We start from the raw sequence: 56,138 nt of genomic DNA on the forward strand, positions 1-56,138 counted from the left end.
CGGGACCTCGACCTCGGTACGGGCCAGGGTCCACTCGTCGCGCTCCTGGGCGGGGTTGTCCGCAGTGCCCGGTGGTCTCCTGATCCAGCTCGCGCCGGCCCAGTCGCCGTCGCCGATCCCGGTCTCGAAGGCGGCCCTCGCCGACCACCGCGACGGGAGCCTGCCGCGGTCCCAGGTCATGACCCGCCAGGTGTAGCGGCTGCCGGACTCGAGGGTCTCGCCGGCGTAGTCCACGTAGGACTGCTGCGCGGAGGTGACCTTGCGGGAGTCCCAGACGATCTCGCCGGCGGCGTCGCGTACCTCGATCTTGTAGGCGCTCTGCACCTCGTTGGCGTCGCTGTCCTGGGGCAGCCAGCCGAACCGTGGGGTCAGATCGGTGTTGAGCGGGCGGGCGACGTCGTCGACGGTCAGGCCGCCGGGTGCGGCGGGCGCGGTGTTGGCGGACGCGGCACCGGTCGGTGTCACGGCCGCCGCGAGGCTGGTGACGACCAGGGCGCTGGTGACGATCGCGGCCAGGCGGAGCTTCATGGGGTCCTCCGAGCGAGTTGGTACGTTGCTGTGCCCGGTTCTGGGCACAGCCTTCAGGTTCAGCAGACGGCGCGAAGCCGCTCGACTTCCGGGCTCTCACCCGAGCTCGTGCTGATGACATGGCATCCGGAGGGCACGTCCTGGATCACCAGATAGGAGCCCTCACGCGTCGCGGGCACCGGCTGCCCGTCGAGGAACACCTGCTCCCCGGACGGCGCCGGCACGAGAACCTCGGCCCGAGAGTTGCCCGGAACGCTCACGCCGACGTCGATGCCGCGGTCGGTCGTGGCGTACGCCGCGCCGATGCGTCCGCGGAGGGTGGGCAGGGTGACGTGTGCCCACGGGACCCCGGCGGGCTGGGGCCGGACACGGAACTCCTCGTAGCCGGGCACCAGGGGCTCGATGCCGAACATGCCCTGGGGCACGTTGTAGGCCGGCGATGCCGCCCAGGGATGCGACCAGGTCATGTTGGGCTTCAGCGAGGTGTCCCAGGCCTCGGCGGTGGCACCGGCTCCCTTCGCGATCATGTTGAGCCAGCTGCGGAGCCCCGTGCTCGTCAGCAGCTGGTGCGCGACGTCTCCGCGGTCACCGTCGTAGAGGGCTTCGAGGACGAAGGCGGCACAGTAGACGCTGCAGGCCATGCCGCGGGTGCCGATGTAGTCCGCGGCGCGTTGCGCGACCTCGCCCTGGGCGAGCCCGAACGCCGTGGCGAAGACGCTGGCCTGGATCGCCCAGTGCTGGATCGGGGTGCCGTCGGCGTCGAGGCCGTCTCGGTAGGCACCCTTGGCCGGGTCCCACAACCGGTCGTTGGCCGCGTTCCGGAGGCGGTCGGCGATGGCGGTGTAGGTGGCCGCGTCGTCGTCATGGCCCAGCGCCGTCGCGATCTCCGCCATGTCGCGGAACGACCGGTGTCCGATCGCGTTGATGACGGTGTTGTAGGGACGGAAGACGTAGCCGTCGCGCTCGGATGCCGGCCAGTCGACGATGTCGCAGTCGGTGCACGAGTTGGAGCCGGTGGATCCGGTGTTCTTGCGGATGAGTCCCGTGGACGGCTCCACCCACTTGAGTGGCAGCTTCTCCTGCAGGGCGCTGTAGTTGCGAGCCAGGGCCTCGGTGTCGCCGGTCTGCTGCCAGGAGTCGTGGAAGGCCAAGATCGTGTACATCGGCCACTCGGTCGGCCACGTCCTGCGGGTGAGCAGGTACTCCAGGGAGTAGTTGCCCAGGGTCGGGTCGCTGGAGACGAAGAAGTTGGCCATCATCTGCAGGTAGCTGTCGGCCTCGTAGGCCCCGCGCTCGCGGCTCCAGGAGTCGACGTAGAGGTCGTGGTTGGTGGCCTCGATCGTGTTGCGCGACAGCGCCCACACGCGGTCGAGGTCGCCATCGGCGGAGCCGAAGATCGCCTCGTCGGTGTCGAAGGGATAGACCTGCGCCAGGGCCGGGAAGTCGGCGGCGCCCAGGCCGGAGGGAGCCCCGATGACCTCGGCGTAGCGGAAGACCCGCATCCCCCAGGTCTCCAGGTGCTGCTCACCGGCCCGCAGCGTCCACCTGTCCTGGTAGGTGTTGCCGGTCCGCATGGCGTACCGCACCGTCTGGGGCGCGGACAGCTCTTCGCCGAACCGGAGGTCGAGCACCTGTCCCGCGGTGCCGTCGATGTCCAGGGAGAGACCGCCGATCCACGTCCGGCCGTAGTCGATGAAGTAGTGGCCGGGCGCCTTCTCCACCACGCTGACCGGCGCCCTCAGCTGCTGCTCCACCTTCGCCGTGGGGGCCGCACGAAGGTCACCGAAGGCCGGACGTACCGCGGCGTCGCTCCAGCCGGAGTCGTCGAAGCCCGGCTCGGCGAAGCCGTCAGGCCAGTGGGCCGACTGCAGGTTCTCCTTCGGTGCCGAGAAGAACGAGGTCCCGATGCTGCCGGCGGAGGGGAAGACGAGGCCACCGGAGCGGCTCCGCCACTGCGGACCGCTCACGATCGCGTCACGGGTGCCGTCGGCGTACTCCACGACGAGCCGTCCGAGGAAGCGCCGGTCGCTGCTGGTCCAACCGAGCACCCCGATCGCGTTCTCGGCTCCCGGCCGCAGTGCGGCGGTCACGTCGAAGCCGTCGTATCGAGCCTCGCCGCGGATCGGCTGCGTCGGTCCGAGACCGACGAACTCGCCGTTGAGCCAGGCCTTGTAGACGTACTGCCGGCCCGGCGCGGTCGAGGATGCGGTCGCATAGAGCGTGGCGGTCGCGATCGGCTTGTCGGGCAGCGTGAACTCGTGCCGGAGGAAGGCCCAGTCCTGCGACTCGACTCCGTAGACGCAGTTGGCGTTCGTGCCGATCTCGAGCCAGCCGCCCACCGCGGCGCCGCAGGCGAAGTCACTGCCGGCGGAGAAGTCGTTGGCGTAGAGGACCTCGCCCGACGCGGAGGTGACGCTCAGGTCGTCCCACCGGTTGCGCTCGGAACCGCCGGTGCGGAAGCCGACCGAGCCGGCGGCGAAGTCGGTGAGGGTGCGGGTGTCGACGAGGGTGTCGTCGAGCCACGTGCGGATGGTGGTTCCCTCTGCCTGGATGCGCAGCCGGTAGGAGGTGTCCCGGACGAGGGGCTCGGGCAGCGGCACCGAGTCGAGCTGGGTGAAGGTCCCGCCCACGCGCTTATGGGGAGCGAAGGTGTTCACCCCGTCGCCGCGGAACTGCCACATGTAGTAGTTGCTGGCGTCCGCGGCCCGGAAGGCGATGGTGGCGTTCTGGGACGTGATCCGGAAGGTGGTGTCGATCGTGACGTCGCCCCAGGAGATCGTCCGGGCCGGGGCGAGCCAGATCGGCTGGGCCTCGCCCCACTCCTGACCGGGACCGGTGGTGAAGGTGGCGACGCTCGACCAGTCCGAGCGCTTTCCGCGCCCGTCCCACGTGCGGACCCGCCACCGGTAGGTCTGCTCGGGCTCGAGCGCCGGACCGTCGTAGGGCACGTTGGTGCTCGCCGAGGACGTGACGCGACCGGAGTCCCAGACGCCGGCGGCTCCGATGCCCTCGGTGATCCGGGCCACCTGTACGCGGTAGGCGCTCTGCTCGGCGAAGGGAACATGCCAGGCCAGCAGCGGCGAGCTGAGGTTCTCCACGTCGCGCGGCGAGGGCAGCTGCGAGACGGTCAGGTGGGTGGCCGCCGCGCCTTCGACGGCGACGGCCGGGACTGGTGCCGCGACGACGAGGACACTGATCACGATCGCGGCCAGGCGGAGCTTCATGGGGGGTCCTCCGGATCGGGATTGATACGTTTCAGAGCACTCCGAAGACTATGACCACCGTCACACGATCGGGAAGGGTCGTGGCCGGATCCGGTCACCGTCTGCCGGCGACCACCAGGACGTGGAGGGTGCGAGGGCCGTGGACGCCTTCGACGCGGTCGAGCTCGATGTCGCTGGTGGCCGACGGGCCGCTGATCCACGTCTGCGGACGGGCGGGGTCCAGGACGCCGATGGCATCGGGGACGTCGGGGACCACCTGGTCCTCGCGGACGACGCAGATGTGGGTGTCGGGGACCAGCGAGATGGCTCGGCGGCCCTGGTCGGCGGCGTGGTCGAGGACGATCGTGCCGGTCTCGGCGATGCCGACCCGGGCCTCGGTGACGACCGCTGCGATCCGGTCCAGCTCCGCGGCGGTGAGGGTGCCGTCGTCGACGATCGCGCCGGGGACCTGGACCGACAGCCCGGGCGGGACGACCACCCCGCCGGCTGGGAGCGCAGCGGCGATGCGGTCCTCGAGCTCCTCGGCTCCGCAGCGCTCGACCACGGCGCGGTAGTCGGCCACGCGTTCGGCGAAGAGGTCGACGACCGCCGGGGTCGCGACCGGCGCGAGGTCCCGAGTGGCGCCGGCCTCGGCGAGGTCGATCGTCGAGCCGGCCAGCGCCTCGCGGACCCTGGCGAGGATCTCGGTGCGTGCGTCAGTCATCGCTGCCATCTCCCGTTCGGCCGTTGTCGGTGCGGCCGCCATCCGTGCGCAGCCACCAGGCCCGGAAGCTCTCCCCCGGCGCGTCGGGCAGATCTCGCGCGCCGATCCAGGCGGCGGGTCCGAAGCGGCGCGCGAAGCGCATGCCGAGACCGGTGAAGCGCTCGACGGCAGCGAGGCGGCGCGAGCGCCCCAGGACGTACGCCGCACCCTTCATCGCCACGGCCTCGGGCTTGGGTACGCCACCTCGGTGGGCGTCGACCACCTGGGCGCGCTGGTCGACCAGGACGGAGGGGATGTCGATGCGTACCGGACAGACCTCGAAGCAGGCGCCGCACAGCGAGGAGGCGTAGGGCAGCGAGTCGGTCTGGTCGTCGTGGCCGACGCCCTTGAGCAGCGGGTTGAGGATGGCGCCGATGGGACCCGGGTAGACCGAGCCGTACGCATGGCCGCCGGTGCGCTCGTAGACCGGGCAGACGTTGAGGCACGCCGAGCAGCGGATGCAGCGCAGCGCCTGCCGACCGACCTCGTCGGCCAGGGCGCGGGTGCGGCCGTTGTCGAGGAGCACCACGTGCACCTCCTGCGGGCCGTCGCCGGGGGTGATCCCGCTCCACGTCGAGGTGTAGGGGTTCATCCGCTCGCCGGTCGAGGATCTCGGCAGGAGCCTGAGCATCGGGTCGAGGTCCTCCCAGCGGGAGACGACCTTCTCGATGCCGACGACGGAGACCAGCACGTCGGGCAGGGTCAGGCACATCCGGCCGTTGCCCTCCGACTCCACGACGACGAGGGTGCCGGTCTCGGCGACCGCGAAGTTGGCACCGGAGATCCCGACCTTCGCACGCAGGAACTTCTCGCGCAGGTGCTCCCGCGCGGCGGCGGCGAGGACAGCCGGCTCGTCGGTGAGGTCTACGGGTGCCGGACGGCCGGCGGCTCCCATCTTCGACCGGAAGATCTCGCGGATCTCGGCCCTGTTGCGGTGGATCGCCGGCACCAGGATGTGGCTCGGCAGGTCCTCGCCGAGCTGCACGATCAGCTCGGCCAGGTCGGTCTCCCAGGCCGCGATGCCCTCCTCGGCGAGCGCCTCGTTGAGCCCGATCTCCTGGGTCACCATCGACTTGACCTTCACGACCTCCTCGGCATGGTGCGCCTTGGCGATCGCAGCGACGATCGCGTTGGCCTCGGCGGCGTCGCGGGCCCAGTGGACGGTGGCGCCGTTGGCGGTGAGGGTCTCCTCGAGGCGTACGAGCTGGGTGTCGAGGTCGAGCAGCGCGCGCTCCTTGACCGCGGCACCGGCCAGGCGCAGCTCCTCCCAGTCCTCGACCTCGGCGACGACCTTCGCCCGCTTGGCGCGGATCGTGCCGGTCGCGTGGGCGAGATTATGGCGCAGCTGGGAGTCGGCGAGGGCCTCGCGCGCGGCCTCCGGGAAGGCCGGCATGCCGACGAACGTGCCGCTCATCGGGCCACTCCTTCTGCGGGGCTCGACTCGGTCGAGGCGAGGATCTCGGCGAGATGGACGGTACGTACGCCCGAACGCTGCCGGGAGAGCACGCCACCGATGTGGGTCAGGCAGGAGTTGTCGCCGGCGACCACGATCTCGGCGCCTGTCTCGCGGATGTGGCGGGCCTTGTCGGCGCCCATCGCGATCGAGGTGTCGGCGTTCTTGACCGCGAAGGTGCCGCCGAAGCCGCAGCACTGGTCGGCGCCGGGCAGGTCGACCAGCCTGATCCCCCGCACCGCCTCCAGCAGCCGTCGCGGCCGGTCCCCCACGCCCAGCATCCGCAGCGAGTGGCAGGTCGCGTGGTAGGTCACCCGGTGCGGGTAGTAGGCGCCCACGTCGGTCACGCCGAGCACGTCGACGAGGAACTCGGAGAGCTCATAGACCTTCGGGGCGACCTCCGCGACGGCTCGCTCGAGGCCGGGGTCGCCGGAGCGGCGGGCCACGATCGAGTGCTGGTGCCGGGCCGATCCCGCGCACGACCCGGACGGCGTCACGACGGCGTCGTAGCCGGCGAAGGCGTCCACGAACGTACGCACCACCGGGACCGCCTCGTCCAGGTAGCCGGTGTTGACCATCGGCTGTCCGCAGCAGGTCTGCGCCTGCGGGAAGTCGACCTCGACGCCGAGCCGGCGCAGGAGGCGTACGACGGCCTGACCTGTGCTCGGGTAGAGCGCGTCGTTGATGCACGTGACCATCAGCGCGACTCGCATCCGGCGGCCTCCTTCGTCTCTCTCATGTCCATCACATCAGTTCAGATGAGTCCGGTGCGTACGGCCCGCACGACCGCCTCCACACTCGTCCCCGCTCCCAGCGCATCCGCGGCCGCCCGGAGACGGCGCCGCACGGTGCGTTCGGAGATGCCCAGCGCCCGCGCGATCCGCTCGATCGTGTAGCCCCGAGCGAACAACGCCAGCACCTCCACCTCGCCCGATGGAAGGTCGGTCGTAGTGGAAGGTCGTACGCCGCCCGAGGCCGCCACGGTTCACTCCTGTCTCAGCATGACGCTGACCGTTGGATGGGCTCGCGACCGGGACACCGCGCTCATCCGGCCACCACCTTCTCGACGTAGGGCACCAGGCGCACCGGCCCGGCGAGCCCGTAGCTCTGCCTGCTCGCCACGCCGTAGACCGACGGGGTGACGGTGCGCAGCCGGTTGAGCAGCGTCGAGGCCACCTCGATCTCGATCGTGTTGGAGCCGGGGACCAGGGCATGGCCCAGGTCGACCACCGGGTCCATCGGGTCGCACGGTGCCAGCAGCTCACCGTTGACGCGCACCCGGAAGGTGTCGTTGACCTCGCCGAGCTCGAGGTAGGCGCCGTCCTCCGCGGTCCAGTCGGTGCCGAGGTCGATGCTCGTGCGGTAGCGGCCGACGCCGGAGGCGTCCTCCAGGCCGGCGACCTTCGACCAGGACTGTGGCGCCGCGAGGTCGCTGGTCACGACCTCCTTCGTCGTCGCGAGGTCCTGGGGGTCGGCCGGGTTCGCCGGCTTCCAGTCCTCCAGCGCGAGGGCCCAGGACTGTGGCGTCACCGGCTCGCGCACCCGGTCGACGGCGACCTTCACCGTCCGGCCGTCGGCCTTGGTGAGCTCGAAGGTGCCGGCGGTCGTCGTGCGCAGCGCGACGTTGGCGCCCCGCGCCACCACGGCCTGGCCAGCGGTGGCGACGGGGAGAACAGAGCGGGCGACGCCCGCGCCCGGAGCCGCGAGAGCGACCACGGTGGACTGGCCGGGAACGAGGTCGACCCGCACCCGGACCCGGTCGCCGACACGCTCGTAGGCGGCGATCCGGGTGACCTCACCGGTCCACGCGTCCAGCAGCCACGGCACGGCGGCGCGGTCGGTGGCGGTCAGCCAGACGTCCTGCTGCACCGGGTTGAGGCGCCGGTTCTCGGCGTGCCGGGCGTTGGCGAGGTAGTAGAGGTCGACCTTGCCGGTGACGCGCCGGACGTGCATCGCGGTGGAGTCGGCGTGCTCCACGTCGCGTACGACACCGAGTGCGGCCAGCGCGTTGCCGACCTCGGCCTCGGGGACGGTGCGGGTGGTCGGCAGCGCGCCGACCTGGGCCATCAGCGAGCGCACCTCGGCGGTCGCCGCCTCACTGTCGCGACCGGCGACGGTGACCTGCGACCAGTCACCGATGAGCACGATCGGCAGGCCCTTGCGGCCGAGTGCGAGCAGCCGCTTCGCGCCGTCGATCTCCATCGTGAACGCGTTGCTGCGCAGGTTGTCGGGGCCGACGACGACAGCCTTGAAAGCGGGGCCGTCCGGCGCCAGGCGGCCGTTCGCGACGTCGACGCCGTCGAGCGCGAGCAGCGAGGCGCTGACGAAGGAGTGCGACCAGCCGAGCTTGGTGCCGTTGTTGGTGATCCACTGCGGGCCGATGCCGGTCGAGGCCCAGCCCTTGTGGCGCCAGAACGCGACGTCGTACTTCGGGGTGCCGGTCTGCAGCACCAGCTGGGTGCGGGCGAGGTAGGCGGCGATGCCGGGGATGTGCTGCCACTGCGGGGTGCGTGGTCCCCAGGCCTCGCCGAAGCCGATCGCGCCGTTGTAGTAGGGCGAGAAGGCCGCGAAGCCCGGCCAGGTGACGTCGGGCGCCTTCGCGTAGGGGAAGCCGTGGATCATCAGCTGGTTCACGCCGGCGACGAAGATGCTGTTGATCGTGAACAGCGCCTGGTTCTGGGCGGTCGGGCTGGTGCTGTTGGCGCCCCAGGTCGTGTTGTACGCCGCGCCGTTGTAGCAGATCGCCTCGCAGGAGAGGACCGTGTGGCCGGCGAGGTCGCGGCCGGCGGCCATCACCCGGTAGTCGTCCAGGTTCTTGAAGCCCAGGGACTCGGTCTCCGGTACGTCGACCACGGCCGAGTGCTGCATGGTGTCGGTCTCGAGGCCGTAGGGCTGGATCCGGATGCCCATGCCGAGCGTCTTCGCGAACTCCTGCATCGGGCGCAGGTGATGGTCGCGGTAGAGGTCGGAGAGCACGATGTTGTAGTCGTCGCGGATCTCGTTGGTGCGCAGGTTGTCGGCGGTGGCGGGGTCGGTGGCCGCGATCGAGAACTGGTACTTCTCGTCCTTCTCCAGCACGAACGGCAGCCACGGCCGCAGGTCGTAGCCGTGCTTCGCCTCGAACTCGTCGAGGAGGTCGCGGGTCCAGATCGTCGCCTCGGTCTCGATCTCGAGGGAGTCCTCGAAGAGGTAGCCGCCCGCGGCCCGCAGCAGCGTACGCAGCTCGCCGTCGAGCACCCTGTCCTGCCACAGGTCGATGACCTTCTGGGCGCCGCGGCGGTTGAAGTGGTCGACCACGTAGGCACGCGGGGAGGTGTGCGGGCCGGCCTCGGGCTCCTGGCCCGAGCCCCGCTGCCAGGTCGCCAGCACGACCCAGGTGGCGCCGGCCGGGTCGGCCGGCGCGGTCCAGGTGAGGTGCTCGCCCTCGACGCTTGCGCTGAGGTCGAGGTAGGAGGCCGGGTCGAGGATCGTGCTGGTGATGTTGTTGTTGCGGTCGCGTACGTAGCCGGTGACGCGGTGCGCCTGCACGGTCACCAGCTCCGCGCGGGTCACCGACGACGCCGGCTCCACGACGGGCTCGGGAAGTGCCGCGTCGTAGGACGACCCGGCACTGACGACCGCCTGACCGTGCACGAGCTCGGTGCAGGCGGCGTCGTCGTCGGGGGTGATCGTCGGAACGGCGGCCGGCCACGAGGGGCCGACGGTCAGGTCCACGCGTACGTCACGCTTCGCCGCCTGCGCGAGCGCAGCCTTGACGCCGGCCACCCACGGTGCGGTCCCCCACCCGTGCGTCGCGACGTCGATGTCGATGTTGCGGGCACGCAGGCTGTGGGTGACGTCGGCGACCTCGAGCACGCCGAACCCGGCGTCGGCGACCTGGTCGACCTCCCGCGCGATCTCGACCGGGTCGACGAGGCCGTGCGGCCACCACCAGCGGAAGCCCGCGGCGGTGGTGGTCCCCGGCTTGCGGAACGCCTTGACGAAGGCGTCCGGGAGCCCGGAGGTGGCGGTCGCGGTCGTCGCCCCGGCGGGGGTCGCGGCTGCGGTCGCGGTGACGCCGGCGGCAGCGGTGCCGAGGGTGGCGGCCGCGGTGCCGAAGAGCGCGCGGCGGCTGAGCCGGGCGTTGGAGAGGAAGTCGGTCATGGGGGTGCCTTCGGGGAGCAGGGTCAGGAGATGCGGGCCTCTGCGGCGGCCCAGTCGAGGCCGTCGCGCGGCTCGAAGCGGCGTACGTCGTAGGAGCGGCGGACCAGGTCCCGCATCGCGGGGAGGTCGGGCAGGTCGGCCCCGAGGGACCTGCCCTGGACCAGGACGTTTCCGAGTGCGGCCGCCTCGACCGGGCCGGCGAGAACCGGCAGGCCGCAGGCGTCCGCGGTGAGCTGGCAGAGCAGCTCGTTCTGCGAGCCGCCGCCGACGACGTGGACGACCTCGGGCGAGGTGCCCGCGAGGGCGGCCGCGGTGCGGACGTGACGTCGGTAGGCGACAGCGAGGCTGTCGAGGATGCAGCGGGTGATCGCTGCCGGCGAGTGTGGGATCGCCTCGTCGGACTCGGCGGCCAGCGCGGCGATCCGCTCCGGCATCGGGTCGGCCGGCGTGCTCGGGAAGAGCAGTCGCGGGTCGTTGATGTCGACGACCGTACGCAGCGGCTCGAGCTCCGCCGCGGCAGCGAGCAGCGAGCCCAGCTCCGCGCCCTGGTAGCGCCGCTCGCTCCACGAGCGCAGCGACTCCGACAGGACCCACAGGCCCATCACGTTCTTGAGGAAGCGGATGGTCCCGTCGACGCCGACCTCGTTGGTGAAGTCGGCGAGCCGGGCCTCCTCGGTCAGCACCGGCTGGCCGAGCTCGAGGCCGACCAGCGACCAGGTGCCCGAGGAGATGTAGGCGAACTCCCCGTCGCTGCCGGTGTCAGCGGGGACGCCGACGACCGCCGAGGCGGTGTCATGGGAGCCCACCGCGACCACGGGTACGTCGGTGGTGGCACCCAGCTCGTCAGCGACCTCGGGCAGCAGCGTGCCGAGGAGAGAGCCCGGGTCCCGAAGGGGCGGGAGGACCCCATCGGGAATCCCGAGCTCTCGGCACAGGTCGACCGCCCAGGCGCCCTGACGGACGTCGTAGAGCTGGGTGGTCGAGGCGTTGGTGCGCTCGGCGCCGATCGCACCGGTGAGCCAGTAGCCGAGCAGGTCCGGTAGCAGCAGCATCGTCTCGGCGTTGTCGAGGGCGGTGGTGCCGCGCGCCGCGACGAGCTGGTAGATCGTGTTGAACGGGAGCTGCTGGATGCCCGTGGTGCCGTAGAGGGTCGCCGCGCCGATCTGGGCGACGACCTTCTCGGCGATCCCCTCGACGCGGGCGTCGCGGTGGCTGAAGACCTGACCGACGAGCTGGCCGTCGTGGTCCAGCAGCCCGTGGTCGATGGCCCAGGAGTCGATGCCGATGCCGTGCAGCGGCCCGGTCCGGGCCACCTCGCGGATGCCGGCGAGCACCTCGCGATGGATACCGAGCACGTCCCAGAAGAGCGATCCGCGGACACGTACCGCGCCGTTGGGGAAGCGGTGCAGCTCGTCGAGCTCGACCCGGTCGCCACCGATCCGGCCGGACATGACCCGGCCGGAGGTGGCGCCCAGGTCGACCGCCGCGACCCTGAGGTGTTTGCTCATCGCAAGAAGGCGGCCGCGACGCCGGCGTCGACGGGGACGTGCAGACCGGTGGTGTGGGTCAGGTCGGGGCCGCAGAGCACGAAGACGGCGTTGGCGATGTTCTCGGGGAGCACCTCGCGCTTGAGCAGGGTGCGCTGGGCGTAGAACTTGCCGAGCTCCTCCTCCTTGACCCCGTAGACCTCGGCGCGCTTGGCGCCCCAGCCGCCGGCGAAGATGCCGGAGCCCTGGACCACGCCGTCGGGGTTGATGCCGTTGACCTTGATGCCGTGCTCGCCGAGCTCGGCGGCCAGGAGGCGTACCTGGTGGGCCTGGTCGGCCTTCGCGGCACCGTAGGCGACGTTGTTCGGTCCGGCGAAGAGCGAGTTCTTCGAGGAGATGTAGACGATGTCGCCGCCCATCTCCTGCTCGATCAGCACCTTGGCCGCAGCCTTGGAGACCAGGAAAGAGCCCTTGGCCATCACGTCGTGCTGGAGGTCCCAGTCGCGCTCGGTGGTCTCCAGCAGCGACTTCGACAGCGACAGGCCGGCGTTGTTGACGACCAGGTCGACACCGCCGAAGGCGAGCACCGCGGCGTCGAACATCGCCTGCACGGCGGCCTCGTCGGAGACGTCGGCGGCGAGACCGACAGCCACATCGCTGTTGCCGATCTCTTCCGCCGCAGCCTGGGCCTTGGCGAGATCGAGGTCGGCGATCACGACGCAGGCACCCTCGGCGGCGAGCCGCTTCGCGGTGGCCTTGCCGATGCCGGAGGCGGCGCCGGTGACCAGCGCGACCCGGGTCGCCAGGGGCTTGGGGGCGGGCATCCGCTGGAGCTTGGCCTCCTCGAGCGCCCAGTACTCGATGCGGAACTTCTCCGACTCGTCGATCGGGGCGTACGTCGAGAGCCCCTCGGCACCGCGCATCACGTTGATCGCGTTGACGTAGAACTCCCCCGCGACTCTTGCCGTCTGCTTGTTCTTTCCGAAGGAGAACATCCCGACGCCGGGGACCAGGACGATGAGCGGGTCCTTGCCGCGGATGGCGGGGCTGTCGGCGTCGGCGTGGCGGTCGTAGTAGCCCTGGTAGTCCTCGCGGTAGCTGACCGCGAGCTCCTTGAGCCGGGCGATGCTGTCCTCGACGGAGGCCGTGGCCGGGAGGTCGAGGACCAGCGGCTTGACCTTCGTACGCAGGAAGTGGTCGGGGCACGAGGTGCCGAGCTCGGTCAGGCGCGGGTGAGCCTCGCGAGCCAGGAAGTCGAGGACCACCTCGGAGTCGGTGAAGTGGCCGACCATCGGCTGGTCCGCCGACGCGATGCCGCGGATCGTGGGGGCGAGCGCAGCCGCCTTCGTACGCCGCTCGGCCTCGTCCAGCGGGCCGTAGCCCTCGAGCGCGGGACCGAACGGCTCGGCCTTGCTGTGCTCGTCGATGTAGGCGGCGGCCGTGTCGATGATCCACAGCGAGTTCTTCTCGGCCTCCTCGCTGGTGTCGCCCCAGGCGGTGATGCCGTGGCCACCGAGGATGCAGCCGACCGCCTGCGGGTTCTTCGCCTTGATCTCGGCGATGTCGAGGCCGAGCTGGAAGCCGGGGCGGCGCCACGGCACCCAGACGACCTGGTCGCCGAAGATCGTGGTGGTCAGCGCCTCGCCGTCGGCGGCCGTCGCGATCGCGATGCCGGAGTCGGGGTGGAGGTGGTCGACGTGGGCGGCATCGACGAGGCCGTGCATCGCCGTGTCGATCGAGGGAGCCGCGCCACCCTTGCCGTGCAGGCAGTAGTCGAAGGCGGCGACCATCTCGTCCTCGCGCTCGACGCCCGGGTAGACGTCGACGAGCGCGCGCATCCGGTCGAGCCGGAGCACGGCGAGGCCGCTCTCCTTCAGGGTGCCCAGGTCACCGCCGGAACCCTTCACCCAGAGCAACTCGACGTCCTGGCCGGTGACCGGGTCGGTCGCGGTGCCCTTGGCGGAGGTGTTGCCGCCGGCGTAGTTGGTGTTCTTCGGGTCGGCGCCGAGGCGGTTCGAGCGCGCGATCAGGTCTTCTGCAGTGGTCATGAGTCTTTCAGTTCCATCCAGCCTGGGTGCCGCCGATTCGGGCGGCTTCGATCTGTTCCTGGTAGCCGCTGGCCAGGTAGGCGCGCATCGGGTTCGCGGGCAGGCCGCGGTCCTCACGCCACCCGCCGAGGTCGGCACGTACGTCGGTGTAAAAGGCGTCCATGAAGATCTCGTTGGCCAGGAGTACGTCGCCGTCCTCCTGCGCCGCGGCGAGAGCGTCGGTGTCGAGGAGGAGCGCCCGTGCGGACATCTCCTGGACGTTGAGCACGGACCGGATCTGGCCCGGGATTTTCTTCTCGATGTTGTGGCACTGGTCGAGCATGAAGGCGACCCCGCCCTCGGCCACGGGCTTGAACCCACCGCCGCGGACCACCTCGACGAGGATCCGGAAGAGCTGGAACGGGTCGGCCGCACCGACGATCAGGTCGTCGTCGGCGTAGAAGCGGCTGTTGAAGTCGAAGGAGCCGAGCTTCCCCAGCCGCAGCAGCTGCATCACGATGAACTCGATGTTGGTGCCGGGCGCGTGATGGCCGGTGTCGAGGCACACGACGGCCCGGTCGCCGAGGGCGCTGACCTGGGCGAACGAGGTGCCCCAGTCGGGGACGTCGGTGTGGTAGAACGCCGGCTCGAAGAACTTGTACTCGAGCACCAGGCGCTGCTCCTCACCGAGGCGCTCGTAGATGGTCGCGAGCGACTCGGCGAGCCGGTCCTGGCGGCCGCGCATGTCGGCCTGGCCGGGATAGTTGGAGCCCTCGGCGAGCCAGATCTTCAGGTCGCGCGAGCCGGTCGCGTGCATCACCTCGATGCACTCGAAGTGGTGGTCGATCGCCTTCTGCCGGATCTTCGCGTCGGTGTGGGTGAGCGCACCGAGCTTGTAGTCGTCGTCCTGGAAGGTGTTGGAGTTGATCGTGCCGAGCGCGATCCCCTGGTCCTCGGCGTACGAGCGTAGGGCCGCGTAGTCATCGACCTTGTCCCACGGGATGTGCAGCGCGACGCTCGGCGCCAGGCCGGTGAAGCGGTGAACGGTGGCCGCGTCGGCGACCTTCTCCTCGGGGGTGCGCGGGGTGCCCGGGGTGCCGAAGACCTTGAACCGGGTCCCCGAGTTTCCGTAGGCCCACGAGGGGACCTCGATCTCAAGGGCGGCCAGGTCGCCCGAGATCTGGTCGAACGTCGTCATCGGAGAGCCTCTCTGTGTGCGTTGAAAGGTTTCAAAGCGCGCATCCGACGTTAGTGGCGCACGTCACTTGCGTCAAGAGGAGGACGGCTTTCGTTGCGTTTCAGTTCCGCGCCGACCGTCGCCGAGTCGGCCCGTCCTGACCGCAACCGTCACCGAGTCGGCCCGTCCTGACCGCAACCGTCACCGAGTCGGCCCGTCCTGACCGCAACCGTCACCGAGTCGGCCCGTCCTGACCGCAACCGTCGCCGAGACGGCCCGTCCTGACCGCAACCGTCACCGAGTCGGCGCGTTAGAACGCGCCGACTCGGCGAGGGATTCAGGCGCGACCGAGCTGGTCCTCGAGATGGAAGACCTCTTCGAGGCGGAGGAAGCCCTCGTCGGGCGCGACACCGTCGAGGTCCTCGAAGAACTCCGCCATCTCCGCCTGCCAGCGGGCGTTGACCTCGGTGGCCGCCATGCCCGCCTGAGCAGCCTCGATGGAGGGGGTCTCGACGTAGCCGATGAGCAGGCCGTCGGGGCGCAGGAACAGCGAGTAGTTGTGCCAGCCGGTCTCCGCGAGCGCCTGGAGCATGTCGGGCCAGACGGCGGCATGGCGCCGCTTGTACTCCTCGATGCGCTCGGGCTTGACCTGCAGCTGGAAGCAGACGCGCTCCATGACGACCTCCGATGAAACGATTTAGGCACGGACGCTAATGAGCATGTCCGACATCGGTCAATCCCGGTAGCGTCCTTCCTCGTCACCAGCGCCGCCCACGGCCTATGCTGCGATTGAACGTTTCAGGAAGGAGCCCAGGTGGCGATCACACCAGGTGCGGGTACACCGCGCAGCGCCTCGGTCAAGGATGTCGCGGCCACCGCAGGCGTCTCCCTCGGCACGGTGTCCAACGTGCTCAACCGCCCCGACCGGGTCAGCCGGACGACCCGCGAGCGGGTCGAGCGCGCGATGGCCGACCTCGGCTTCGTACGCAACGAGTCGGCGCGCTCGCTGCGCACCGGCAGCACCCAGTCGCTGGCCTACGTCATGCTCGACGCCGGCAACCCGTTCTTCACCGACGTCGCCCGCGGCATCGAGCTGGCCGCCGAGGCGGCCGGGCTCTCGCTCTTCCTGTGCAACAGCGACGGCCGCTCGGCCCGCGAGGGCGCCCACCTGGCCCACCTGCAGCAGCAGCGGGTCCAGGGCATCCTGATCACCCCGGTCGACCCCGACGACCCGCAGCTCGACCAGCTGATCGAGCGGGGCACCCCGGTCGTCATCGTCGACCGCACCCGGGCCGGGTCGTCGTTCTGCTCCGTCGCCGTCGATGACGTCCTGGGCGGCCGGCTGGCCGTCGAGCACCTCATCGACGCCGGCCACAAGCGGGTGGCGTACGTCGGTGGGCCGGAGTCGATCGGACAGGTCCGCGACCGCGGCGAGGGCGCCCGGCAGGCCTGGGCCGAGGCCGGGCTGCCGCCGGAGGACCTGGTCGTGCTCACCTGCGACGCTCCCACCGTCGCCTCCGGCCGTGCCGCCGGCGAGCGGCTCGTCGGACTGCCCGCCCGGCGCCGCCCCACCGCCGCGTTCTGCGCCAACGACCTGCTCGCGCTCGGGCTCCTCCAGCAGACGATCTCCAGCGGCCGGACCGTGCCCGGCGACCTCGCGATCGTCGGCTACGACGACATCGAGTTCGCCGCCGCCGCTGCCGTACCGCTCTCCTCCGTGCGCCAGCCCCGCCAGGACCTCGGCCGCCGCGCCGCCGAGCTCCTCCTCGACGAGGTCGGCAACCCCGACCACCAGCACGAGCAGGTCGTCTTCACGCCGGAGCTCGTCGCCCGCGCCTCCACCCTCGGACGCCCCTGACCGCCGAGCCGACCGGAGCACGAGCGGGCGTACGTCTTCGTCGGATGCCTTAGGCTCCAGGATCGGAAGCCGAAGGAGAGTCAGTTGGCCGGAGAACGCGCAGCGACGCTGAGCGATGTCGCCCGCGAGGCAGGGGTCTCGCTGGCCACCGCGTCGCGCGCGTTGAACGGGAGCGACCGGGTGGTGCGCCCTGAACTGCAGGAGCGGGTCCTGGCCGCGGCGAGCAAGCTCGGCTACACGCCCAACGCCAACGCCCAGGCCATGGCGCGCGGCTCGACCGAGACGGTCGGGCTCCTGGTGAAGGACATCTCCGACCCCTACTTCTCCACCATCGCCGGCGGCCTGGCCGACGAGGCCGAGAAGCACGGCCTGCTGGTGATGTTGTGCAACACCGGCGGCCAGCCCGAGCGCGAGCAGAAGTTCCTGGCCGCGCTGCGGCGCCAGCGCAGCCGGGCGATCGTGCTGGCGGGAAGCGACACGGCCGACGTACGCCACACCAGCGAGGTCGCGGACCTGCTGACCTCCTACCTGGACGGCGGCGGCCGGGCGGCCGCGATCAGCCAGCCGCGCCTGCCTGTCGACACCGTCGTGATCGACAACCACGGCGGCGCCAAGGCACTGGCCGAGCGGCTGGTCGGCCTCGGCTACCGCCGCGCCGCGGTGCTCACCGGCCCCGAGAACCTGCTGGTCTCGGCCGAGCGTCACGCCGGCTTCGCGGAAGGATGGCGGGAGGCGACCGGCTCGGAGCCGGCGTGCGTCTCCGACGAGTTCAGCCGGGACGGCGGACGCCGGGCGATGACCCGGCTGCTCGAGGACGGCCCGAAGGTGGACTGCGTCTTCGCGGTCAACGACCTGATGGCGGTCGGCGCCCTCGCCGCCTGCCGGCAGGCCGGCGTCGAGGTGGGCCCCGATCTGGCCGTCGCCGGCTTCGACGACATCGCCACGCTGCGCGACGTGACACCCGGGCTGACCACCGTACGTCTCCCGCTGGCCGACATCGGCAGGCTCGCGCTCGAGCTCGTCCTCGGCAAGCCGTCAGCGGAGCTTCGCAAGCGGTCCGTCCACGGCGAGGTCGTGGTGCGGGAGAGCACTCCCCCGCGTACCTGACACCCCCCGACTCGGCGCAACTGTCCCGAGAACCGGCGCCGAGTCGGCACTACGACATGGAACAGACGCGCCGACTCGGCGCTCGTGGCTGAGACAGACGCGCCGACTCGGCCGGGTTGAACACCGGCTCGGCGGAACACCCTCTTGCGACGGCCATCACATTTGCCATACCGTATCGGAAAGCGCTTTCCCCCATCGCTTTCCCGCGATTCCAGCAGACGAGGAACCCTCACATGGCCACACGACGGCTCGGCATCATCATGAACGGCGTCACCGGACGCATGGGCTACCGCCAGCACCTGGTGCGCAGCATCCTGGCGATCCAGGAGCAGGGTGGTGTCGAGCTCTCCGACGGCACCCGGATCCTGCCCGACCCGATCCTGGTGGGACGCAATGCCGAGAAGCTCCAGGACATCGCCAAGGAGCATGGCCTGGACCGTTGGACCACCGACCTCGACGAGGCCCTCGCCGACGCCGAGGACACGGTCTACTTCGACTCCCAGCTGACCAACGTCCGCGAGGTCGCCATCACCAAGGCGGTCGCGGCCGGCAAGCACGTCTACACCGAGAAGCCGATCGCCGACGACGTGGAGGGCTCGCTGCGCCTGGCGCGCCTGGCGGCCGACGCCGGGGTGAAGAGCGGCGTCGTCCACGACAAGCTCTACCTCCCCGGCCTCCTCAAGCTGAAGCGGCTCGTCGACTCCGGCTTCTTCGGCCGCATCCTCAGCGTGCGCGGCGAGTTCGGCTACTGGGTCTTCGAAGGCGACCTGCAGCCCGCTCAGCGGCCGAGCTGGAACTACCGCAAGGAGGACGGCGGCGGCATCACCACCGACATGTTCCCCCACTGGAACTACGTCCTGGAGAACCTCTTCGGCAAGGTCGAGGCCGTCACCGCCAGGGTCGTCACCCACATCCCCGAGCGCTGGGACGAGAAGGGCGCGCGCTACGAAGCCACCGCCGACGACTCCGCCTACGGCATCTTCGAGCTCGAGGGTGGGATCGTCGCGCAGATCAACTCCTCGTGGGCCACCCGGGTCAACCGCGGCGAGCTGGTCGAGTTCCACGTCGACGGCACCCACGGCTCCGCCGTCGCCGGCCTGCACCACTGCGTCGCTCAGGACCGCAACCTGACCCCGAAGCCGGTCTGGAACCCCGACCTGGTCGAGAGCATCCGGTTCCGCGAGCAGTGGTCCGAGGTGCCCGACAACCAGCCCTTCGACAACGGCTTCAAGGCTCAGTGGGAGCAGTTCATCCGCTACGTCGAGGGCGACGGCGAGCACCCGTACGACTTCATGGCGGGGGTCCGCGGCGTCAGGCTCGCCGAGGCCGGGCTCACCTCGTCCGCCGAGGGCCGCCGGATCGAGCTCGGAGAGATCCAGCTGTGACCTCCGTACGCCTCCCGCTGCCCGACGGCGGCACCGAGCTCTACACGCTCGCGGCCCCCACGGAGTGGACGAAGCCGAGTGCGCCGTTCACCTCCCGCACCGCGTACGCCGCCGCCCACGTCGTCCCCCGCACGCTGGCCGAGAACGTCCCCGGCGCCCCCGCGGACATCGACTGGGACCGCACTCTCGCCTACCGGCACGAGCTGTGGTCCTACGGACTCGGCGTCGCCGAGGCGATGGACACCGCGCAGCGCGGCATGGGGGTCGACTGGACGGCCGCGGCCGAGCTGATCCGCCGCTCCGCCGCCGAGGCGGCCACTGTCGGTGGGTCGATCGCCTGCGGCGCCGGCACCGACCAGCTCTCCCTGTCCGCTGTCCCCGAAGGCAGACAAGGCCTGGCCACCGTCATCGACGCCTACCGCGAGCAGATGAAGGTCGTCGCCGACACCGGCGCGACCACGATCGTGATGGCCTCGCGCGCGCTCGCCCGGGTCGCTCGCAGCGCCGAGGACTATGCCGAGGTCTACGCGACCCTCCTCGACGAGGCCGAGAGCCCGGTGATCCTGCACTGGCTGGGCGACATGTTCGACCCCGCGCTGGCGGGCTACTGGGGCTCGTCCTCGGTCGAGGAGGCGACCGAGACCTTCCTCGACGTGATCCGGGCCCGCCCCGGCAAGGTCGACGGGGTCAAGGTCTCGCTCCTCGACGCCGAGCACGAGGTCGGGCTGCGCCGGGCGCTGCCCGGCGGCGTACGGCTCTACACGGGGGACGACTTCAACTACCCCGAGCTGATCGTCGGCGAGGGGACCGAGGAGGGCGAGTTCTCGCACGCGCTGCTCGGCATCTTCGCCGCGATCTACCCGGCCGCCTCGGCCGCACTGCAGGCGCTCGACGAGGGTGATCCCGAGACGGCCAGGCAGCTGCTGGAGAGCACCCAGGCGCTCGGCCGCAAGATCTTCGAGGCGCCGACCTACTACTACAAGACCGGGATCGCGTTCCTCTCCTGGCTCAACGGCCACCAGCCTGGCTTCTCGATGGCCGGCGGCCTGCACACCGGTCGCTCGGTGCCCCATCTCGCCGAGGTGTTCCGGCTCGCGGACGCGGCCGGCCTGCTGACCAGACCCGACCTCGCGGCCGCACGCATGCGCGCCTTCCTCACCGTGCAAGGAGTCGACCAGTGACCGACGGCATCACCGGGCTGGAACGCCTCTCACTCAACACCAAGACCACCAACTCCTGGACCCTTGCCCAGGCCGTCGACGGAGCCGCCCGCGCCGGCATCCCCGCCCTGGGGCTGTGGCGCGACCGCGTGCACGAGGCCGGGCTGGAGAAGGCCGCCAAGCTCGTCCGCGATGCCGGGCTGCGCGTCTCCTCGCTCTGCCGCGGCGGCTTCCTGACGGCATCCGACGAGGCCGGGATCGCCAGCGCGCTCGAGGACAACAAGCGGGCGATCGACGAGGCCGCGACGCTCGGCACCGACGCGCTCGTGATGGTCGTCGGCGGCCTACCCGCGGGCGACGTGGACCTGGCCGGCGCCCGGGAGCGGGTCGCCGAGCGGCTCGCCGAGCTGGCACCGTACGCAGGTGACCACGGGGTGAAGCTCGTCCTGGAGGCGCTGCACCCGATGTACGTCGCCGACCGCGCGGTCCTCTCGACCCTCGGCCAGGCACTCGATCTGGCCGCGCCGCACCCGGTCGACGCGGTCGCGGTCGTCGTGGACACCTTCCACGTCTTCTGGGACCCGGACATCGCGGCCCAGATCGAGCGGGCCGGAGCGGAGGGCCGGATCGCGGCGTACCAGGTCTGCGACTTCAACCTGCCGATCCCCGCCGACGCGCTGCTGGCGCGCGGGATGATGGGCGACGGGGTCATCGACTTCGCGTCGATCACCCGGATGGTCGCCGCGACCGGCTACACCGGTGACGTCGAGGTCGAGATCTTCAACGAGGCGGTCTGGGCCGGCGACCCCGACGACGTGCTCGCCACCATGGCGCAGCGCTACCGCGACCTCGTCCTCCCCCACCTGTGATGCCGGCTCGTCGGGTCGTCATCGCCTGCGACAAGTTCAAGGGCTCGCTGACCGCACGCGAGGTCGACGAGGCGGTGGCCGCCGGGATCCTTGCGGCGAACCCCGGGACAGAGGTACGCATCGTGCCGATCGCCGACGGCGGCGACGGCACCGTGGCGGCGCTGGACGGGGCTGGTTTCGACCTGGTGCCGGTCGAGGTCGCCGGCCCGACGCTCGAGCCGGTGGCGGCGCACTACGCGGTTCGCGGTGACCTGGCGGTCGTGGAGCTCGCCGACACCTGTGGGCTGCTGCGGCTGCCCGGCGGCCGGCTCGCTCCGCTGACCTCGTCCTCCCGCGGTCTCGGTGAGGCGGTGCTCGCTGCCGTCGACGGTGGTGCCCGCACGGTCGTTCTCGGCCTCGGCGGGAGCGCCAGCAACGACGGCGGGGCGGGGATGCTGCGTGCCCTCGGCGCACGGTTGCTGGACGCATCCGGGGCCGAGGTCCCGGAGGGCGGTGGATCGCTCGGCAGCCTCGCCGCGATCGATCTCTCCGGCCTCGACTCTCGTCTCCAGGAGACCGAGATCGTGGTCGCCTGCGACGTCGACAATCCGCTGCTCGGTCCCCGCGGTGCGGTCGCCACCTTCTCCGCCCAGAAGGGCGCCGGTCCCGCGGACCAGGAGCTGCTCGAGGCAGCCCTGGCGACGTACGCAGCCACGGTCGCCGAGACCACCGGACGCGATCGCGCCGAGATCGTCGAAGCGCCCGGCGCCGGAGCGGCCGGCGGCGTCGGGTTCGCCGCTCTCGCGGTGCTCGGCGGGCGGGTCGAGCGCGGTGTCGAGCTGCTGCTCGGCCTCGTCGGCTTCCACGAGGCCCTCGACGGCGCCGACCTGGTCGTCACCGGCGAGGGCTCCTTCGACCATCAGACCCTGTCCGGCAAGGCACCGACGGGTGTGCTCCAGGCTGCCCGCGAGGCGAACATCCGCGCCGTCGTCGTCTGCGGCCGCACCACCCTCTCCCCCATCGAGGCGGAGCAGGCGGGGGCCGCCCAGGTCCGCGCGCTCACCGACCTCGAGCCCGACCCCGAGCGCTGCATGACGAACGCCGCCGAGCTGCTCTCACAGCTCGGCGGCGAACTCGGGTAACACGTCGTTCGTAGCTCTATCCGGTCGTTCCGATAGGGCGAGTAGTGCTACGAACAGCGTGTTACACGGGGTTGGACGTCAGAAATCGAAGTCGTCGATGTTCGACTCGTCGAAGACCGTCGGCTCACCCAGGACGACTACGCCGTCGGCGCCGACGGTGTACTCACCCAGGTCACCGGCCTCGAAGGTGTCGCCCTCCTTGCCCTCGATGTCACCCGAGGCGAGCGCGTCGGCGGTGTACGCGGCCAGGTAGCCGAGCTGCTCGGGGTCCCACAGCGCGAAGGACTTCACGGTGCCGTCCTTGATGTACTCGCGCATCTGGTTCGGGGTGCCGAGACCGGTCAGCGCGACCTTGCCCTTGTACTCCGAGTCGGACAGGTAGCGGGCGGCCGCGGCGATGCCGACCGTGGTCGGGCTGATGATGCCCTTGAGGTTGGGGTGGGACTGCAGCAGGCCGGCGGTCTTGTCGAAGGACGTCTGGTCGTCGTCGTTGCCGTAGACGGTGTCGACGAGCTTGATGTCGGGGTGGCTCGCGGCCAGCTCCTCCTCCATCAGCTTGATCCACTCGTTCTGGTTCGTGGCGTTGGCCGCCGCCGAGAGGATCGCGATCTCACCCTTGCCGCCGATCTGCTCGGCGATCAGGTCGACCTGGCTCTTGGCGATGCCGGCGGCGTCGGCCTGGCTGACGAAGACGTCGCGGAACTGCGGCTCGGTGTCGGAGTCCATCGTGACGACCTTGGTGCCGGCGTTGCGGGCCTCGTCGAGGGCGTCACCGATGGCGGTCGGGTCGTTGGCCGAGACGACGAGCGCGCCGGCGCGCTGCTGGGTCGCGGTGTTGATGAAGCTGACCTGGGAGTCGGGGGTCGACTCGGTCGGGCCCACCTGCTCCCACTTCGTACCGATCTCGTCGGCGGCCTTCTTGCCACCCGTGTCGGAGGCGTCGAAGTAGGGGTTGCCGAGGTTCTTCGGGATGAAGGTGATGCTGCTGGTGTCGCCGCCACCCTCCCCATCGCTGCCGCTGTCGCTCCCGCCGCCGCAGGCGGACAGGGCGAGGCCGAGGGCCGCAACGATGGCGACGGCACTGCCTGCGCGTCGGAACTTGCTGGTCATGTCTCTCACTCCGATTTCTTTGAGGATGGTTCGTCCGAGCTGTGTTGCCGGCGATAGGTGCCGACGATGCGACCGGTCCAACCGAGGACGCTGGCCGCGATGACCGCTGCGATGAGAAGTACGCCGGTGATGATCTGGATGATGTTGGCGCTGAGTCCGTCCAGGCGCAGCGCGCTGCCGATCGTCCCGATCAGGACGACGCCGGCGATGACCCCGGGGATGGCCCCGCGGCCGCCGAAGATCGAGACGCCGCCGAGCAGCACCGCGGCCACGACCTGGAGCTCCAGCCCGGTGGCGTTGTCACCACGTGCACTGCCGTAGCGCAGCGTGAAGTAGATGCCCGCCAGCCCCGAGACCAGCCCGCTGAGCGTGAACAGGATCAGCTTCGTACGGTCGACGTTGACGCCGGAGAATCGCGCCGCGTCCTTGCTGAGCCCGGCCGCGAAGATGCCGCGCCCGAAGGGCGTGAAGTGCAGGATCACGGCGAAGATCAGGATCAGGACGACCAGCGGGATCGTCATCAGCGGGATCTGGGAGTCGCCGATCCGGGCCTGGACGGCGTCGCCCCAGGAGTCGGGCCAGTCGGTGATCGCGGTGGTGCCGAGCGCGCCGACCGCGATGCCGCGGAAGAGCGCCATGGTGCCGATCGTGACGGCCAGTGACGGCAGCCCGAAGCGGGTGACGAGCACCCCGTTGAGGGCTCCCGCGACCGCGCAGGCGAGCAGGGCGATCACCATCGCGGCGACCATCGGGAGGCCCTCACGGTGCAGCACCCCGAACAGCACGCTGGAGAGCCCGACGACGCTTGCGACCGACAGGTCGATCTCGCCGGTGATGATGATCAGCGTCATCGGCAGCGCGATCAACAGGATCGGCGTGATGTCGAGGACCAGGAAGTAGACCGTGATCGGGTCGGAGAAGTTGAGGATCGCGATGGAGGCGTACAGCCACACGACCACGAGCAGGGCGATGATCGCCGAGTCCCGGGTCATCAGGGTGCGCTGCCACCACGGCTTGGCGTGCGCTGCGTACGTCCTCGGCGCTGCCTTCTCGGAGAGCAACGTCATGAGTCTTCCCTCTCTGCGAGGAGCTTGTCGTGCTGACGGCGGGCGAAGTAGCGGTCCAGGACGATCGCGCCGATGATCAGCGCGCCGACGACGGCCTGCTGCCAGAAGTCGGGGATGCCGAGGATCGGGAGCGCCCGGTTGATGGTGACGAGGAGGTACGCCCCCAGGGCTGCCCCGAGCACCGTGCCGCTGCCGCCGAAGATGGCCACGCCACCCACGACCGCGGCGCCGACGGCCTCGAGCTCGATGCCCTGGCCGACGCCGGAGCTGATGGTGCCGTAGCGGGAGACGTACAGGATCCCGGCCAGGCCGGCGAGCGCGCCCGAGGTGGCGAACGCCTGCAGGACCCGGCGCTTGTCACGCAGCCCGTAGAGGGTGGCGGCGTCGGGGTCGGAGCCGATCGCGTAGAACTCGCGGCCGACACGCGTGGAGCGCATCAGGTAGATCGCGACGGCCAGCAGCGCGAACGAGATCCAGGCGAGGTTGGGGATGAACAGGAACGATCCGGTGCCGAAGTCGAGCAGCCCGGGCGGGATGTCGGAGGCGTTGATCCGGTCGCTGCCGGCCCACTCGAGCATGATCCCGCGGTAGACGTAGAGCGTGCCGAGGGTGATGACCAGCGCCGGCACCTTGGCGAAGGCGACCAGTGCCCCGTTGATCAGGCCGAGCACGGCGCCCGCGGCGACCGCGATCAGGACGACCAGGATCACCGGGAGCCCGGTGTCGAGGAAGAGCCGCCCGGCCAGGTAGGCCGTGAGCCCGAGGGTCGAGCCGACGCTGAGGTCGACGTTGCGGGTGACGATCACCATCGCCTGGCCGATCGCCAGGCACACCAGGATCGCTGGGGTCAGGGTGAGGTCGCGCCAGCCGTCCGTGCTGAACAGGAAGTTGGGGTTCACCGCCGTGGTCACCACGAGCAGCAGGATGAAGGCGACGGCGATGCCGGTCTCGCGCTGCTTGAGGAGCCAGGTCAGCCGGCCGGCTGCTCGGTGGCGTGGCTGCGGCGCGGCCGGGGCGGGCGCGTCGAGCGTGGTGGTCATGATGCCTCGCTGACGTTCAGGGTGGTGGAGTGGTGAGCCGTCGCCGCGCGCATGACGGCCTCGGGGGTCGCCTCCGCGCGGCTCAGCTCGGCCGTCTGGTGACCCTCGCTGAGGACGATCACGCGGTCGGCCATACCGAGCACCTCGGGGAGCTCGGAGGAGATCATCAGGATCCCGAGACCGTCCTGCGCGAGGGTCGAGAGCAGGCGGTGGACCTCGGACTTGGTGCCGACGTCGATGCCTCGGGTGGGCTCGTCGATGATCAGCACCTTGGGCCGGGTCGAGAGCCACTTGGCCAGGACGACCTTCTGCTGGTTGCCGCCCGAGAGCGTGCCGGCCAGGGTGTCGAGCGTCGCGGCCTTGACCTCGAGCCGGGCGGCCCAGTCGGCGGCCGAGCGGTTCTCGATGCCGGTGCTGATCAGCCCGGTGCGGGCGAGCCGGCCGCTCGTCGGGAGGGTGATGTTGCGCGAGATCGGCGCGTCCAGGACGAGACCGTGCTGGCGGCGGTCCTCGGGGACGAAGGCCAGCCCCATCTCGATCGCTCGCCTCGGGTCGCCCGGCGGGACCGGCTTGCCCTCAAGGGTGACCTCGCCGCTCTCGTAGGGGTCAACGCCGAAGATCGCCTGCGCGACCTCGCTGCGCCCGGCTCCGACGAGGCCGGCCAGGCCGACGATCTCGCCCTCTCGGACGGTGAGGCTGATGTCCTGGAACAGCCCGGTGCTGGTGAGGCCCTTGACCTCGAGCAGGGGCTTGCCGACGGTGGCCTCGAGCTTCGGGTAGAGGTCGGAGACCTCGCGCCCGACGAGCCGCTGGACGATCTCGTCCTCGGTGACCGCCGAGATGGGGTCGGTGGAGATGTAGGCGCCGTCGCGCATCACCGTGATCGTGTCGCAGAGCGCGAACACCTCGTCGAAGCGGTGCGAGATGAAGACCACGGCGCAGCCCTGGTCGCGCAGCGTGCGCGCCACGCTCATCAGCCGCTCGACCTCGTTGCCCGACAGGGCGGCGGTCGGCTCGTCCATGATCAGGACCTTGGCGTCGAGCGAGAGCGCCTTGGCGATCTCGATCAGCTGCTGGTCGGCGATCGAGAGGCCCTCGGTCGGACGGTCGGGCTCGATCGGGACTCCGAGCCTGGCGAAGAGCTCGACGACCTCGGTGCGCATCGCGGCGCGGTCGATCTTGCCCCAGCGGTTGGTCGGCTGGCGTCCCATGAAGATGTTCTCGGTGACCGAGAGGTCGGGAAAGAGGGTCGGCTCCTGGTAGATGACCGCGACCCCGGCCTGCTTGGCGTCGGCGGTGTTGCGGAAGTCGACCTGCTCCCCGGAGAGCAGGTAGTCGCCGGCGTCGCGGCGGTAGAGCCCGGCGACGATCTTGACCAGGGTCGACTTCCCGGCACCGTTCTCCCCCACGAGCGCGTGGATGGATCCGGCCTCGACCCGGAGGCTTCCGGACCGGAGGGCGCGTACGGGGCCGAAGGACTTGGCCACGTCCCGCAGCTCCAGTGCGGCGGGTGTGTCCGGCATGGGCAGCTCCTCGAATTGAAAGGTTTCAAGCCTGGTTTACGCTAGTGATGGCAATCACATACGTCAACACTCTGAGGCCGCTAATTTGAGCGAGATCCGGACTTTGTCATCAGACCGCGTCGACGCCCGCCCGCATCCAGGCGGGAATCCAGCCGCGTCAGACGGCGTTCAGAGCCCCATGCACGCACTCTGGGTATGGGCACATCCGCACGCGTCATCACTCAACGGACGGCTGCGCGAGGTCGGCGTGAACGCGCTCGGCGCGGCCGGGTGGAGCGTCGACGAGATCGACCTCTATCGAGAAGGTTTCAATCCACTTCTGGTGGAGCTGGGCGAGGCCGACGTACGCCGCCACCAGGACCGGCTGCGGGAGGCCGATCTGCTGGTCGTGCAGTTCCCGCTGTGGTGGTATTCGATGCCGGCCATCCTCAAGGGCTGGATCGACCGGGTCTTCGAGTCAGGGTTCGCCTTCGACGTACCGGACCCGGAGACCGGCAAGCCGCTCAAGTACGGCAAGGGCGGCCTCGTCGGCAAGCGCGCACTGACGATCGTCACCGCCGGCGACCGGGCCGCGAGCCTCGGCGCACGCGGGATCAGCGGCCACATCGAGGACGTCCTGTGGCCGCTGCTGCACGGCACGTTCTGGTACACCGGGATGGATCCGCTGCGCCCGCACCTGATCACCGACACCGACACCATCGACGCCGAGCTCATGGCTCGTATCGAAGCCGACCTGAGCGTACGTCTCGAGGGCGTGATGACGGAGCCGCGACTCGACTACCGGCCGATGGCCGACGAGCACTACGACCACACGATCAGGCTCCACGACTCGGTCGCCCCCGGGGAGGACGGGCTGAGCGCCCATCGCGAGGGCTGAGTTCGTGCGCATGAAAGGCGCGGATTATTCAGCGGCGCGAATACCCTAGGTGGGTATAGGTTCCCGCCATGACCGCACACACCGACAGCACGCCCACCCCGTGGCGCACGAGCATCGCCGCCATCCCGGTGCTGGTCGGGGTCGCCAGCGGAATCGCGATGACACAGGGCGGCGTCTCGGCCGAGTCCTCCGCGATCCCTGCCGGGATCGCGACCTTGGCCTACCTCGCCGCCGGCGCGCTCGGCTCGCGGTGGACGGCCTGGGCCGCGGTCGCCGCCGGCACGGCGCTCGTGGTCCTCGGCGAGCTGCTCGGAGCCACCTGGTGGCACCTGATCGCCGCAGCAGGCACAGTCCTGGTGGTGGTGGGTGTCGCCCGCCGACAGCGGGCGACGGCCCTGGAGGCCGGTGGCATGGTCGGCTACTTCGGGATCGCCGTCGCGGCCCTCCTCCTCAGCCCCGCACTGGGCCTCGGCCTGGCCGCCCTGACGCTGATCGCGCACGCCGCATGGGACGCCTACCACCTCGCCAGGGACCGGGTCGTCCCCCGATCCCTGGCGCTGTGGTGCATCGGCCTCGACGTCACCGTGGGCATCGTCTGCCTGTGGTTCGCCCTCACCGGCCTCGGCTGATCACCTCACAGCTGGGAGTCGTAGACGCGTACGTAGTCCACGACCATGCTCTGCGGGAACTGGGTCGTGCCGTCGGGGTTGCCTGGCCAGTTGCCGCCGACGGCGACGTTGAGGATGAAGAAGAACGGCTGGTCGAAGACCCAGGGGTTGGCGCCGGTGTTGGCCGTGGTGAAGGTCTGGTAGGCCACCCCGTCGACGGACCAGGTGATCGAGCCGGGCCGCCAGTCGATGGCGAAGGTGTGGAAGGTGTCGGCGAAGGACCAGCCCTGCGGGTGCATGTACTGACCGGTGATGCCGTTGCCGCCGGAGTATCCCGGACCGTGCAGGGTGCCGTGGACCAGGTGGGGTTCGTAGCCGACGTTCTCCATGATGTCGATCTCGCCGGCGTTCGGCCACGGCGTGTTCGGGAACTGCCCGCCCAGCATCCAGAAAGCCGGCCAGATCCCCTGGCCGCGCGGGATCTGGATCCGAGCCTCCAGGCGGCCGAACTTCGGCTGGACCTTGCCCTTGGTGGTGAGCCGCGCCGAGGTGTAGCCGCTCCCGCTCTGCCGGGCCGTGATGACCAGGTTGCCGTTGCCGTCGAGGGCTGAGTTGTCGCGGGAGTCGGTGTAGGTCTGGAGCTCGTTGTTGCCCCAGCCCCCGCCTCCGGTCTCGAAGTTCCAGTTGGCGCCGTTCGGGGCGCTGCCGACAGGCCCGTCGAACTCGTCGGACCAGGTCAGGGCTGCCGCCTCGACCTCTCCGGTGCGGGTGGCTGGGCCACCGGTATCGGGGCCGGGCACAGCGGCCGGCGCGGCCAGCGGGGCGACCAGGACGAGAGCCAGAGCGGCAGTCGCCGTGAGTGTGGTGCGGATGGTGCGGATCCTCGAGCTACGCATCGAACGCTCCTTCATGGGGTTAACTGTAAGGCGACCTTACTGTTATTTGCCGTCCTGCGGAACGGAAACGCCGGGCGACGTCCGGTCACCGCGAGATACCGCTCGATGCGCTCTAATGGGTCCCCGGAGCGGGGCCATCGGGGGCCCTGCAGGTGAGGTGATCGCATTGGCACGGGATCCATACAGGCCACGGACGCCGATCATCGGCATGACGATGGTGTTCCTCGCGTTGGCGATCGTCGGGGTGACGGCGTACCTGCATCTCGGCTGGTGGTCGCTGATCGGCTACGCCGTGGCAGCGGTCGTCGCCGTGGTCGGTGGATGGCTCCTGTTCAAGGACGTACCCGAGCCGCCGCACTCCGGACCGGGAGCGGGCCGATGACAGACACCGAAGACCAGACCAGCGGCCAGGTCAGCGGCCTGACCGACGAGGACGAGGGCTACCACAAGAGCCTCAGCCCACGGCAGCTGCAGATGATCGCGATCGGCGGCGCCATCGGCACCGGCCTGTTCCTGGGAGCCGGCGGCCGCCTCCACGAGGCCGGGCCGGGCCTGTTCCTCGTCTACGCCTTCTGCGGCGTGTTCGTCTTCCTCATCCTGCGCGCGCTCGGCGAGCTCGTGCTGCACCGACCCTCGTCGGGATCGTTCGTCTCCTACGCCCGGGAGTTCCTGGGTGAGCCGGCCGCGTTCGCCGCCGGCTGGATGTACTTCCTGAACTGGGCGATGACCTCCATCGTCGACGTCACGGCGATCGCGACGTACATGCACTTCTGGGGCACGTTCGAGGTCGTCCCGCAATGGGTGATCGCGCTCGTCGCGCTCGCGGTCGTGCTCTCGATGAACCTGATCTCGGTCAAGCTCTTCGGCGAGCTGGAGTTCTGGGCGGCGCTCATCAAGGTGGTCGCGCTGCTGGGCTTCCTCGTGCTCGGGATGATCGTGCTCGCCGGCGGTGAGGAGCTCAACGGCCAAGAGACCGGGATCGGCATGGTCATCGACAACGGCGGGCTGTTCCCGGTCGGTGTCCTCCCGCTCGTCATCGTCATCTCCGGCGTCGTCTTCGCGTACGCAGCGGTCGAGCTCGTCGGGACCGCCGCCGGCGAGACCGCCGAGCCGGCCAAGATCATGCCCCGGGCGATCAACTCCGTCATCGCCCGGATCGCGGTGTTCTACGTGGGCTCGCTGGTGCTGCTCGCGCTGCTGCTGCCCTACACGACCTACCGGGCGGACGAGAGTCCGTTCGTGACGTTCTTCGACCAGCTCGGGATCGCGAACTCCGGCACCATCATGAACCTCGTGGTGCTGACCGCGGCGCTCTCGTCGCTCAACGCCGGCCTCTACTCGACCGGGCGCATCCTGCGGTCCATGGCGATGAGCGGGAGCGCGCCGGGCTTCACCGCGCGGATGTCGAGGAACGGGGTTCCGTTCGGAGGGATCCTGCTCACCGGCTGCATCACGCTCCTCGGCGTCGGCCTCAACGCGATCGTGCCGGGGCAGGCGTTCGAGATCGTGCTGAACATGTCGGCGCTCGGCATCATCGCCTCCTGGGCGACCATCGTGATCTGCCAGATCCAGCTCTACCGGCGCTGGAAGAAGGGCCTGATGTACCGGCCCGACTTCCGGCTGTGGGGATCACCGTGGACCGGCTACGCCACGCTCGTGTTCCTTGCGACCGTGCTGGTCCTGATGGGCTTCGACTACCCGATCGGCACCTGGACGGTCGCGACCCTGGTCGTCATCATCCCGGCGCTGATGATCGGCTGGCGGCTCGTCCGCGACCGCGTCCAGCAGATCGCCCTCGAACGCGAGGGCTACACCGGCGCGATCCCGATCAGGGCGGAGCGTCCGCTCTCCGACGAAGACGGACCGAAGAGCTGAACCTGGTCAGGCGACCGGCCCCTCGCCGAGGGTCACGGTCGCGGTGTGGGCCTCCCCGGCGGCATCGGTCCAGCTGACCGGGATCTCGTCGCCGGGCTCGTGGTCGCCGAGCACCGAGGTGATGTCGTCGATGCTGGCCACGGCGGTCCCGTCGACGGAGGTGATCGTGCTGCCCTCGGTGACCCCGGCTGCCTCGGCGGCGCCGCCCTCGACCACGCCGACGACCAGCGTCGACCTGGTCGTGTCCACCTGCACCCCGAGCGCGGCGGCCGAGCCGCCGATCTCGACGTCGCCCGACTCCTCCCCGGCCAGGATCTGGGCGGCGATGTCGAGCACGGTGTCGATCGGGATGGCGTAGCCGGAGATCTCGGCCGAGCCCGAGGTCGCGGCGACGTTCATCCCGATGACCTCGCCGTCCTCATCGAGCAGCGCGCCGCCGGAGTCGCCGGAGACGACGTCGGCGTCGGTCTGGATCAGGTCGCTGAGCTCGGCGGTGGTGCCGTCCTCGTTGTTGACGGTGATCGCGGTGCTCGGGTCGGTGACCGTACCGTCGGCGGCCGAGAGCGAGCCCTGGCCCTCGGCGTTGCCGACGGCGGTGACCTCCTCGCCCTGCGTCGCGGCATCCTGGTCGGTCGCGACCGTCGAGAGCCCCGAGGCGTCCTCGAGCTGCAGCACCGCGACGTCATGGACGTCGTCGTAGCCGAGGACCGTCGCTGCGTACGTCTCCCCCGTGCTCGGGTCCGTCACGGTGATCGAGGTGGCGCCCTCGACGACGTGGTGGTTGGTCACCACGATCCCGTCGCCGGTGATCGTGAGCCCGGTGCCCGCGCCCTGTCCGGTGCCGTAGCCGACCGTGGTGTTGATCAGCACGACGCCGGTCGACTCGGCCTCGGTCGCGGGCTCCGAGTCGACGGTCGCGGTCGAGGTGCCGAGGCTCTGCCGGTAGGGGTCCACGATCCCGCCGCCATAGGCCCCGCCGTAGCTCTCGACGGAGCCGCCGTAGCCGTACCCGTAGCCGGGACCGGACTCGGCTGCGTACGTCTTGGTGGCGCTGACCGCGGCCACCGCGAGGGCCGGGGTGGCGACCGGGATCGCGACGAGCGGGATCGCCGCGACGGCGAGGAGAGAGTGACGGATACGGCGGGAGCGGGACATCGGGTCCTCCTTGAGGCAGTTGATGCCTCAAGATTCCGCCCGCCCGCTATGGACTTCCTGTGAGTACGTCACGGAATGGCTGGGAATGCCAGGACACCCGATCGGGGGCGACGCCCTCGGCCCTCGCCTCCGTGCTACTCGTTCAGGTCTGCTCAACCCACCGCCCGACACCATCTGCGTGCGCCAGCAGATGGGCGCTTCCGACCTGAGGTGGGGGTGAGCGTGACGCGCCGGTGAGCAGCGGATGGCGTCTGAGAAGGTGTCGAGGCCTTCAAGATCGGTGGCGACCAAGCAAACGTTCACCGGAAGGCCTCGACGTTGTCCGAGCCTCCGGCGTGCGGTGCTGCACGCTGCCACCACGATTCGCCCTACTGCGCCCGCTGCGACCTGTTGGTCTGGCTCGACGGCCTCCACGTTCTCGCCGTCATGCACGATGAGAAACGCCAACGACTCCGTGTGGTGGTCGAGTCCCCACCGGCTCCGATGGGGCTGCTCCTCGCGCGGCGTGATCGCCCACAGCCACGGCCGGCGCGAGGTCACGTTGATCGACGCGCCCTGCTTCGGGTGCCCCTCATGGCGGACCGCCTCTGACCAGCCGTGTCGCGGCTGGTCAGAGACAGGATCACATCCGCCCGGCTCCGTCTCGGATGGCCTCGCGGATCCGGGTGTAGGTGCCGCAGCGGCAGACGTTGCGGATCCCGTCGAGATCGGCGTCGGTGATGGTGCGGCCCTCGGCACGCACCTTCTTCACCAGCGCCACCGCGGCCATGATCTGGCCCGGTTGGCAGTAGCCGCACTGGGCGACGTCATGGTCAAGCCAAGACTCCTGCATCGGGTGCAGACCGTTCGGCCCGCGGTCTGACTCGGGCACCTCACCCGGGAGACCCTCGATCGTGGTGACCTCGTCGTCGGCGCTGAGGGCACCGACCGGCACCGCGCACGGGTTGAACGCCTTGCCGTTGAGATGTGACGTACAGGCCTTGCACACGTTGATCCCGCATCCGTACTTCGGCCCCTTGACGCCGAGCAGGTCACGCAGGACCCACAGCACACGTACGTCGTCCTCGACGTCGACGCTGATCTTCTCGCCGTTGACGACGAATGTCTGTTCAGGCATGTCAGGGCTCCTCAGTAGGTCCACCGGAGGCCGTCAGTCGGAGACTGCGGCACGGGCGGGATGAACGACTTCGGCTCGAAGAAGATCGGATCGTTGTGGTTGATCGGGAACTCCGTCGGCATTTTCCCGGTGGCCCGGGCGTAGGCACAGGCGGCCGCGGCGGCCGCAGTAGCGACACCGGCCTCGCCGACACCGCCGATGATCTTGCTCTCCCCCGGCAAGATGACCACCTCGACCTGGGGCGGCGTGTTCCACTGCCGCGTGTAGGCGTAGTTGTCCCAGCTGGCCTCCAGGAAGTGGCCGTTGCGGAGATGCACGCTGCTGGAGAGCGTCATCGCGATGCCGTCGTTGATGCAGCCCTGCATCTGCGCCTCGACGCTGCGGGGGTTCACCACCTGGCCGATCTCGATGACCATCGTCGCCCGGGTGACCCGGGGCCCGGCGTACGCATCGCGCACCTTCCGATTGACGGTCTCGGGGCGACAGTCGATCTCCATGACGCAGGCGCTCACGCCCTTGTACTCGTAGTGCACCGCGATGCCTTGGGCCGTGCCCGGAGCCATCGGCTTCCCCCACTCGGCCACCTCCGCGGCCTTGTCGAGCACCGCCCGGATCCGCTCGTTCCGCAGGAACTCCTTGCGGAAGTCGTACGGGTCCTTCCGCATCGCCTTGGCGAGCTGGTCGACCACCAGCTCGCTGGCCGTGCGTACGTCCGGGGAGTAGACGTTGCGCATGGCGCCGGTGTTGAACCGCGTATCGGTCTCGTTCATCGTCTGCGCGAGGACTCCGAAGTCGTAGGGGATCCCCGAGGTGAGCGCGAAGATCAGCTGGGAATAGCCGAGGTTGCTCAGTCCCTCCGGCAGGTCCGCACCCAGGGAGGTGACGATCTCACCGAAGCCGTGGCGCCAGTCCGTCTCGACGCTGGTATGCGACTGCTGGAAGGCCAGCACCTCGTTGCCGACGTACGACGCGCGCACCCGTGACGTGCACAGTGGATGGAGTCGCCCGGCGCGAGGCTCGTCCGCGCGATGCCACATCAACCGGACCGGCACGCCCATGGCCTTGGACGCGTGAGCGGCATCCAAGGCAGCGTCCCAGAAGAGCCGGTGGCCGAAGGAGCCGCCGCCCTCGACGACGTTGACCTTGAGCTTGGTGGGGTCGATGCCGACTTCGAGGGCAATGCGCTGCTGGGAGACGATCGGGTTCTTCAGGGCCGCCCAGATCTCCCCGCCGTCCGCACTGACGTCGGCGACGGCGCTGATCGGATCCAGCGGTGCGTTGCTGCGGAAGTAGAAGGTGAAGTCAGCCGCGACCGTCTTGGACAGCGGGTTGTTGGGCAGCGAGGGCATCGGCAGCTCGGCCGCCTTGACCCCGGAGAGGATGTCCTCGTCCGACTCGCCGGCGACCGGGCCGTCCTTCCAGGCCACGTCCATCTTCTGGATCGCGTCGATGCACTGGCCGAACGTCTTCGCCCGCACCGCGATCCCGGTCGGGATCTTGGCGACATGGGTGACCCCAGGCATCTCGAGGATCTCCGCCCTGTTGCGCAGTTCCACCGGAGTGCCGTTCATCGTGGGGGCACGGCACACCATGGTCGGCATCGCGCCCTTGTGGTCGTAGTCCATCGCGAACTTCTTGGTGCCCGTCACCGCGGCGAGCGCGTCCACCCGGTTGCGCGGCTTCCCGATGAGGGTGAACTCGCTGGCGTCCTTGAGGGTGACCTCGACCTCCTTGGTGGTCCCGGCGGCAGCACGCTTGGAGAGCTCGGCGTACGTCGCGGTCGCACCGTTGGCGGCGGTGACGACGCCGTCCTTGGACGTGAGCTCGTCGACGGTCCCGCCCAAGAGAGCGGCTGCTGCCTCGAGCAGGGCACCCTTCGCGATCGCGGCCGCCACGCGTACCGGCGTGAACATCGCGTGGATCGTGTTGGAGCCACCGGTGATCTGGTTCCAGATCAGCTCTTGGCGAGCCGGCGCCAAGGTGACCGTGACCCTTTCCAGCGGCAGGTCGAGCTCCTCGGCGATGATCATCGCGATCCCGGTCGTGATGCCTTGGCCGTTCTCGGAGCGAGGCAGCTCGAAGCTGGCCGTACCGTCCTCGTTGATCACGACCGTGATCAGGTTGGCCGTCGGACGCGCGGCGTCGGTGAGCGCGTCGGAGAGGTCGTAGGTGTCGAAGACCTGCGGCAGGCTCGGCACCTTCGCATCGGCGGGCTCGGCGAGCATGCCGAGATCGGCGGCCGCCATCACGGTGGCGCCACCGATCAGGTAGCCGATGAACCTGCGCCGCCCCATCGGGTACGGCCCGGTCGACGTCTGCGCGCCGATACTTTCGTGAATTTCTGTCATGCGGAGCACCTCCGATTTCGAGGCTCCGGACGCTGCGCCCAGAGGTTCTGCTCCCTCCCCTGACGGGACATCGTGGCATCGGTCACAGACGGCCACTACCCACCTTGGGGGGTGATCGGCTCCGAATGAAAGTGCTCCGGATGGGGTACCTCTGGGCATGCCAGAATGCACCCCACAGCAGGTCGGCGGTAGCCCGTCATCAGTCGCGGGCCCGCAACGCGTCGGCGCCGAGCTGAGCGATCGGGTCCAGCCGGGTGACCTCCCGGGTGGCCAGGTCGACCATCACCGCGGTGTCCGCGGGCACCGGCGTCCAGCCCGGCTGATCCAGACCGCTGGAGACGATCTCGAGGCCGTAGCCGGTCCGGCGGTAGTCCATCGCGAAGTACTCCGTCGTGTGTCGCGGCGGGATGTCGCCCTCGTCGTCGAAGAGCTCGCGCAGCGCGCGCAGGGGCGAGTCGGCACGCGAGTTGATGTGGATCGCGAACATGTGGGTCCGGGTGAGCATCAGCGCGTTCAGGCTGCATCGCGGGAACTTCTGGACCAGCGTGGCCAGTGCTTGGGTGACGCCCTCCGCCTCGTCCCCGTACTTCTCGACGTTCTGGTGCACGAAGTGGAAGTAGCGCTCGCTGTCGGTGTCACCGCGCAGCCGCCCACGCGACTCCGGGGTCAGCAGCGCCTCGAGGTCGGCGATCGGCGAGATGTGGCCGTTGTGCGCGAACGCGGCGCCGTCATTCAGGAACGGGTGGGTGTTCTCCGGACGTACGTCGAGACCACCCGTCGCCCAGCGAAGATGCACGAACCCGGCATGGGAGAGCGGGGCCTCGACGAGTCGGCGATAGGTGTCGTCGATGTCCGCCGAACTCGGCGAGCTCGTCGTGCAGGTGCCCTCGGGCGTGTGCCAGGACATCCCCCAGCCGTCGGAGTGCACGGACGTGAGCGAGGTGAACGCGGCCAGCCCCTCCTCCCCGAGAAGGTCGGCTACGGCACACGGGGACTCGGTCACATATCCGAACAGGCGACACATCGTCGAGTTGCTCCTTCCAGAGGCAGGTGTGAGCAGTGAAGAGCCACTATTCGAGCAGTACCCATCACCAGGTCAGGACAGTCGGCGTCGAGGAGGAGCTGCTCCTCGTCGACGCCGAGACCGGCGCGCCGCGATCGGTGGCCAGCGAGGTGCTGCGGGTGGCACGCCGGCACGGCGACACCGAGGTCGCGGCCGGCGAGGCCGGCGGCTCGGTGGGGCCTGAGCTGCAGGAGCAGCAGGTCGAGACCGACACGCCGGCGGAGGAGTACCTCGGGATCCTCGAGCAGGACCTGAGGCGGTGGCGCGACAAGGCGCGGGCGGCCGCGAGCGAGGCGGGCGCGCTGATCCTGGCCAGCGGCACGACCCCGCTGCCGGTGTGGCCCCAGACCTTCGACGACGAGCGCTACGCGGCGATGGCGGAGCGGTTCGGGCTGACCGCCAGCGAGCAGCTCACCTGCGGCTGCCATGTGCATGTCTCGGTCGAGTCCGACGACGAGGCCGTGGGAGCGCTCGACCGAATCCGCGCCTGGCTGCCGGTGCTGCTCGCGGTGAGCGCCAACTCACCCTTCTGGCAGGGCGGCGACTCGGGATACGCGAGCTACCGGTCTCAGGTGATGACCCGGTGGCCGACGAATGGTCCGACCGAGATCTTCGGCAGCGGCCAGGCGTACGTCGACCACCTGCGCCTGCTCGTCGACACAGGCGTGCCGCTCGACGAGGGGATGGCGTACTTCGACGCCCGCCCGTCCCGCAACTATCCGACGCTCGAGATCCGGGTCGCCGACGTCTGCCTCGACCCCCGCGACGCCGTGCTCGTCGCCGCGCTGGCGCGGGCGCTGGTCGAGACCGGAGCCCGGGAGTGGGCCGAGGGCCGGCCGCCCGACCCGGTGCCGGTGGCCGTGCTCCGGCTCGCCATGTGGCAGGCGGGACGGCACGGCATCACCGGCGATCTGATCGACCCGCGTTGTCACCGGCCGAGGCCGGCTCGTGAGGTGGTGGAGCTCCTGCTCGAGCACATCGGCCCGGCGTTGCGTGACACCGGAGACCTCGCGCGCGCCGAGAAGGGGATCGGCCGGATCTTCACCGGCGGCACGGGTTCCACGACTCAGCGCCGGATCCACGACGAGGAGGGTCGTCTGGACCGAGCAGTGGTCCGGCTGGCCGAGCTCACCTGAGTTTCCCATCCCTGAACTGGAGGCACCTGCATGATCCGCTTCGGTCATCTCGACATCGACTTCGACGACCGCGTGCTCACGCCGCGTACCTGGACCGTCCGTCAGTCCGAGTGGGCGGCCAAGCTGGCCGCGGAGCTGCCGGACGGGCCGATCCTCGAGCTGTGCTCCGGCGCCGGCCAGATCGGCCTGCTCGCCGCCGCCCTGACCGGCCGCGGTCTGGTGTGCGTCGACGCCGACCCGGTCGCCTGTGCATTCGCCCGGGCCAACGCCGAGCGCGCCGGGCTGGCGGACGTGGTCGAGGTACGCGAGGGCGGCATGGAGGAGACCCAGGACCCGGACGAGCGCTACTGGCTGGTGATCGCGGACCCGCCGTGGGTGCCCACGGCCCAGGTCGGGCGATATCCCGAGGACCCGCGGACGGCCATCGACGGCGGCGCCGACGGGATGCTGGTCGCCGAGAGGTGCCTGACCACGACCGCCCGGCACCTCTCCCCCGGCGGCGCGGCCGTCCTCCAGCTCGGTACGCCAGGGCAGGCCGATCGCCTGCTGGAGATGGTCGAGGGCACCGACCTGAGGATCGAGGAGGTCCGGGACTCGCCGGGCGAGGGGGTGCTCGTGCACCTCGCCCGGGCACCGTGGCCGAGCATGTCGGAACCGGCCGCCGGGTACCGGCCGGTCGTGAGGGAAAGGTGGGCGTAGATGCTGCCGAAGTCGCGTGGCACCCTGAGTGCCGCTGTGTTCACCGCGCTGCAGAGCGGCGCCACCGCTGATCTGGAGCCGACCCCGGAGTCGGCCGAGGACGCCCAGATCGCTCTGTGGGCGCTCTACGAGCTCCACTACCGGGGCTTCGACGAGGTCGATCCCGACCTCGAGTGGGACCCGGACCTGCTGCGCCTGCGCCGCGGTCTGGAGAGGTCGTTCGAGGCCGAGCTGCGGCGGCGCTGGGAGCACAGCGGCTTCCAGGATCGCGAGCTGGACCTGCCCGGATTGGTCGCCGGCCACGACGGACCGTCGCTGGCACGGTTCGTGCAGCGCCGGGCTGACCGGGAGCAGGTGCTCGAGATCCTCAAGCACCGCTCGCTCTACCACCTCAAGGAGGCCGACCCCACCAGCTGGGTCGTCCCCAGGCTCGACACCCGGCCCAAGGCCGCGATGATGGAGATCCTCTTCGACGAGTACGGCGACGGTGACCCGAACCGGCTGCATCACCACCTGTTCCGCCGCGGCATCGAAGCGGCCGGGCTGCGAACCGACCACGCGTGCTACGTCGACGAGGCGCCGGCCGAGATCCTCGAGTCGAACAACGCGCTGTCGCTGTTCGGGCTCCACCGCAGGCTCCGCGGAGCGGCGCTCGGCCACTTCGCCGCGTTCGAGTCGACCAGCTCGGTCCCGTCGCGGCAGCTCGCCCAGGGGCTGCGTCGGCTGGACTTCCCCGAGGAGATGGCCGCCTACTACGACGAGCACGTCGAGGCCGACTCCGTACACGAGCAGCTGGCCGTACGCGACGTGTGCGGCGCGTTCGTGGAGGAGAACCCGAGCGAGCGCGACCAGGTGCTGTTCGGCGCCTTCACCTGCCTCGACCTGGAGGCTCGCTACGCCCGGACGATGCTCACCCAGTGGGGTGCCTCATGACGGACTTCGAGCACGCCTCGATCGTGCTGTGCCCGGCCGGGCCGATGCTGCTGCGCGGGAAGCACGAGATCCAGGATCCCGACGGGAAGATCCACCGCACGGTTCGCCCGGTCAGCGCGGTGTGCATGTGCGGCGGGTCCGCGATCAAACCCTGGTGCGACGGTACGCATCGGCTGCTGGCCGCGCGAGGGCGCGACAGCGACGACACCCGCGGATGAGAGGAGCCCCTGGTGGTTCGACTTCGTCGGGTCTCGGCGGAGGAGCCGGGGTGGACCCGCCGTCGCGCGGGTCGCGGCTTCGTGTACCTCGACGACTCCGGCGACCGGTTGCCGGACGACGCCATCGAGCGGATCCGCGCCCTGGCCATCCCACCTGCCTGGGAGGACGTGTGGATCTGCCCCCGTGAGAACGGGCATCTCCAGGCCGTCGGGACCGATGCGGCAGGCCGGCGCCAGTATCTCTACCACCCCGACTGGCGGACGAAGCGCGACCAGGAGAAGTTCGAGCGGGTGCTGGAGCTCGGTGCGGTCCTCCCCCGCGTACGCGAGCGGACGGAGCGGGATCTCACCACCACCGGGATGAGCGCCGCCCGGGCATCTGCACTCGCGGTGCGGCTGCTGGACCTGGGGTGCTTCCGGATCGGCAGCGACGCGTACGCCGACGAGAACGGTGGCTTCGGCCTGACGACGCTGGAGCGTCGCCACGTACGCAAGCGGGGCGAGGCGTACGTCTTCGACTTCACCGGGAAGTCCGGCGTCCACCACTCCATCAGCATCGACGACCCGCTCTCGGTGGAGGCGATCGCGCAGCTGCGTCGCCGCCGCGCAGGGTTCGAGGAGCTTCTCGCCTACCGGCAGGGCCGGCGGTGGCAACGGCTGACGCCGGCCATGGTCAACGACTACATGCGCGAGCTGAGCGGCCTCGAGGTGTCGGCGAAGGACTTCCGGACCTGGCACGCGACCGTGCTCGCGGCGCTCGCGCTGGCCGAGGACCCGCACGCAGCAGGGCGCTCGACCCCGACCATCAGATCCCGCCGCAAGCAGCAGGTCGCCGCGATCAAGGAGGTCGCGGAGTACCTCGGGAACACTCCGGCGATCGCCCGGAGCTCCTATGTCGACCCACGGGTGCTCGAGCTGCACGAGCAGGGTCGCACGATCCGCGTACGCAACGGCGTGAGCAAGGACCCGCAGGCGCGCCAGGCTGCGGCCGAGCGCGCGGTCCTGCGCCTGCTGACGCAGGACGACGGCTGAGGGAGCCGGACGTACGGCCCCCGCTCAGCCCTCGATCCCGGTGGCCTCGTGAGAGGCACCCACCGGCTTGCTCTCCGGGGATCCGCGTTGCCTGAGGTAGATCGAGAGGACCGCCATGGAGCCGACCGCCAGGAACTCCGACTGCCAGTTCTGCAGGGTGCGCGCCCAGAAGTCGGAGTGCGTCAGGTAGGACGCCCACGAGATCGGGTCGCGCAGCTGACGCAGCCTGGTCTCGTTGTACGCAGCCCAGCCCGCCACCGACTGGACCAGCCAGGACAGCAGGAAGATGGCCCCCATCGTGATGCCGAGGGACCGCGAGTAGAGCGCGGTCCGCCAGCCGCCGGCCCGGGCCAGCCTCGGCGAGTCAGGACGGGCGTACGCACCGACCTTCTGCGCCTCGTCGGACTCCTTGCCGGCGTCCTTCAGCGGCTTGGACTCCGGGGAGCCTCGCTGCACCAGCCAGACCGTGAGCATGACGTAGAGCAGGAACTGGAGGTACTCGCTCTGCCAGTTCTCGGTCACGTCCACGGCGAAGCTCGCCGAGGTGAGATACCGGCCCAGCGAGAGCTGGTGGAGGCCGTCGGCGAACAGCTCGTCGTTGAGCTGGTGCCACCCGGCGACGGCCTGGCCGGCGAGACTGGCCAGGAAGAGCGCCCCGAAGCCGAGGCTGAGCGAGTTCTCCTTGAGGAACCGGCGCATCCGTGCTCCTCACCCGTGCCTCAGCGCGAGGACGAACGTGTAGAGCAGCCCGATCCCGATGACCGCCAGGTAGGCGACGTACATGACGCGCATCTCAGCCTCCGTGCAGGGCGCAGTCGTAGGGCTTGGGAGGCTGGGGCGTACAGCCGGCCGCGAACATCCGCCAGCCGTCGGCGAACCGGGTCAGGAACACGGTCTCGCCCTGATACCGCACCTCGGCCATCGTCCCGAAGACGTCCACACCGTCGAGGGCGCCCGGAGCGGGGAGCTCCTCCTCGGCCAGCGCGCCCTCGCACGGCTTCTTGGCGGCGGACTCCAGCTCCGATCGCGTCTCCGGAGCCAGCAGCGCGCACGCCTCGCCCCAGTTCTGGGCGGCGACCGCGTCCTGGAAGGCCGCGGCGCTGTCACGCACCGCCTCGTCCTGTCCCGAGCCGCATCCGGTGAGGATCATCGGAAGGAGCAGCGCCAACGCCGTCAACCACCACCGCATGCGGGATTCCTCAGTCGTGGGCGGCTCGTGCCGCTCCCGCCTCCGTGGCCTCGCCGCTGGTCTGCAGCTGACCGCCCTGGTCCTCCAGGTGGGCGCGTACGAACCAGTGGAAGAGCTCGAGCTGCTCGACCTGGCCGATCAGGATGTCCTGGGTGACCAGGTCGATGTCGTCGAGGGTCTTGATCGCCTCACGGTAGGAGGAGATCACGCCCTGATAGGTGACGTCGAGCGCGGCGAGGTGCTCCTGGGTGGTGGCCCGGCCGATGCTGTAGTCGTTCCACTCCCGCTCCTCGACCAGCGCGCCCGGGGTGCCTCGCGGGGCACCGCCCAGGGTCGCGATGCGCTCGGCGAGCGCATCGGCCATCGCGCGTACCGCGTCGACCTGCGGGTCGATCATCTGGTGGACCGCGATGAAGTGGGGGCCCACGACGTTCCAGTGCACGTGCTTGAGGGTGAGCTGGAGGTCGTTGGCGGCGTGGAGGCGCGACTGGAGAAGGCCGATGGTCGTCCGCGCAGCATCCTCGTCGAGGCCCGGGATCGTGTAGTGCAGCTTGTCGGTCGTCATGCCGCGATCGGTACCCATAGCCGCCCGATTCATACCAGTACACGGGTGCGAATAAACTTGGCCGCGTGCCCGCACTTCTCAGCTCACCGTCTCGCGTCTTCCGGATCGTCGCCACTGCCGAGGCGGTGACCTGGACCGGGCTGCTGTGCGGCATGTTCCTGAAGTACGTCACCGAGACGACCGAGCTGGGAGTCAGCATCTTCGGGATGCTGCACGGGATCGTCTTCATCAGCTACTGCGTGACCACCGTCGCGGTCGCGGTCGACCAGCGCTGGTCGTTCGGCCGGCTCCTCGCCGGGCTCGCATCCTCGATCCCGCCGCTCCTCACCCTCTGGTTCGAGCGCTACGCCGAGCGCCGAGGCCTGCTCGCCCCGACGTGGCGGCTGATCGACGAGTCCCCCGCCCGCCCGCTGGAGCGTCCGCTCGCGTGGCTCCTCCGCAACCCGGTGCGCGGCGTGGCCGCCGGCCTCGCGAGCGTCGCCGCGCTGACCGTGGTCGCGCTCGTCGCCGGGCCGCCGGTCGGCTGAGCCCCGGCCGCAGCGCGCGGCCCGATCACGACGCGGCTTCTACGACCTCGACCTCGCCGCGGCGTACGACCTCCCCGCAGGCCTTGCAGGCCAGCACGGGGTGAAACTCCGACCCACAGGAGTGCTCGAACCTGGCCGGCGGGCCGTCGTCCCCGGCGAGGTGACGATCGCCGAACTCGCGCATCGTGGCGATGATCGGCGCGAGCGACCGCCCGAGGTCGGTCAGGTGGTATTCGAACCTCGGCGGACGCTGCTCGTACTGCACCCGCGTCACCAGTCCGTGCGCCTCGAGCCTGCGTAGACGGTCGGTGAGGATGTCGCGCGGGCCGCCCGTGAACCGGGCGATCTCCTCGAACCGGTGGCTTCCGAGAAACAGCTCGCGAACGACGAGCAGGGTCCATTTGGAGCCGACGAGCTCGAGCGTCCGCGCCACCGAGCACTCACGTACCTGCGTCATCATGGTTCGATCCTAATCGAGTTGGAAAACCAAACCAACCCGAGTACGTTGGAAAAACCAACTCGTACGTAGCGGCGCTCGCGCCTCGAACAGGAGAACCACATGCCCACTCTCGCGAACGCGGTCGTCCTGGTGACCGGAGCGAACGGCGGACTCGGCACCCACTTCGTCAACCAGGCGCTGGAGCGCGGCGCCGCCAAGGTCTACGCCGCGGCCCGTAAGCCCCGCGAGTGGAACGACCCGCGCATCGTGCCGCTGCGGCTCGACGTGACCGACCACGACTCGGTCGCCGAGGCGGCCGCGGCGGCCGGAGACACCACGGTCGTCATCAACAACGCCGGCGGCTCCAACGGCGCCAGCGTGACCGGTGACCTGAGCGCCGCCCGCGACCTCTTCGAGACGAACTTCTGGGGAGCGCTCGACGTCACGAACACCTTCCTGCCGTCGCTGCGCGCGAGCAAGGGCGTCGTGCTCAACGTGCTGTCGGTCCTGAGCTGGTACGGCGTCGGCGACGCCTACAGCGCCACCAAGGCCGCGCTGTGGTCGGCGACCAACACCCAGCGCCTCGCGCTGGCGGGCGACGGCATCCACGTCGCCTCGCTGCACCTGGGCTACACCGACACCCCGATGACGGCCGGCATCACCGACCCGAAGAACGATCCGGCCGACGTGGTCCGCAGTGCCTACGACGGCCTCGAGGCCGATGCGTACGAGATCCTCGCCGACCAGGTGAGCGCCGACGTCAAGGCCGGTCTCGCCCAGCCGATCGAGGCGCTCTACCCGCAGCTGGCCCGCTGACCTACACCCAGGAGACGCTGATGACCCTCGAGTTCGACGCCTTCTACCTGCCGACCGACGAGGACGGAACGTTCGAGTCGACCCCGGCGACGGCAAGCCCCTGGGACCACTCGTTGCAGCACGGCGGTCCTCCGGCTGCCCTGCTGGCCCGGGCGATCGAGTCCGTACGCTCCGCCCCGGCCCTGTCCATCGCCCGCTTCACGGCCGACATGCTCGGCGGCATTCCTCAGGGGACCATGCGCGTCGAGGCGCAGGCGGTCCGGCCGGGCCGTCGGGTCGAGCTGATCGAGGCCTCGCTGTGGGCCGGTGACCGGCTCGCCGTCAAGGCGAGCGCCTGGCTGATCCGGGCCACACCGGGCTCGACCCGCGAGCACTGGCGCCCGGAGGAGAAGGTCCCCGAGATCCCGCCGGCCTCCTTCGAGCGCTTCTTCGACGGAGTCAGCCCGGACTGGGGCTACGGCCGCGCCATCGACTGGCGGTTCATCAGCGGGGGTTACGAACCCGGCCCGGCGGCCGTGTGGGCGCGCCTGCGTGTCCCGCTGGTCGCCGGCGAGCAGGCCTCGCCGGTGCAGCGCCTCCTCACCCTGGCCGACTCCACCAACGGCCTGTCCGGCTCGCTGCCGATGAGCGAGTGGTACTTCATCCCGCCGACCGTGACCGTCACCATCGAGCGACCGCCCACGAGCGAGTGGATGCTGCTCGACGCCCGCAGCACCATCGGCCCCGACGGCATCGGGCAGGCACACGGCGACATGGCCGACGAGCACGGCACCTTCGCCACGGTCGCGCAACCGCTGATGGTCGCGCCTCGCTGACCATCGTCCACGCACCACCCCAGGACTCCCTCAACCGACCACTCGAACACGAAAGAAGACCACCATGCCGAACACTGTGATCGTCGACGCCGTCCGTACGCCCGTCGCCAAGGGCAAGCCCGGCGGCGCCTACTCCGAGATCCACGCGGTCGACCTCCATGCGCACACGCTCGCCGCGCTCGTCGAACGCACCGGCATCGACCCGGCCGTCGTCGACGACGTGATCAGCGGCGCGGTCGGACAGGTCGGCGAGCAGTCGGGCAACACCGCCCGCTGGGCCCTGCTCGGCGCCGGGTTCCCGGAGTCGGTCCCCGGCGTCACGGTCGACCGGCAGTGCGGCAGCTCGCAGCAGGCGCTCCACTTCGCCGCACAGGGCGTCATCGCCGGGGCGTACGACGTGGCCATCGCCTCCGGCGTGGAGTCGATGAGCCGCGTCCCGATGGGGTCGCAGTTCCTGGGCAAGGACTTCTACGGCAGCAAGGTGAACGCCCGCTACGACGGCGGCCTCGTCCTCCAGGGCATCTCGGCCGAGCTGATCGCCAACAAGTGGGACCTCTCCCGCACCGAGCTGGACGAGTTCGCGGCCGAGTCGCACCAGCGGGCCGCGACGGCATGGAAGAACGGTCATTTCGACTCGCAGGTCACCTACGTGAACGACCTGCGCGTGGACGAGACGATCCGGCCGTCCTCCACGGCCGAGTCGCTCGCAGGCCTTCGCCTGGCCTTCAAGGACGAGAGCTCCGTGGCCAGGTTCCCCGACATCGACTGGCGCGTCACGGCCGGCAACAGCTCCCCCATCAACGACGGGTCGGCTGCACTCCTGGTCGCATCCGCGGAGGCCGCCGCGCGCCTCGGCCTGACCCCGAGAGCACGGGTCCACTCCTTCGCGGTCGCCGGCGACGACCCGATCTTCATGCTCACCGGCATCATCCCCGCGACCCAGAAGGTGCTCGCCCGCGCCGGGCTCTCCATCGACGACATCGACGCCTTCGAGGTCAACGAGGCCTTCGCCTCCGTCGTACTCGCCTGGCAGAAGGAGACCGGTGCCGACCTCGCCAAGGTCAACATCAACGGTGGCGCCATCGCCATCGGGCACCCGCTGGGCGGCTCCGGCGCCCGGCTGATGACCACGCTGCTGAACAACCTCGAGCAGACCGGCGGCCGCTACGGCCTGCAGGTCATGTGCGAGGCCGGCGGCCTGGCGAACGCCACGATCATCGAGCGGATCTGAGGCGCCATGACCCAGGACACGACCTCCGAGCAGTCCCGAGTGGTGCGCGAACGCACCTACTCATGGGCCGACCCGCAGCTCTTCGCCACCGCCGCCCGGGAGCTCGACGGGCTCGACTTCTTCAAGCAGCTGGGCGACAGCGAGCTCCCGCCGCCACCGATCAACGCGACCCTCGGCATGACTCTGGTCGAGGTCAGCGACGGCCGGGCCGTCTTCGAGCTCACCCCCGAGGAGTGGCACTACAACCCGATCGGCACCGTGCACGGCGGCATCCTGGCGACCCTCGCGGACTCGGCTCTCGGGTGTGCGGTCCACACCAAGCTGAAGGCCGGCACCGGTTACACGTCCCTCGACCTGACCATCAAGTTCACCCGCGCGGCCACGCTGGACAGCGGCACGCTCACCTGCGTGGGACGCGTCGTGACGATCGGACGCCGCGCCGCGACCGCCGAAGCCGAGATCACCGACACGACGGGCCGCGTCATCGGTCACGCGGTCGCGACCTGCCTCATCATGGCGGGGAGCTGACGGCTTCGGCGGTTGCGCGTCAGCTGTCGGCGTGCTGATCGAGCGTACGCCGCAGGTCCTCCTTGCCCTTGTCCCCGACGGGGATGTCGGCGTTGGCGGCCTGGCGGCGCAGCTCATCACGGGTGATGTCCTGGGGCATGTCACCGAGGTGCTCCTGGCGGCTCTTCAGGAACGCCTTGCCCAGCTCGGCACGGCGGGCGTCGTCGAGACGGTCGCGAATGCCCGGCAGCACGGTGCTCTCCTCCTCCTCGACGTGGTGGCTGACCGCCTCGACCACCTCCGCCAGCTTGTCGCCGTACTCCGCTGAAAAGGGGTCGCACTCGCTGAGCTCGGCGAGGAGGCGGTCCGCCAGCAGGTGCTCCTCCTGACTGTGCGCGACGTCCTCGGCCTCCCCCGCCTCGTCCCGGGCGACCGGGTAGACCTCAGCCTCCTCGGCACGGCTGTGTGCGGCCAGGAGCGTCACCAAGATCGGGGTCAGCCCGGCTCGTACCTCCGGATCTCGCTGAAGCTTCTCGAACAGGCTCTCCACCTCACGGTGGTCCTGCATGATCAGGTCGGTCACGTCTTCGGACACGGCAGCTCTCCTCTGCACTGAAAAGGGATCCGGCCGCTCACCGGTACCCCCGAACGCGCAGAATCAGCCTCAGTCAGGCGGCTCGTCGACGATGTGCACGGCCGCTTCCTCGGCGGAGGCGCCGGCACCGTCGATGCCCTCGTCGTGTCCGATGAGCTTCCCCTCGTCGTCCTCCCGCACGCCCTCGTCGGGGCTGGTGAGCCGACCGGAACGGGCCTCGCCCACCTCGCCGGTCACCGGACCGTCCAAGATGTCGGCGTCAGCCTCCGCCTCGGCCTCCTCCCAGACCTCCGGCTCCTCCTGAGCGCGCCGTTCGTCGATGGTCTCGCCCTCGATCTCCTCCCGCGGCGTCACACCCTTGGCGGTGACACCCCGCGGCCGCTCGGGCGGCGAATAGCCCTCGTCCAGGACATCGTCGACACCGCGGTCGTCGAGGGTGTCCTCCGGCTGAAGCTGCTCTTCACTCATGACTCGACCGGTAACCCCCGACGCGACCTCGCATGCTCCGCGAGTCGGTTGGTTCGTACGTAACCTGGTTCGGGGAGGCTGGCCGTGCTGGACCTGCAATGCGACGAATCGGGGCGACGTAGCTATGACTGCCGACCTTGCCTACGTGGTGATCGGCGCCAGCCTGCTGCTGGCCATCGTGCTTCCCGACCTCCTCAACCGGTGGGCGATCTCGGCTCCGATGGTGCTGGTCGGGGTCGGGATGCTGATCGGGCTCACGCCGCTCCCCGATGGTCTGCCGCTGGACCCGCAGGCCAACCGGGCCGCGATCGAGCACGCCACCGAGCTGGTCATCATCGTGGCGCTGATGGGCGTCGGCCTGGCGCTCGACCGGCCGCTCGAGCTCCGCGATCCGCGGACCTGGGGCCGGTGGTCGTCCACCTGGCGGCTGCTGGCGGTCGGGATGCCGATCACCATCGCCGCCATCGCGGTTCTCGGGTGGGCCGCCGGACTGACACCGGCCGTGGCGATACTCCTGGGCGCGGCGCTGGCGCCCACCGACCCGGTGCTCGCCTCCGACGTCCAGGTGGCCGGCCCGCAGACCGGTGACCACGAGGTCGACGAGCACGACGAGCTCCGGTTCACCCTCACCTCGGAGGCGGGCCTGAACGACGGCCTCGCCTTCCCGTTCGTGTACGTCGCGATCCTGCTCGCCACCCAAGGAGCCGTCTCGAACTGGGCCCTGGAATGGGTCGGCTTCTACCTGGTGGCCAAGATCGTGATCGGCGTGCTCGCCGGGCTGGTGGTGGGGAAGGTCCTCGCCTACGTCGCGTTCCGGTCCAGCAGCCGGTCCCTGCGCGTGGCCGAACGCGGGGAGTCGCTGCTCGCCCTCGCGGCCCTGATCGCGTCGTACGGCGTCGGCGAGGTTCTCGGCGGCTACGGCTTCCTCTCCGTCTTCGTCTGCGCCATGGCCTTCCGTTCGGCCGAGCGCTCGCACGACTATCACGCGGCCATGCACGAGGTGGCCGAGCGGCTCGAGCGCCTGCTGACCCTCTTCGTACTCCTCGTTCTCGGGATCGCGCTCACGCGAGGCCTGCTCGAGGCTCTCGACTGGCGCGGGATCGCCATCGGGCTGGCGCTGATCCTGGTGGTCCGTCCGGCCGCGGGGATCCTGGCCCTGGCGCCGTGGCCGGGCCGAGGACAGCGTACGTCTCCTCTCACCCGGCACCAGCGGTGGGCCACGGCGTTCTTCGGTGTCCGCGGGGTCGGGTCCGTCTACTACCTCGCCTACGCCGCCGGGCAGGACGAGGCGCTGGCTCAGGACTGGCTGTGGTCGACGGTCGCCTTCACCGTCGTCGCCTCGGTGCTGATCCACGGAGTCCTCGCCACCCCGGTGATGGCACGCGTCGATCCCGCCCGGGGATGACCACGAGGGGCGTACGTCAGGCGGGGCCGCCTTCGCCGCTGTCGGCGGCGAGCAGGTCGACGTCGACCTCCTCCTGACGCGAGATCCGGTCGGTGACGAGCTCCTGCTGCTCCTCGGTGAGGGTCACCCCGGCCTCGTGCAGCGCCTTGGCCAGCTCTTCCCGGATGGTTCCCTCGGGTGCGGTCTCCTGCCATGCGTTGACCCGTTCGACCACACCTTGGAGTGCCTGTACGCGTGCTTCGTCCTGGTTCATCTCAGTCATCTGCACGCGGTACCCGCCCTGGGCGAGGACATGCCGCAGACGGGTCAGGCCTGCGAGCGGGCTGGCCTCGGGATCATCCCTACCGGAGGAGGACACGACCCGCCGCGGCGGCCACCGTGGTTCCTGTGGTCGACGCATGGCTGTCCCGCAGTCGTTCTGACAAAGGTGAGGGGTACCGATGAGCAGCACCGAGGTGGCAAGCCGAGCAGGTGGTGTCCTCCTCGTCACCTGCCTGTCGACCCTGGTGGTCAACGCCAACACGTCGGCGGTGAGCATCCTGCTCCCCGCCATCAGCGCCGATACCGACATGGATGTCACCACGCTGCAGTGGGCCGTCACGGGCTACTCGCTGGTGGGTGCCGCGACCATCGTGACCTCCGGCTCGTTGGGCGACGTGTTCGGCAGGAAGCGCATCTTCCAGCTCGGTCTGCTGCTGTTCATCGCTTCGTGCGTGCTGATCGCCCTCTCCGACTCTGGTGCAGCCGTCATTGCCGGGCGGTGCATCCAGGGTGCATCCGGCGCGACGATCCTGGCCTGTGGCCTCAGCCTGCTCACGGTCGGCACACCTGAAGAGGGCAAGCTGCGGGCGGTCTCGCTCTGGGGCGCGGCGGCAGGCGTGGGTGCTGCGGCCGGGCCGCTGCTCGGTGGTGTCCTGGTCGACCTGACGAGCTGGCAAGGTCTGTTCTGGCTCGACGCCGGCGTCGCGGCGGTGTGCATGGCGATGACCGCACGCATGGTGACCGAGTCCCGCGACGAGGACCGGCCACGCTCGATCGACGTCGGTGGCAGCGTGCTGGTCGCCGCGACCCTCACCCCGATCATCCTGGCGCTGAGCGAAGGCAGCGACTGGGGGTGGACGTCGTTGGCCACGCTCGGGTGCCTGGCCGTGTCCGTGGTGTCGGGATTCGCCTTCGTCGCGGTGGAGAAGCGGGTCGCCGTCCCCATGCTCGACCTGGCTCTGCTTCGCAACAGGGTGCTGGTCGCGTCCACGATCGCCATCCTCATCGGCGCCGGCACCATCAACGCGCTGATGTATCTGGTGAGCCTCTACTTCCAGGACCCGAGCACGCTCGGGCTCAGCTCGCTGCAGGCCGGCTTGGCCACACTTCCTGCCACCGCCGGCCTCGTCGCGGTCGCGCCGTTGGTGCCAAAAGTCGCGGCGAAGTTCGGCGGTCGCCCGGTGGTCGGAGCCGGGTTCGCACTCACGGCGGTCGGCTTCGGATGGATCGGCTTCGTCGAGGGCTCCTGGGGCTACGGCGCGTTCGTGCTGCCGCTCGTCGCAGCAGCGATCGGGATGGGCCTGTCCAACGGGCCCGCGACGTCAGCGTCGACCGCGTGCGTCTCGGCGGCCCAGGTGGGGGCCGCCTCGGGTGTCTCCAACATGGCACGCTACGTCGGCGCAGCCGTGGCCACGGCGCTCGCTGCGACGATCTACGGCAACGTCATCGCCAGCCGGACCGCTGAGGGCCAGTCCAGTGTCGATGCCCTGTCCTCCGGCCTCGCCGCCGCGTCCTGGGTGATGGCGGCGTTCAGTCTCGCCGGTGTCGTGATGGCCGTGGTCATGGGGCGTCACCGGGTCGCCCAGGGCACCATCGCCGACTCGGGCGCCGCGGCCGCTGCACACATGCACACCCTGCCGACCTCGGCGACACCGACGTCGGCCGGAAGGACACCCTGACGCCACGACGGCAGGTTCGCCGCACCGAGAAGGCCTTTCACGACTCTGCCGGCCCGGCGACCTCCAAGCGCACCACGACGCCCTTCGAGGTCGGGGTGTTGCTGCCCTCGGCAACGCTGTCGAGCGGCACGAGCACGTTGGTCTCCGGATAGTACGCAGCCGCCGAACCCCGGCTCGCCGGATAGCCGACCAGGGTGAACCCTGGGGCGCGCCGCTCGACGCCGTCCTCCCAGACCCCGACGATGTCGACACGGTCGCCGTCGGCCAGACCCAGCTCGGCGATGTCGGCCGGGTTGACCATCACGATGCGGCGAGCGTTGTGGATGCCGCGATAACGGTCGTCCATGGCGTACGGGATGGTGTTCCACTGATCGTGCGAGCGAAGCGTCTGCAGGATCAGATGACCCGGCGGGGCCTCCAACCACGTCAGGTCGTTGCGCGTGAAGACGGCCTTGCCGCTCGGCGTGCGATAGACACCGGAGTTGACCGGGTTCGGCAGAACGAACCCGGTCGGATTCTTGATCCGCTGGTTGAAGTCCTCGAATCCCGGCACCACTCGTGCGATCCGATCGCGGATCCGGCCGTAGTCCGCCTCGAAGTCCGCCCAGCGGATGCCGTACCGGCCACCGATCGTGGCCTGGGCCAGGCGCGAGATGATCGCGACCTCGCTGAGAAGGTGCTCCGAGGCGGGCTGGAGCTTGCCGCGGGTGGCGTGCACGGAGCTCATCGAGTCCTCGACGGTGACGAACTGCTCACCGCTGGCCTGGACGTCGATGTCGCTGCGGCCAAGCGTGGGCAGGATCAACGCGGTCTCGCCGACCACCGTGTGCGAGCGGTTCAGCTTGGTGGAGACCTGGACCGTCAGGCGGCAGTTCCTCAACGCGGCCTCGGCGACGTCGCTGTCCGAGATCGCTCGGACGAAGTTGCCGGCGACACCGACGAAGACCTTCGCCTTCCCGTCGCGCATCGCCCGGACGCCGTCCACCGAGTCGTACCCGTGCTTGCGCGGTGGGTCGAACCTGAACTCGGCGCCCAGCGCGTCGAGGAAGGAGTCGGGCATCTTCTCCCAGATGCCCATCGTCCGGTCGCCCTGCACGTTGGAGTGACCGCGGACCGGGCAGACCCCGGCCCCGGGCTTGCCGATGTTGCCCCGCAGCATGAGGAAGTTGACCACCTCGCGGATCGTCGGCACGCCGTGCTTGTGCTGGGTCAGTCCCATCGCCCAGCAGACGATGACCGAGCGGCTGGCCAGCACCTGCTCGTGGACCGCCTCGATCTCCTCGCGGGTCAAGCCGGTGGCCTCGAGCGCAGCCTCCCAGGTGATCGTGCGGGCGTGCTCGGCGAAGGCGTAGAACCCGGTCGTGTACTCCGCGATGTACTCCCAGTCCAGCACTCCGCCGCCCTCGGCCCGGTCCGTCTCGAGCAGACGACGGTTGAGCATCTGGAACAGCGCGAGGTCACCACCCGGGCGGATCTGCAGGAACTGATCCGCGATCTGGGTGCCCCGGCCCACTACTCCGCGAGCCTTCTGCGGGTTCTTGAACCGCATCAGTCCCGCCTCGGGCAGCGTGTTGACCGCGATCACCCTGCCGCCCCGCTGCTTGGTCTCCTCCAGCGCGGACAGCATCCGCGGATGGTTCGTGCCCGGGTTCTGGCCGACCACGAACACCAGGTCCGCGTTGTAGATGTCGTCGAGCTGGACGCTGCCCTTGCCGATCCCCAGCGTCTCGTTGAGCGCTGAGCCGCTCGACTCGTGACACATGTTCGAGCAGTCGGGCAGGTTGTTGGTGCCGAACGCGCGGGCGAAGAGCTGGAGCAGGAACGCGGCCTCGTTGTTGAGCCGGCCCGAGACGTAGAACATCGCCTCGTCGGGAGAGTCCAGGCCGTTGAGCTCCTGAGCGATGGTGTGGAACGCGTCCTCCCAGGTGATCGGCTCATAGTGCGTCGCACCTGGCCGCTTGACCATCGGCTCGGTCAGGCGGCCCTGCTGGTTGAGCCAGTAGTCGGACTTCCCGTCCAGCTCCGAGACCGGGTGACGCGCGAAGAACTCGCGCGTCACCCGGCGCGACGTCGCCTCGTCGGCGATGTGCTTGGCACCGTTCTCGCAGTACTCGTTCCGGTGCCGGTGACCCGGCTCGGGCCAGGCACACCCCGGGCAGTCCATCCCGTCGGCCTGGTTGAGGTTCAACAAGGTCAACGCTGTACGCCGCACCGATGTCTGCGTCAGCGAGTACTCGATCGCCTTTCGCACCGCCGGCACACCGGCGGCCCAGGTCTTCGGCTCGGTGACGCTGAGTGCGTCCACCGGTTCTTCCACGGCGTACGAGCCGTTCGCGTCTTGTTTCACCTCAACCGTCCCTTCGCGACTCGAGCTAGCTGGCCGACAGCTCGGTGTCCTCGTCATCGGCCGATTCGTCGGCGGGCGCATCGGGGTCACGGGAGACCTTGATGACGAAGTCGTCACCGTGCTCCGAGACCCCGTAGACGACAGCCTGCTCGACGGCCCGGGAGGCGTACTGGGCACGCACGACCAGCGGGTCCTCCCGAAGATCCTTCACCAGGGACACGCACAACGCGATCATGACCAGCACGAACGGGACCGCCGCGACGATCGTGATCGTCTGCAGCCCGCTCAGCGCGTCGGAGCCGCCGACCAGGAGCATCACCGCAGCAACCGCACCCGTGGCGACGCCCCAGAAGATCACCGTCGGCCTGCCCGGCTCGATGGAGCCGCGCTCCGAGAGCGTGGCCATCACGATCGATGCCGCGTCCGCGCCCGAGACGAAGAAGAGCGCGACCAGGATCATGACCACCACGCTCGCCACGGTGGCCAGCGGGAACGACTCGAGGGTCGTGAACAGCTGGGTCTCCACACCACCCGCGCCGCCGATGTCCACGCCCTTCTGCTGCAGGTCGATGGCCGCGCCGCCGAAGACGGCGAACCAGACCAGGCTCACCAGCGAGGGGACGAGGAGCACACCGGTCACGAACTGGCGAATGGTGCGGCCACGCGAGATCCGGGCGATGAACATGCCGACGAACGGCGTCCACGAGAGCCACCAGGCCCAGTAGAAGACGGTCCAGCCCGAGAGCCAGGCGGCGGTCTCGGATCCCTCGGCCGAGGTACGCGCCGACATCATCGCGACCTCCTGGAAGTAGCTTCCGACGGTGGTCGGGATCAGGCTGAGGATGAACACGGTCGGACCGACCAGGAAGACGAACAGGGCGAGCCCGACGGCGAGCACCATGTTGATGTTCGAGAGCCACTGGATCCCCTTGGCGACACCCGAGACCGCCGAGAAGACGAACGCGACCGTGAGCACGGCGATGATGGCGACCAGGATGCCGTTGCCCGTCGTACCGAGCCCGCCGACGATCTCGAGTCCGCTGCGGATCTGAAGAGCGCCCAGGCCGAGCGATGCGGCCGACCCGAAGAGCGTCGCGAAGATCGCGAGCATGTCGATGACCTTCCCGCCGGCGCCGTGCGCGTGACGCCCGAGGAGAGGTTCGAAGACCGAGCTGATGAGCAGGCCGCGGCCCTTCCGGAAGACGCTGTACGCGATCGCGAGCCCGACCAGGGCGTAGATCGCCCACGGGTGGATCCCCCAGTGGAAGAGGGTGGTGGCCATGGCCGTCTGGATCTTCTCGGACTCACCATCGCCGACAGAGCCCGGCGGAGGTGTGATGTAGTGGCTGATCGGCTCACTGACGCCGTAGAAGATCAGGCCGATCCCCATGCCGGCACTGAACATCATCGTGATCCACGAGACCGTACGGAACTCCGGCTCCTCGCCGTCGCGGCCGAGCGGGATGTTCCCGAACTTGCCGAACGCGAGCCACAGTACGAAGCCGACGAAGGTCGATGCCGCGGTGACGAAGAGCCAGCCCAGGTTGGCCATCACCCAGGACAACGACTTCCCCGAGACCGACGCCAGCGACTCCGTGCTGACGAATCCCCAGACCAGGAAGGCGATCGCGATGACCGCGGTCACCCCGAAGACGACGCGATCAAGACCGCCGGCATCCTTGGCGAGTTCCTCAGGGGGACAGTCGAGGGCCGGATGGGTCGGGCTTCCGTTCTGGCCGACCGATTTGTGACGCGGCGATACCGGGGAAAGGTCGCCGCTACGTGCAGATGATCTCATGACGCACTCCGATCAAGAGCTCTTGGGATGAGCAGCATCTGTCGGTGCCATGAAGGCTCCGGGTGGCGGCACGACAGTGGGGCGCTACGCGGCCAGACGCTGATATACTAGTTACCTTATATGTGATGCATCACACAAGGCAAGGGTCGATCTCGACGACGAGCTCGACCTCCACCGGCGCATCCAGGGGCAGAGCCGAGACCCCGATGACGGAGCGCGCGTGTCGCCCCGAATCGCCGAACACCCGGCCGAGAAGCTCCGAGGCACCATTGGCGACCAGAGCCTGGTCGGCGAAGAGGGTGCCGGAGGCGACGTACACGACGACCTTGACGATCCGCTTCACCTGCCCGAGATCACCGATCTCAGACTTGATCGCGGCGAGCGCGTTGAGCACGCACCATTGCGCACAGATCTGGCCGTCGGCGACACCGAGAGCGTCTCCGACCCGGCCGGTGGCGAGAAGCTCGCCCTCCCGCATGGGCAGCTGCCCCGAGGTGAAGACGAGCTTTCCCGCGCGC

General features: G+C 69.9%; 52 protein-coding genes (2 of these 52 only partly in view). 22 read left to right on the forward strand and 30 right to left on the reverse strand.

All coding sequences use genetic code 11. From position 1 onward, the window contains the following. The 11 genes from ABTX24_RS13590 to ABTX24_RS13640 form a co-directional block, all read right to left on the reverse strand. Positions 1-528 carry the start of a family 78 glycoside hydrolase catalytic domain gene (locus ABTX24_RS13590; RefSeq protein WP_350840275.1) on the reverse strand. Its footprint begins 2,241 nt before the window's first position, so 528 of the gene's 2,769 nt are visible here — the first part of the coding sequence; the start codon lies at positions 526-528; its stop codon lies beyond the left edge, outside the window. Between the two features lie 59 nt (positions 529-587). Next, on the reverse strand, positions 588-3,752 hold the full coding sequence (locus tag ABTX24_RS13595) for a family 78 glycoside hydrolase catalytic domain (RefSeq protein WP_350840277.1): 3,165 nt from the start codon (positions 3,750-3,752) through the stop codon (positions 588-590). A 94-nt stretch (positions 3,753-3,846) separates the two neighbouring features. Beyond that, positions 3,847-4,455 carry a LutC/YkgG family protein gene (locus ABTX24_RS13600; protein WP_350840279.1) on the reverse strand — a complete coding sequence of 203 codons (609 nt, stop codon included), beginning with the start codon at positions 4,453-4,455 and terminating at the stop codon, positions 3,847-3,849. Then, positions 4,448-5,908, reverse strand: a complete 1,461-nt coding sequence (locus ABTX24_RS13605) for a lactate utilization protein B (protein ID WP_350840281.1) — start codon at positions 5,906-5,908, stop codon at positions 4,448-4,450. The genes ABTX24_RS13600 and ABTX24_RS13605 overlap by 8 nt, the downstream gene beginning before the upstream one ends. Further along, a complete protein-coding gene (locus tag ABTX24_RS13610; protein ID WP_350840283.1) occupies positions 5,905-6,660 on the reverse strand; it encodes a (Fe-S)-binding protein in 756 nt (251 codons plus the stop codon). Before ABTX24_RS13610 ends, ABTX24_RS13605 begins: the two co-directional genes overlap by 4 nt. A 41-nt stretch (positions 6,661-6,701) precedes the next feature. Further along, a complete protein-coding gene (locus ABTX24_RS13615; RefSeq protein WP_350840285.1) occupies positions 6,702-6,929 on the reverse strand; it encodes a helix-turn-helix domain-containing protein in 228 nt (75 codons plus the stop codon). Positions 6,930-6,991: 62 nt separating this feature from the next. Then, positions 6,992-10,090, reverse strand: a complete 3,099-nt coding sequence (locus ABTX24_RS13620; protein ID WP_350840287.1) for a glycosyl hydrolase — start codon at positions 10,088-10,090, stop codon at positions 6,992-6,994. A gap of 23 nt (positions 10,091-10,113) precedes the next feature. After that, entirely contained in the window at positions 10,114-11,598 is a 1,485-nt protein-coding gene (locus ABTX24_RS13625; protein WP_350840289.1) for a rhamnulokinase, read from the reverse strand. After that, positions 11,595-13,625: a bifunctional aldolase/short-chain dehydrogenase gene (locus ABTX24_RS13630; protein ID WP_350840291.1), complete on the reverse strand. Its 2,031-nt coding sequence runs from the start codon at positions 13,623-13,625 to the stop codon at positions 11,595-11,597. The genes ABTX24_RS13625 and ABTX24_RS13630 overlap by 4 nt, the downstream gene beginning before the upstream one ends. Positions 13,626-13,632: 7 nt before the next feature. Beyond that, entirely contained in the window at positions 13,633-14,802 is a 1,170-nt protein-coding gene (gene rhaI / locus ABTX24_RS13635; protein WP_160028482.1) for an L-rhamnose isomerase, read from the reverse strand. A 316-nt stretch (positions 14,803-15,118) separates the two neighbouring features. Beyond that, positions 15,119-15,457 (reverse strand): L-rhamnose mutarotase, encoded by a 339-nt coding sequence (locus tag ABTX24_RS13640; protein WP_160028480.1) that lies wholly within the window; start codon positions 15,455-15,457, stop codon positions 15,119-15,121. A gap of 138 nt (positions 15,458-15,595) precedes the next feature. Between ABTX24_RS13640 and ABTX24_RS13645 the strand changes: the two genes are divergently transcribed. The 6 genes from ABTX24_RS13645 to ABTX24_RS13670 all read left to right on the forward strand — a co-directional run bounded on the left by ABTX24_RS13645 (position 15,596) and on the right by ABTX24_RS13670 (position 22,281). Continuing rightward, positions 15,596-16,639 (forward strand): LacI family DNA-binding transcriptional regulator, encoded by a 1,044-nt coding sequence (locus ABTX24_RS13645; RefSeq protein ID WP_350712796.1) that lies wholly within the window; start codon positions 15,596-15,598, stop codon positions 16,637-16,639. Positions 16,640-16,723: 84 nt separating this feature from the next. Further along, positions 16,724-17,746: a LacI family DNA-binding transcriptional regulator gene (locus ABTX24_RS13650; RefSeq protein ID WP_350840294.1), complete on the forward strand. Its 1,023-nt coding sequence runs from the start codon at positions 16,724-16,726 to the stop codon at positions 17,744-17,746. A 233-nt stretch (positions 17,747-17,979) separates the two neighbouring features. Then, positions 17,980-19,131, forward strand: a complete 1,152-nt coding sequence (locus ABTX24_RS13655) for a Gfo/Idh/MocA family protein (RefSeq protein ID WP_350840296.1) — start codon at positions 17,980-17,982, stop codon at positions 19,129-19,131. Beyond that, entirely contained in the window at positions 19,128-20,312 is a 1,185-nt protein-coding gene (locus ABTX24_RS13660) for a dihydrodipicolinate synthase family protein (RefSeq protein WP_350840298.1), read from the forward strand. Before ABTX24_RS13655 ends, ABTX24_RS13660 begins: the two co-directional genes overlap by 4 nt. Further along, on the forward strand, positions 20,309-21,160 hold the full coding sequence (locus ABTX24_RS13665; RefSeq protein ID WP_350712800.1) for a sugar phosphate isomerase/epimerase family protein: 852 nt from the start codon (positions 20,309-20,311) through the stop codon (positions 21,158-21,160). Before ABTX24_RS13660 ends, ABTX24_RS13665 begins: the two co-directional genes overlap by 4 nt. Beyond that, positions 21,160-22,281 (forward strand): glycerate kinase, encoded by a 1,122-nt coding sequence (locus ABTX24_RS13670; RefSeq protein ID WP_350840300.1) that lies wholly within the window; start codon positions 21,160-21,162, stop codon positions 22,279-22,281. The genes ABTX24_RS13665 and ABTX24_RS13670 overlap by 1 nt, the downstream gene beginning before the upstream one ends. Before the next feature lie 78 nt (positions 22,282-22,359). Here the strand turns inward: ABTX24_RS13670 and rhaS are convergent, their stop codons facing one another. From rhaS to ABTX24_RS13690, 4 genes are read right to left on the reverse strand one after another with little or no spacing between them, the layout of a single operon-like run. Next, positions 22,360-23,391 (reverse strand): rhamnose ABC transporter substrate-binding protein, encoded by a 1,032-nt coding sequence (rhaS, locus tag ABTX24_RS13675; protein ID WP_160028468.1) that lies wholly within the window; start codon positions 23,389-23,391, stop codon positions 22,360-22,362. A gap of 5 nt (positions 23,392-23,396) precedes the next feature. Beyond that, positions 23,397-24,458, reverse strand: a complete 1,062-nt coding sequence (locus ABTX24_RS13680) for an ABC transporter permease (RefSeq protein ID WP_160028466.1) — start codon at positions 24,456-24,458, stop codon at positions 23,397-23,399. Then, a complete protein-coding gene (locus ABTX24_RS13685; RefSeq protein WP_160028464.1) occupies positions 24,455-25,498 on the reverse strand; it encodes an ABC transporter permease in 1,044 nt (347 codons plus the stop codon). The genes ABTX24_RS13680 and ABTX24_RS13685 overlap by 4 nt, the downstream gene beginning before the upstream one ends. Further along, on the reverse strand, positions 25,495-27,021 hold the full coding sequence (locus ABTX24_RS13690) for a sugar ABC transporter ATP-binding protein (protein WP_350840303.1): 1,527 nt from the start codon (positions 27,019-27,021) through the stop codon (positions 25,495-25,497). The genes ABTX24_RS13685 and ABTX24_RS13690 overlap by 4 nt, the downstream gene beginning before the upstream one ends. Positions 27,022-27,199: 178 nt before the next feature. Between ABTX24_RS13690 and ABTX24_RS13695 the strand changes: the two genes are divergently transcribed. Both ABTX24_RS13695 and ABTX24_RS13700 read left to right on the forward strand, forming a co-directional pair. After that, positions 27,200-27,898, forward strand: coding sequence for an NAD(P)H-dependent oxidoreductase (locus ABTX24_RS13695; protein ID WP_160028460.1), 699 nt, complete (start codon positions 27,200-27,202; stop codon positions 27,896-27,898). Between the two features lie 68 nt (positions 27,899-27,966). Further along, positions 27,967-28,527, forward strand: a complete 561-nt coding sequence (locus ABTX24_RS13700; protein WP_160028458.1) for a hypothetical protein — start codon at positions 27,967-27,969, stop codon at positions 28,525-28,527. A 5-nt stretch (positions 28,528-28,532) separates the two neighbouring features. Here the strand turns inward: ABTX24_RS13700 and ABTX24_RS13705 are convergent, their stop codons facing one another. Then, the gene (locus ABTX24_RS13705) at positions 28,533-29,402 is read right to left on the reverse strand and encodes a glycoside hydrolase family 16 protein (RefSeq protein WP_350840305.1); all 870 of its coding nucleotides are present in this window, start codon (positions 29,400-29,402) and stop codon (positions 28,533-28,535) included. A 208-nt stretch (positions 29,403-29,610) separates the two neighbouring features. Here ABTX24_RS13705 and ABTX24_RS13710 point away from each other — a divergent pair, with 208 nt between their 5' ends. Further along, positions 29,611-29,784 (forward strand): hypothetical protein, encoded by a 174-nt coding sequence (locus ABTX24_RS13710; RefSeq protein WP_350840307.1) that lies wholly within the window; start codon positions 29,611-29,613, stop codon positions 29,782-29,784. Further along, positions 29,781-31,277: an amino acid permease gene (locus ABTX24_RS13715; RefSeq protein WP_160028454.1), complete on the forward strand. Its 1,497-nt coding sequence runs from the start codon at positions 29,781-29,783 to the stop codon at positions 31,275-31,277. Before ABTX24_RS13710 ends, ABTX24_RS13715 begins: the two co-directional genes overlap by 4 nt. A 6-nt stretch (positions 31,278-31,283) precedes the next feature. Here the strand turns inward: ABTX24_RS13715 and ABTX24_RS13720 are convergent, their stop codons facing one another. From ABTX24_RS13720 to ABTX24_RS13735, 4 genes are all read right to left on the reverse strand, one after another. After that, on the reverse strand, positions 31,284-32,432 hold the full coding sequence (locus ABTX24_RS13720; RefSeq protein ID WP_160028452.1) for a S1C family serine protease: 1,149 nt from the start codon (positions 32,430-32,432) through the stop codon (positions 31,284-31,286). A gap of 622 nt (positions 32,433-33,054) precedes the next feature. Next, entirely contained in the window at positions 33,055-33,549 is a 495-nt protein-coding gene (locus tag ABTX24_RS13725) for a (2Fe-2S)-binding protein (RefSeq protein ID WP_160028450.1), read from the reverse strand. 11 nt (positions 33,550-33,560) lie between these two features. After that, on the reverse strand, positions 33,561-35,897 hold the full coding sequence (locus tag ABTX24_RS13730; RefSeq protein ID WP_350840310.1) for a molybdopterin cofactor-binding domain-containing protein: 2,337 nt from the start codon (positions 35,895-35,897) through the stop codon (positions 33,561-33,563). 199 nt (positions 35,898-36,096) lie between these two features. Beyond that, positions 36,097-36,921 (reverse strand): class II glutamine amidotransferase, encoded by an 825-nt coding sequence (locus tag ABTX24_RS13735; RefSeq protein ID WP_160028446.1) that lies wholly within the window; start codon positions 36,919-36,921, stop codon positions 36,097-36,099. Between the two features lie 35 nt (positions 36,922-36,956). On the opposite strand from ABTX24_RS13735, the gene ABTX24_RS13740 reads away from it, so the two are divergent. Genes ABTX24_RS13740 through ABTX24_RS13760 form a run of 5 tightly spaced genes read left to right on the forward strand, consistent with a single transcriptional unit; the run spans position 36,957 to position 40,978 of the window. After that, positions 36,957-38,096 carry a carboxylate-amine ligase gene (locus tag ABTX24_RS13740; protein WP_350840312.1) on the forward strand — a complete coding sequence of 380 codons (1,140 nt, stop codon included), beginning with the start codon at positions 36,957-36,959 and terminating at the stop codon, positions 38,094-38,096. 30 nt (positions 38,097-38,126) lie between these two features. Continuing rightward, a complete protein-coding gene (locus ABTX24_RS13745; protein WP_350840314.1) occupies positions 38,127-38,795 on the forward strand; it encodes a methyltransferase domain-containing protein in 669 nt (222 codons plus the stop codon). After that, positions 38,796-39,728, forward strand: a complete 933-nt coding sequence (locus tag ABTX24_RS13750; RefSeq protein WP_350840316.1) for an iron-containing redox enzyme family protein — start codon at positions 38,796-38,798, stop codon at positions 39,726-39,728. Further along, positions 39,725-39,946 (forward strand): CDGSH iron-sulfur domain-containing protein, encoded by a 222-nt coding sequence (locus tag ABTX24_RS13755; protein WP_160028438.1) that lies wholly within the window; start codon positions 39,725-39,727, stop codon positions 39,944-39,946. The genes ABTX24_RS13750 and ABTX24_RS13755 overlap by 4 nt, the downstream gene beginning before the upstream one ends. Positions 39,947-39,958: 12 nt before the next feature. Further along, on the forward strand, positions 39,959-40,978 hold the full coding sequence (locus ABTX24_RS13760; RefSeq protein WP_350840318.1) for a DNA topoisomerase IB: 1,020 nt from the start codon (positions 39,959-39,961) through the stop codon (positions 40,976-40,978). A gap of 24 nt (positions 40,979-41,002) precedes the next feature. Here ABTX24_RS13760 and ABTX24_RS13765 read toward each other — a convergent pair whose 3' ends face one another. The 3 genes from ABTX24_RS13765 to ABTX24_RS13775 all read right to left on the reverse strand — a co-directional run bounded on the left by ABTX24_RS13765 (position 41,003) and on the right by ABTX24_RS13775 (position 42,732). Then, entirely contained in the window at positions 41,003-41,677 is a 675-nt protein-coding gene (locus ABTX24_RS13765) for a DUF6766 family protein (RefSeq protein ID WP_350840320.1), read from the reverse strand. A gap of 94 nt (positions 41,678-41,771) precedes the next feature. Next, on the reverse strand, positions 41,772-42,167 hold the full coding sequence (locus tag ABTX24_RS13770) for a hypothetical protein (protein ID WP_350840321.1): 396 nt from the start codon (positions 42,165-42,167) through the stop codon (positions 41,772-41,774). Positions 42,168-42,177: 10 nt separating this feature from the next. Continuing rightward, entirely contained in the window at positions 42,178-42,732 is a 555-nt protein-coding gene (locus ABTX24_RS13775) for a Dps family protein (RefSeq protein ID WP_160028430.1), read from the reverse strand. A 65-nt stretch (positions 42,733-42,797) separates the two neighbouring features. On the opposite strand from ABTX24_RS13775, the gene ABTX24_RS13780 reads away from it, so the two are divergent. After that, a complete protein-coding gene (locus tag ABTX24_RS13780; protein WP_350840323.1) occupies positions 42,798-43,259 on the forward strand; it encodes a DUF3817 domain-containing protein in 462 nt (153 codons plus the stop codon). A 25-nt stretch (positions 43,260-43,284) separates the two neighbouring features. On the opposite strand, the gene ABTX24_RS13785 is transcribed toward ABTX24_RS13780, so the two are convergent. Beyond that, positions 43,285-43,719: a winged helix-turn-helix transcriptional regulator gene (locus tag ABTX24_RS13785; protein ID WP_350840325.1), complete on the reverse strand. Its 435-nt coding sequence runs from the start codon at positions 43,717-43,719 to the stop codon at positions 43,285-43,287. Positions 43,720-43,818: 99 nt separating this feature from the next. On the opposite strand from ABTX24_RS13785, the gene ABTX24_RS13790 reads away from it, so the two are divergent. The 4 genes from ABTX24_RS13790 to ABTX24_RS13805 all read left to right on the forward strand — a co-directional run bounded on the left by ABTX24_RS13790 (position 43,819) and on the right by ABTX24_RS13805 (position 47,088). Beyond that, positions 43,819-44,514 (forward strand): SDR family oxidoreductase, encoded by a 696-nt coding sequence (locus tag ABTX24_RS13790; RefSeq protein ID WP_350840327.1) that lies wholly within the window; start codon positions 43,819-43,821, stop codon positions 44,512-44,514. 20 nt (positions 44,515-44,534) lie between these two features. After that, complete coding sequence (locus ABTX24_RS13795; RefSeq protein WP_350840329.1) at positions 44,535-45,329, forward strand: thioesterase family protein; 795 nt, start codon at positions 44,535-44,537, stop codon at positions 45,327-45,329. A gap of 64 nt (positions 45,330-45,393) precedes the next feature. Next, positions 45,394-46,560, forward strand: a complete 1,167-nt coding sequence (locus ABTX24_RS13800; protein ID WP_350840331.1) for an acetyl-CoA C-acyltransferase — start codon at positions 45,394-45,396, stop codon at positions 46,558-46,560. Between the two features lie 6 nt (positions 46,561-46,566). Next, positions 46,567-47,088 (forward strand): PaaI family thioesterase, encoded by a 522-nt coding sequence (locus ABTX24_RS13805; RefSeq protein WP_350840333.1) that lies wholly within the window; start codon positions 46,567-46,569, stop codon positions 47,086-47,088. 19 nt (positions 47,089-47,107) lie between these two features. On the opposite strand, the gene ABTX24_RS13810 is transcribed toward ABTX24_RS13805, so the two are convergent. Together ABTX24_RS13810 and ABTX24_RS13815 are read right to left on the reverse strand one after the other, a co-directional pair. Beyond that, positions 47,108-47,662 (reverse strand): hemerythrin domain-containing protein, encoded by a 555-nt coding sequence (locus tag ABTX24_RS13810; protein WP_160028416.1) that lies wholly within the window; start codon positions 47,660-47,662, stop codon positions 47,108-47,110. Between the two features lie 69 nt (positions 47,663-47,731). Next, positions 47,732-48,130, reverse strand: coding sequence for a DUF5709 domain-containing protein (locus tag ABTX24_RS13815; RefSeq protein ID WP_350712823.1), 399 nt, complete (start codon positions 48,128-48,130; stop codon positions 47,732-47,734). A 124-nt stretch (positions 48,131-48,254) separates the two neighbouring features. Here ABTX24_RS13815 and ABTX24_RS13820 point away from each other — a divergent pair, with 124 nt between their 5' ends. After that, on the forward strand, positions 48,255-49,535 hold the full coding sequence (locus tag ABTX24_RS13820) for a cation:proton antiporter (RefSeq protein ID WP_350840335.1): 1,281 nt from the start codon (positions 48,255-48,257) through the stop codon (positions 49,533-49,535). A 16-nt stretch (positions 49,536-49,551) separates the two neighbouring features. Here ABTX24_RS13820 and ABTX24_RS13825 read toward each other — a convergent pair whose 3' ends face one another. Next, the gene (locus ABTX24_RS13825; protein WP_350712825.1) at positions 49,552-49,797 is read right to left on the reverse strand and encodes a hypothetical protein; all 246 of its coding nucleotides are present in this window, start codon (positions 49,795-49,797) and stop codon (positions 49,552-49,554) included. A 178-nt stretch (positions 49,798-49,975) separates the two neighbouring features. Here ABTX24_RS13825 and ABTX24_RS13830 point away from each other — a divergent pair, with 178 nt between their 5' ends. Further along, entirely contained in the window at positions 49,976-51,475 is a 1,500-nt protein-coding gene (locus ABTX24_RS13830; protein ID WP_350840337.1) for an MFS transporter, read from the forward strand. A 37-nt stretch (positions 51,476-51,512) separates the two neighbouring features. Here the strand turns inward: ABTX24_RS13830 and ABTX24_RS13835 are convergent, their stop codons facing one another. From ABTX24_RS13835 to ABTX24_RS13845, 3 genes are all read right to left on the reverse strand, one after another. Next, on the reverse strand, positions 51,513-53,780 hold the full coding sequence (locus ABTX24_RS13835; protein ID WP_502891084.1) for an FdhF/YdeP family oxidoreductase: 2,268 nt from the start codon (positions 53,778-53,780) through the stop codon (positions 51,513-51,515). 67 nt (positions 53,781-53,847) lie between these two features. Continuing rightward, on the reverse strand, positions 53,848-55,620 hold the full coding sequence (locus tag ABTX24_RS13840; RefSeq protein ID WP_160028404.1) for a BCCT family transporter: 1,773 nt from the start codon (positions 55,618-55,620) through the stop codon (positions 53,848-53,850). Between the two features lie 130 nt (positions 55,621-55,750). Further along, positions 55,751-56,138, reverse strand: the 3' portion of a protein-coding gene (locus ABTX24_RS13845; RefSeq protein WP_160028402.1) for a RidA family protein. The gene runs 143 nt beyond the window's last position; only the last 388 of its 531 coding nucleotides appear in the window; the start codon falls outside the window, past its right edge; it ends in the stop codon at positions 55,751-55,753.

This window comes from Nocardioides sp. NPDC127514 (genome assembly GCF_040302125.1).
GTDB lineage: Bacteria > Actinomycetota > Actinomycetes > Propionibacteriales > Nocardioidaceae > Nocardioides.

Coding starts and splice junctions, on each gene's coding strand:
- ABTX24_RS13595 (WP_350840277.1), bottom strand. CDS start 3,752: ATGAAGCTCCGCCTGGCCGCGATCGTGATCAGTGTCCTCGTCGTCGCG.
- ABTX24_RS13600 (WP_350840279.1), bottom strand. CDS start 4,455: ATGACTGACGCACGCACCGAGATCCTCGCCAGGGTCCGCGAGGCGCTG.
- ABTX24_RS13605 (WP_350840281.1), bottom strand. CDS start 5,908: ATGAGCGGCACGTTCGTCGGCATGCCGGCCTTCCCGGAGGCCGCGCGC.
- ABTX24_RS13610 (WP_350840283.1), bottom strand. CDS start 6,660: ATGCGAGTCGCGCTGATGGTCACGTGCATCAACGACGCGCTCTACCCG.
- ABTX24_RS13620 (WP_350840287.1), bottom strand. CDS start 10,090: ATGACCGACTTCCTCTCCAACGCCCGGCTCAGCCGCCGCGCGCTCTTC.
- ABTX24_RS13625 (WP_350840289.1), bottom strand. CDS start 11,598: ATGAGCAAACACCTCAGGGTCGCGGCGGTCGACCTGGGCGCCACCTCC.
- ABTX24_RS13630 (WP_350840291.1), bottom strand. CDS start 13,625: ATGACCACTGCAGAAGACCTGATCGCGCGCTCGAACCGCCTCGGCGCC.
- rhaI (WP_160028482.1), bottom strand. CDS start 14,802: ATGACGACGTTCGACCAGATCTCGGGCGACCTGGCCGCCCTTGAGATC.
- ABTX24_RS13640 (WP_160028480.1), bottom strand. CDS start 15,457: ATGGAGCGCGTCTGCTTCCAGCTGCAGGTCAAGCCCGAGCGCATCGAG.
- ABTX24_RS13655 (WP_350840296.1), top strand. CDS start 17,980: ATGGCCACACGACGGCTCGGCATCATCATGAACGGCGTCACCGGACGC.
- ABTX24_RS13670 (WP_350840300.1), top strand. CDS start 21,160: ATGCCGGCTCGTCGGGTCGTCATCGCCTGCGACAAGTTCAAGGGCTCG.
- rhaS (WP_160028468.1), bottom strand. CDS start 23,391: ATGACCAGCAAGTTCCGACGCGCAGGCAGTGCCGTCGCCATCGTTGCG.
- ABTX24_RS13680 (WP_160028466.1), bottom strand. CDS start 24,458: ATGACGTTGCTCTCCGAGAAGGCAGCGCCGAGGACGTACGCAGCGCAC.
- ABTX24_RS13685 (WP_160028464.1), bottom strand. CDS start 25,498: ATGACCACCACGCTCGACGCGCCCGCCCCGGCCGCGCCGCAGCCACGC.
- ABTX24_RS13690 (WP_350840303.1), bottom strand. CDS start 27,021: ATGCCGGACACACCCGCCGCACTGGAGCTGCGGGACGTGGCCAAGTCC.
- ABTX24_RS13695 (WP_160028460.1), top strand. CDS start 27,200: ATGCACGCACTCTGGGTATGGGCACATCCGCACGCGTCATCACTCAAC.
- ABTX24_RS13700 (WP_160028458.1), top strand. CDS start 27,967: ATGACCGCACACACCGACAGCACGCCCACCCCGTGGCGCACGAGCATC.
- ABTX24_RS13705 (WP_350840305.1), bottom strand. CDS start 29,402: ATGCGTAGCTCGAGGATCCGCACCATCCGCACCACACTCACGGCGACT.
- ABTX24_RS13710 (WP_350840307.1), top strand. CDS start 29,611: ATGACGATGGTGTTCCTCGCGTTGGCGATCGTCGGGGTGACGGCGTAC.
- ABTX24_RS13715 (WP_160028454.1), top strand. CDS start 29,781: ATGACAGACACCGAAGACCAGACCAGCGGCCAGGTCAGCGGCCTGACC.
- ABTX24_RS13720 (WP_160028452.1), bottom strand. CDS start 32,432: ATGTCCCGCTCCCGCCGTATCCGTCACTCTCTCCTCGCCGTCGCGGCG.
- ABTX24_RS13725 (WP_160028450.1), bottom strand. CDS start 33,549: ATGCCTGAACAGACATTCGTCGTCAACGGCGAGAAGATCAGCGTCGAC.
- ABTX24_RS13730 (WP_350840310.1), bottom strand. CDS start 35,897: ATGACAGAAATTCACGAAAGTATCGGCGCGCAGACGTCGACCGGGCCG.
- ABTX24_RS13735 (WP_160028446.1), bottom strand. CDS start 36,921: ATGTGTCGCCTGTTCGGATATGTGACCGAGTCCCCGTGTGCCGTAGCC.
- ABTX24_RS13745 (WP_350840314.1), top strand. CDS start 38,127: ATGATCCGCTTCGGTCATCTCGACATCGACTTCGACGACCGCGTGCTC.
- ABTX24_RS13750 (WP_350840316.1), top strand. CDS start 38,796: ATGCTGCCGAAGTCGCGTGGCACCCTGAGTGCCGCTGTGTTCACCGCG.
- ABTX24_RS13755 (WP_160028438.1), top strand. CDS start 39,725: ATGACGGACTTCGAGCACGCCTCGATCGTGCTGTGCCCGGCCGGGCCG.
- ABTX24_RS13765 (WP_350840320.1), bottom strand. CDS start 41,677: ATGCGCCGGTTCCTCAAGGAGAACTCGCTCAGCCTCGGCTTCGGGGCG.
- ABTX24_RS13770 (WP_350840321.1), bottom strand. CDS start 42,167: ATGCGGTGGTGGTTGACGGCGTTGGCGCTGCTCCTTCCGATGATCCTC.
- ABTX24_RS13775 (WP_160028430.1), bottom strand. CDS start 42,732: ATGACGACCGACAAGCTGCACTACACGATCCCGGGCCTCGACGAGGAT.
- ABTX24_RS13785 (WP_350840325.1), bottom strand. CDS start 43,719: ATGATGACGCAGGTACGTGAGTGCTCGGTGGCGCGGACGCTCGAGCTC.
- ABTX24_RS13790 (WP_350840327.1), top strand. CDS start 43,819: ATGCCCACTCTCGCGAACGCGGTCGTCCTGGTGACCGGAGCGAACGGC.
- ABTX24_RS13795 (WP_350840329.1), top strand. CDS start 44,535: ATGACCCTCGAGTTCGACGCCTTCTACCTGCCGACCGACGAGGACGGA.
- ABTX24_RS13800 (WP_350840331.1), top strand. CDS start 45,394: ATGCCGAACACTGTGATCGTCGACGCCGTCCGTACGCCCGTCGCCAAG.
- ABTX24_RS13805 (WP_350840333.1), top strand. CDS start 46,567: ATGACCCAGGACACGACCTCCGAGCAGTCCCGAGTGGTGCGCGAACGC.
- ABTX24_RS13815 (WP_350712823.1), bottom strand. CDS start 48,130: ATGAGTGAAGAGCAGCTTCAGCCGGAGGACACCCTCGACGACCGCGGT.
- ABTX24_RS13820 (WP_350840335.1), top strand. CDS start 48,255: ATGACTGCCGACCTTGCCTACGTGGTGATCGGCGCCAGCCTGCTGCTG.
- ABTX24_RS13825 (WP_350712825.1), bottom strand. CDS start 49,797: ATGACTGAGATGAACCAGGACGAAGCACGCGTACAGGCACTCCAAGGT.
- ABTX24_RS13830 (WP_350840337.1), top strand. CDS start 49,976: ATGAGCAGCACCGAGGTGGCAAGCCGAGCAGGTGGTGTCCTCCTCGTC.
- ABTX24_RS13840 (WP_160028404.1), bottom strand. CDS start 55,620: ATGAGATCATCTGCACGTAGCGGCGACCTTTCCCCGGTATCGCCGCGT.